The organism is Aeromonas taiwanensis, from assembly GCF_000820165.1.
GTDB classification, from domain to species: domain Bacteria; phylum Pseudomonadota; class Gammaproteobacteria; order Enterobacterales; family Aeromonadaceae; genus Aeromonas; species Aeromonas taiwanensis.
The window spans coordinates 1-57,193 of sequence record NZ_CDDD01000072.1; the positions used below are offsets into that span (position 1 = coordinate 1).

General features: G+C 62.5%; 51 protein-coding genes and 1 tRNA gene (1 of these 52 cut by a window edge). 34 read left to right on the plus strand and 18 right to left on the minus strand.

The features are described from left to right. A partial coding sequence (locus BN1136_RS12880) for a cache domain-containing protein (protein ID WP_197068452.1) occupies positions 1 to 615 on the minus strand: 615 nt, incomplete at its 3' end. Between the two features lie 279 nt (positions 616 to 894). Between BN1136_RS12880 and BN1136_RS12885 the strand changes: the two genes are divergently transcribed. Continuing rightward, the gene (locus BN1136_RS12885) at positions 895 to 1,497 is read left to right on the plus strand and encodes a nitroreductase family protein (RefSeq protein ID WP_043762171.1); all 603 of its coding nucleotides are present in this window, start codon (positions 895 to 897) and stop codon (positions 1,495 to 1,497) included. A gap of 108 nt (positions 1,498 to 1,605) precedes the next feature. Further along, positions 1,606 to 3,069, plus strand: a complete 1,464-nt coding sequence (locus tag BN1136_RS12890) for a GGDEF domain-containing protein (protein ID WP_043762172.1) — start codon at positions 1,606 to 1,608, stop codon at positions 3,067 to 3,069. A gap of 73 nt (positions 3,070 to 3,142) precedes the next feature. Here the strand turns inward: BN1136_RS12890 and BN1136_RS12895 are convergent, their stop codons facing one another. Beyond that, positions 3,143 to 3,361: a hypothetical protein gene (locus BN1136_RS12895; RefSeq protein WP_043762173.1), complete on the minus strand. Its 219-nt coding sequence runs from the start codon at positions 3,359 to 3,361 to the stop codon at positions 3,143 to 3,145. A 114-nt stretch (positions 3,362 to 3,475) separates the two neighbouring features. Between BN1136_RS12895 and BN1136_RS12900 the strand changes: the two genes are divergently transcribed. Together BN1136_RS12900 and BN1136_RS12905 are read left to right on the plus strand one after the other, a co-directional pair. Next, positions 3,476 to 4,381 carry a LysR family transcriptional regulator gene (locus BN1136_RS12900; RefSeq protein ID WP_043762174.1) on the plus strand — a complete coding sequence of 302 codons (906 nt, stop codon included), beginning with the start codon at positions 3,476 to 3,478 and terminating at the stop codon, positions 4,379 to 4,381. An 83-nt stretch (positions 4,382 to 4,464) separates the two neighbouring features. Further along, entirely contained in the window at positions 4,465 to 4,692 is a 228-nt protein-coding gene (locus BN1136_RS12905) for a putative hemolysin (RefSeq protein ID WP_043762175.1), read from the plus strand. A gap of 113 nt (positions 4,693 to 4,805) precedes the next feature. Here BN1136_RS12905 and BN1136_RS12910 read toward each other — a convergent pair whose 3' ends face one another. After that, positions 4,806 to 5,969 carry an FAD-dependent monooxygenase gene (locus tag BN1136_RS12910; protein ID WP_043762176.1) on the minus strand — a complete coding sequence of 388 codons (1,164 nt, stop codon included), beginning with the start codon at positions 5,967 to 5,969 and terminating at the stop codon, positions 4,806 to 4,808. 255 nt (positions 5,970 to 6,224) lie between these two features. Here BN1136_RS12910 and miaB point away from each other — a divergent pair, with 255 nt between their 5' ends. The 5 genes from miaB to lnt all read left to right on the plus strand — a co-directional run bounded on the left by miaB (position 6,225) and on the right by lnt (position 11,909). Next, the gene (gene miaB, locus BN1136_RS12915) at positions 6,225 to 7,658 is read left to right on the plus strand and encodes a tRNA (N6-isopentenyl adenosine(37)-C2)-methylthiotransferase MiaB (RefSeq protein WP_043762177.1); all 1,434 of its coding nucleotides are present in this window, start codon (positions 6,225 to 6,227) and stop codon (positions 7,656 to 7,658) included. 44 nt (positions 7,659 to 7,702) lie between these two features. Beyond that, entirely contained in the window at positions 7,703 to 8,755 is a 1,053-nt protein-coding gene (locus tag BN1136_RS12920; protein ID WP_043762178.1) for a PhoH family protein, read from the plus strand. Continuing rightward, entirely contained in the window at positions 8,752 to 9,219 is a 468-nt protein-coding gene (gene ybeY, locus BN1136_RS12925; protein ID WP_043762179.1) for an rRNA maturation RNase YbeY, read from the plus strand. Before BN1136_RS12920 ends, ybeY begins: the two co-directional genes overlap by 4 nt. 94 nt (positions 9,220 to 9,313) lie before the next feature. Then, complete coding sequence (corC, locus tag BN1136_RS12930; RefSeq protein ID WP_043762180.1) at positions 9,314 to 10,195, plus strand: CNNM family magnesium/cobalt transport protein CorC; 882 nt, start codon at positions 9,314 to 9,316, stop codon at positions 10,193 to 10,195. Positions 10,196 to 10,379: 184 nt separating this feature from the next. Continuing rightward, positions 10,380 to 11,909 carry an apolipoprotein N-acyltransferase gene (lnt, locus tag BN1136_RS12935; RefSeq protein ID WP_043762181.1) on the plus strand — a complete coding sequence of 510 codons (1,530 nt, stop codon included), beginning with the start codon at positions 10,380 to 10,382 and terminating at the stop codon, positions 11,907 to 11,909. A 228-nt stretch (positions 11,910 to 12,137) separates the two neighbouring features. On the opposite strand, the gene BN1136_RS12940 is transcribed toward lnt, so the two are convergent. Beyond that, positions 12,138 to 12,620, minus strand: a complete 483-nt coding sequence (locus BN1136_RS12940; protein WP_043762182.1) for a zinc ribbon-containing protein — start codon at positions 12,618 to 12,620, stop codon at positions 12,138 to 12,140. 235 nt (positions 12,621 to 12,855) lie between these two features. Between BN1136_RS12940 and leuS the strand changes: the two genes are divergently transcribed. The 15 genes from leuS to BN1136_RS13015 all read left to right on the plus strand — a co-directional run bounded on the left by leuS (position 12,856) and on the right by BN1136_RS13015 (position 28,137). Beyond that, positions 12,856 to 15,435, plus strand: coding sequence for a leucine--tRNA ligase (gene leuS / locus BN1136_RS12945; RefSeq protein WP_043762183.1), 2,580 nt, complete (start codon positions 12,856 to 12,858; stop codon positions 15,433 to 15,435). 117 nt (positions 15,436 to 15,552) lie between these two features. Continuing rightward, entirely contained in the window at positions 15,553 to 16,035 is a 483-nt protein-coding gene (locus BN1136_RS12950; protein ID WP_043762184.1) for an LPS-assembly lipoprotein LptE, read from the plus strand. A gap of 73 nt (positions 16,036 to 16,108) precedes the next feature. Next, positions 16,109 to 17,143, plus strand: coding sequence for a DNA polymerase III subunit delta (holA, locus tag BN1136_RS12955; RefSeq protein ID WP_043762185.1), 1,035 nt, complete (start codon positions 16,109 to 16,111; stop codon positions 17,141 to 17,143). Then, a complete protein-coding gene (gene nadD / locus BN1136_RS12960) occupies positions 17,137 to 17,820 on the plus strand; it encodes a nicotinate-nucleotide adenylyltransferase (protein ID WP_043762187.1) in 684 nt (227 codons plus the stop codon). The genes holA and nadD overlap by 7 nt, the downstream gene beginning before the upstream one ends. A 172-nt stretch (positions 17,821 to 17,992) precedes the next feature. Further along, positions 17,993 to 18,331, plus strand: coding sequence for a ribosome silencing factor (rsfS, locus tag BN1136_RS12965; protein ID WP_043762188.1), 339 nt, complete (start codon positions 17,993 to 17,995; stop codon positions 18,329 to 18,331). A 24-nt stretch (positions 18,332 to 18,355) separates the two neighbouring features. Continuing rightward, positions 18,356 to 18,823 carry a 23S rRNA (pseudouridine(1915)-N(3))-methyltransferase RlmH gene (rlmH, locus tag BN1136_RS12970; RefSeq protein WP_043762189.1) on the plus strand — a complete coding sequence of 156 codons (468 nt, stop codon included), beginning with the start codon at positions 18,356 to 18,358 and terminating at the stop codon, positions 18,821 to 18,823. A 105-nt stretch (positions 18,824 to 18,928) separates the two neighbouring features. After that, positions 18,929 to 20,845, plus strand: coding sequence for a penicillin-binding protein 2 (gene mrdA, locus BN1136_RS12975; protein WP_043762190.1), 1,917 nt, complete (start codon positions 18,929 to 18,931; stop codon positions 20,843 to 20,845). Beyond that, positions 20,838 to 21,941, plus strand: coding sequence for a rod shape-determining protein RodA (gene rodA, locus BN1136_RS12980; RefSeq protein ID WP_043762191.1), 1,104 nt, complete (start codon positions 20,838 to 20,840; stop codon positions 21,939 to 21,941). The genes mrdA and rodA overlap by 8 nt, the downstream gene beginning before the upstream one ends. Beyond that, positions 21,941 to 22,939 (plus strand): lytic murein transglycosylase B, encoded by a 999-nt coding sequence (gene mltB / locus BN1136_RS12985; protein ID WP_043762192.1) that lies wholly within the window; start codon positions 21,941 to 21,943, stop codon positions 22,937 to 22,939. Before rodA ends, mltB begins: the two co-directional genes overlap by 1 nt. Beyond that, positions 22,881 to 23,804, plus strand: a complete 924-nt coding sequence (locus BN1136_RS12990) for a septal ring lytic transglycosylase RlpA family protein (protein WP_043762194.1) — start codon at positions 22,881 to 22,883, stop codon at positions 23,802 to 23,804. The genes mltB and BN1136_RS12990 overlap by 59 nt, the downstream gene beginning before the upstream one ends. A gap of 165 nt (positions 23,805 to 23,969) precedes the next feature. Beyond that, on the plus strand, positions 23,970 to 25,199 hold the full coding sequence (locus BN1136_RS12995; protein ID WP_043762195.1) for a D-alanyl-D-alanine carboxypeptidase family protein: 1,230 nt from the start codon (positions 23,970 to 23,972) through the stop codon (positions 25,197 to 25,199). Between the two features lie 277 nt (positions 25,200 to 25,476). Beyond that, the gene (ybeD, locus tag BN1136_RS13000; RefSeq protein ID WP_010673756.1) at positions 25,477 to 25,740 is read left to right on the plus strand and encodes a DUF493 family protein YbeD; all 264 of its coding nucleotides are present in this window, start codon (positions 25,477 to 25,479) and stop codon (positions 25,738 to 25,740) included. A gap of 94 nt (positions 25,741 to 25,834) precedes the next feature. Then, positions 25,835 to 26,527, plus strand: coding sequence for a lipoyl(octanoyl) transferase LipB (gene lipB / locus BN1136_RS13005; RefSeq protein ID WP_043762197.1), 693 nt, complete (start codon positions 25,835 to 25,837; stop codon positions 26,525 to 26,527). Continuing rightward, entirely contained in the window at positions 26,524 to 27,489 is a 966-nt protein-coding gene (lipA, locus tag BN1136_RS13010; RefSeq protein ID WP_043762198.1) for a lipoyl synthase, read from the plus strand. The genes lipB and lipA overlap by 4 nt, the downstream gene beginning before the upstream one ends. Before the next feature lie 147 nt (positions 27,490 to 27,636). Beyond that, a complete protein-coding gene (locus BN1136_RS13015; RefSeq protein WP_043762200.1) occupies positions 27,637 to 28,137 on the plus strand; it encodes a GNAT family N-acetyltransferase in 501 nt (166 codons plus the stop codon). Positions 28,138 to 28,229: 92 nt separating this feature from the next. On the opposite strand, the gene recJ is transcribed toward BN1136_RS13015, so the two are convergent. Both recJ and BN1136_RS13025 read right to left on the minus strand, forming a co-directional pair. Then, entirely contained in the window at positions 28,230 to 29,960 is a 1,731-nt protein-coding gene (gene recJ / locus BN1136_RS13020) for a single-stranded-DNA-specific exonuclease RecJ (RefSeq protein WP_043762202.1), read from the minus strand. Positions 29,961 to 30,062: 102 nt separating this feature from the next. Beyond that, positions 30,063 to 31,403, minus strand: coding sequence for a sigma-54 dependent transcriptional regulator (locus BN1136_RS13025; RefSeq protein ID WP_231557878.1), 1,341 nt, complete (start codon positions 31,401 to 31,403; stop codon positions 30,063 to 30,065). Positions 31,404 to 31,849: 446 nt separating this feature from the next. Between BN1136_RS13025 and BN1136_RS13030 the strand changes: the two genes are divergently transcribed. The 3 genes from BN1136_RS13030 (at position 31,850) to BN1136_RS13040 (ending at position 37,503) form a co-directional block, all read left to right on the plus strand. Next, positions 31,850 to 33,538: a hypothetical protein gene (locus BN1136_RS13030; RefSeq protein ID WP_043762204.1), complete on the plus strand. Its 1,689-nt coding sequence runs from the start codon at positions 31,850 to 31,852 to the stop codon at positions 33,536 to 33,538. A 325-nt stretch (positions 33,539 to 33,863) separates the two neighbouring features. Beyond that, positions 33,864 to 34,274: a large-conductance mechanosensitive channel protein MscL gene (mscL, locus tag BN1136_RS13035; RefSeq protein WP_043762205.1), complete on the plus strand. Its 411-nt coding sequence runs from the start codon at positions 33,864 to 33,866 to the stop codon at positions 34,272 to 34,274. Between the two features lie 745 nt (positions 34,275 to 35,019). Continuing rightward, positions 35,020 to 37,503 (plus strand): hypothetical protein, encoded by a 2,484-nt coding sequence (locus BN1136_RS13040; protein ID WP_152552638.1) that lies wholly within the window; start codon positions 35,020 to 35,022, stop codon positions 37,501 to 37,503. Positions 37,504 to 37,578: 75 nt separating this feature from the next. Here the strand turns inward: BN1136_RS13040 and xerD are convergent, their stop codons facing one another. Continuing rightward, positions 37,579 to 38,478, minus strand: a complete 900-nt coding sequence (xerD, locus tag BN1136_RS13045; protein WP_043762206.1) for a site-specific tyrosine recombinase XerD — start codon at positions 38,476 to 38,478, stop codon at positions 37,579 to 37,581. A gap of 182 nt (positions 38,479 to 38,660) precedes the next feature. Here xerD and fldB point away from each other — a divergent pair, with 182 nt between their 5' ends. The 4 genes from fldB to BN1136_RS13065 all read left to right on the plus strand — a co-directional run bounded on the left by fldB (position 38,661) and on the right by BN1136_RS13065 (position 42,756). Beyond that, on the plus strand, positions 38,661 to 39,179 hold the full coding sequence (gene fldB, locus BN1136_RS13050; RefSeq protein ID WP_043762207.1) for a flavodoxin FldB: 519 nt from the start codon (positions 38,661 to 38,663) through the stop codon (positions 39,177 to 39,179). Positions 39,180 to 39,493: 314 nt separating this feature from the next. Further along, the gene (locus BN1136_RS13055) at positions 39,494 to 40,894 is read left to right on the plus strand and encodes a TldD/PmbA family protein (RefSeq protein ID WP_043762208.1); all 1,401 of its coding nucleotides are present in this window, start codon (positions 39,494 to 39,496) and stop codon (positions 40,892 to 40,894) included. After that, a complete protein-coding gene (locus BN1136_RS13060) occupies positions 40,894 to 42,234 on the plus strand; it encodes a TldD/PmbA family protein (RefSeq protein ID WP_043762209.1) in 1,341 nt (446 codons plus the stop codon). The genes BN1136_RS13055 and BN1136_RS13060 overlap by 1 nt, the downstream gene beginning before the upstream one ends. Before the next feature lie 144 nt (positions 42,235 to 42,378). Further along, entirely contained in the window at positions 42,379 to 42,756 is a 378-nt protein-coding gene (locus BN1136_RS13065; protein WP_043762210.1) for a VOC family protein, read from the plus strand. Positions 42,757 to 42,820: 64 nt separating this feature from the next. Here BN1136_RS13065 and BN1136_RS13070 read toward each other — a convergent pair whose 3' ends face one another. After that, entirely contained in the window at positions 42,821 to 43,747 is a 927-nt protein-coding gene (locus tag BN1136_RS13070; RefSeq protein ID WP_043762211.1) for a L,D-transpeptidase family protein, read from the minus strand. 447 nt (positions 43,748 to 44,194) lie between these two features. On the opposite strand from BN1136_RS13070, the gene trhP reads away from it, so the two are divergent. Together trhP and BN1136_RS13080 are read left to right on the plus strand one after the other, a co-directional pair. Beyond that, complete coding sequence (trhP, locus tag BN1136_RS13075; protein ID WP_043762212.1) at positions 44,195 to 45,559, plus strand: prephenate-dependent tRNA uridine(34) hydroxylase TrhP; 1,365 nt, start codon at positions 44,195 to 44,197, stop codon at positions 45,557 to 45,559. Between the two features lies 1 nt (position 45,560). Then, on the plus strand, positions 45,561 to 45,809 hold the full coding sequence (locus tag BN1136_RS13080) for a YfhL family 4Fe-4S dicluster ferredoxin (protein WP_043762214.1): 249 nt from the start codon (positions 45,561 to 45,563) through the stop codon (positions 45,807 to 45,809). A 65-nt stretch (positions 45,810 to 45,874) separates the two neighbouring features. On the opposite strand, the gene BN1136_RS13085 is transcribed toward BN1136_RS13080, so the two are convergent. After that, on the minus strand, positions 45,875 to 46,267 hold the full coding sequence (locus tag BN1136_RS13085) for a DUF1090 domain-containing protein (RefSeq protein WP_043762216.1): 393 nt from the start codon (positions 46,265 to 46,267) through the stop codon (positions 45,875 to 45,877). A gap of 163 nt (positions 46,268 to 46,430) precedes the next feature. Between BN1136_RS13085 and BN1136_RS13090 the strand changes: the two genes are divergently transcribed. After that, entirely contained in the window at positions 46,431 to 46,784 is a 354-nt protein-coding gene (locus BN1136_RS13090) for a DsrE/DsrF/TusD sulfur relay family protein (protein ID WP_043762217.1), read from the plus strand. 3 nt (positions 46,785 to 46,787) lie between these two features. Here the strand turns inward: BN1136_RS13090 and BN1136_RS13095 are convergent, their stop codons facing one another. From BN1136_RS13095 to BN1136_RS13135, 9 genes are all read right to left on the minus strand, one after another. Beyond that, positions 46,788 to 48,005: an MDR family MFS transporter gene (locus tag BN1136_RS13095; protein ID WP_043762218.1), complete on the minus strand. Its 1,218-nt coding sequence runs from the start codon at positions 48,003 to 48,005 to the stop codon at positions 46,788 to 46,790. A 141-nt stretch (positions 48,006 to 48,146) separates the two neighbouring features. Next, positions 48,147 to 50,294, minus strand: a complete 2,148-nt coding sequence (gene pnp, locus BN1136_RS13100; protein ID WP_043762220.1) for a polyribonucleotide nucleotidyltransferase — start codon at positions 50,292 to 50,294, stop codon at positions 48,147 to 48,149. 180 nt (positions 50,295 to 50,474) lie between these two features. After that, positions 50,475 to 50,744, minus strand: coding sequence for a 30S ribosomal protein S15 (gene rpsO / locus BN1136_RS13105; protein ID WP_043762221.1), 270 nt, complete (start codon positions 50,742 to 50,744; stop codon positions 50,475 to 50,477). A 134-nt stretch (positions 50,745 to 50,878) separates the two neighbouring features. Next, positions 50,879 to 51,829 carry a tRNA pseudouridine(55) synthase TruB gene (truB, locus tag BN1136_RS13110; RefSeq protein WP_043762224.1) on the minus strand — a complete coding sequence of 317 codons (951 nt, stop codon included), beginning with the start codon at positions 51,827 to 51,829 and terminating at the stop codon, positions 50,879 to 50,881. A 1-nt stretch (position 51,830) separates the two neighbouring features. Beyond that, positions 51,831 to 52,265, minus strand: a complete 435-nt coding sequence (rbfA, locus tag BN1136_RS13115; RefSeq protein ID WP_043762225.1) for a 30S ribosome-binding factor RbfA — start codon at positions 52,263 to 52,265, stop codon at positions 51,831 to 51,833. 55 nt (positions 52,266 to 52,320) lie between these two features. Then, positions 52,321 to 55,023, minus strand: a complete 2,703-nt coding sequence (infB, locus tag BN1136_RS13120) for a translation initiation factor IF-2 (RefSeq protein WP_043762227.1) — start codon at positions 55,021 to 55,023, stop codon at positions 52,321 to 52,323. Between the two features lie 20 nt (positions 55,024 to 55,043). Next, positions 55,044 to 56,546, minus strand: a complete 1,503-nt coding sequence (gene nusA, locus BN1136_RS13125) for a transcription termination factor NusA (protein WP_043762228.1) — start codon at positions 56,544 to 56,546, stop codon at positions 55,044 to 55,046. Positions 56,547 to 56,560: 14 nt separating this feature from the next. Then, positions 56,561 to 57,019: a ribosome maturation factor RimP gene (gene rimP / locus BN1136_RS13130; protein ID WP_025326064.1), complete on the minus strand. Its 459-nt coding sequence runs from the start codon at positions 57,017 to 57,019 to the stop codon at positions 56,561 to 56,563. A gap of 166 nt (positions 57,020 to 57,185) precedes the next feature. Further along, positions 57,186 to 57,193, minus strand: a tRNA-Met gene (locus BN1136_RS13135) (it continues 69 nt past the right edge of the window).

Sequence of the window (57,193 nt, forward strand, 5' to 3'; positions counted from 1 at the left end):
GATGTAGAGGGCGGCCTGATCCCCTCCCAGTGCCCGCCCCAACGCCGCCTGCAGCGTGTTGAACGACATGTCCACCATCAGCAGCCCCAGCAGTTGCCCCTCGTCATCCCTGACCCGCTTGATCAGGGTCAGTACCTGGCTGGCGGAAGCAAACTCATCGTAGGGGCCAAACCAGATGAGGTCGTCACCGCCGCTGGCGATCGCCTGGTACCAGGGGCGATCCCGCGCCTCATAGCCTGCCGGCGCACGCCAGTCGGGATAGCCGTCGAGGTGGTTGGTGCGCACGTTGTAGAAAAAGAGGTAGTGGGCGTCGTGCTTGAACTGATGGGCGATGGGCCAGATCGGGTTGATGGCCGTCTCCCCCCTCGCGATGGCCCGCTTGTCCAGGGAGGACTCCAGCACGCCGAGCTGCCGCTGGTTGTCCTGCGCCAGCTCGTGGATCAGGGTGGCATCTATGGTGGTGAGCATGTGACCGTAACCCGCCATGGTCTTGTCGATACTCTGCAGGTAGCTGGCCGCCGCCAGCAACAGGGTGGCGATCAGCACCAGGGCGCCAAGCACAAACGACAGCGGGGTCAGGATGTAATAGCGTTCCTTGATGATCGCAGCAGCCACTCCACCCCCCCATAAAATGTCGTTAAAAACTCATTTTATGGTGAAATCAACCAAGCCATCATTGATTGAAATCATCAGTGGCTACTGTTGGGGGTCGAAAAGGGAACATTGGGTCCACTGTTATATATGCGTTCCCGAGCTGTGAATATCCATAAAAAGTAGAAACACTCCTCACCCTGTGTTGACGGTTTCTTGTGCAGAAGGTGTTATAGTCGATGACTCGAGAAATCGGAGCCAGATGAACTTTGTCGGCAATGATCCATCAACCAAGGAGATGTTATGAGCAGTCCGTTTATCGAACAGATCAAAGTACGTCGTACCATCTATGCCCTGGGCAACCGGGTGACCCATTCCGAGCCCCAGCTGACAGCCCTTATCAAGGATGCCATCAAGCACAGCCCCTCCTCCTTCAACTCCCAGAGCTCCCGCGCCGTCATTCTGTTTGGCGAGGAGCACCACAAGCTGTGGGACATCGTCAAGGCCGAGCTCAAGAAGATAGTTCCGCCGGAGGCCTATCCCCAGAGCGAGGCCAAGATCAACGGCAGCTTCCGGGCCGGTTTCGGAACCGTTCTCTTCTTCGAGGACACCGCCGTCATCCAGGATCTGCAGCAGAAGTTCGCCCTCTATGCCGACAACTTCCCCATCTGGTCCGAACACGGCACCGGGATCGCCCAGTTCGCGGTCTGGACCACCCTGGCCCAGGAAGGCATCGGCGCCTCCCTGCAGCACTACAATCCGCTGATCGACGAGGCGGTACGCCAGACGTGGAACCTGCCCGCCAACTGGTTGCTGCGTGCTCAGATGCCCTTCGGCAGCATAGAGCAACCTGCCGGTGACAAGACCTTCATCGAGGACGATGTCCGCTTCCGGGTCTTCGGCTAATCCCCCGGCCCCCTCTCGCAGGGGGCCTCTTCCCGCCTCTCCTCTGTCCTTTTCCCGTCAACAACCCTACTCTGTGACAACATTATCAGTCATGACGAGGAGAACCTCATGAGGGAGGCCAGACGCCAGCAGATCCCGCCCAGACTCTATCCGCTGTTTGCCTTTCTCTGTGTCACCACCCTGATCCTCCTGTTCTCCCTGATGGGCATCTTCACCCGCCCCCCGAACCTGCTGGCCGCCTTCTGGCCGGCCAACGCCGTGCTGCTCGGCATCATGCTGCGCTACCCACGCCTCGCTTCCCTGCCGGGGTGGCTGGGAAGCATTGCAGGCTACCTGCTCGCCGCCCAGTTCACCCAGGACGACCTCCAGAAGACGCTGCTGCTGACCCTGGGCAACCTGGCGGGCGTCTGCGTCGGCTTTGTGCTGTTTCGCTGCCTGAGCTCGCAAGAGAGGCGTCTGAGGCGTCCCACCTCCCTGGTGTTTTTGCTGCTGATATCCATGGCGGCCTCCCTGGCTGCCGGCCTCGTCGGGGCCTTCATCAATCCCCTGCTGTTTCAGGGCACCATGCTCTACGGGCTCGGCTTCTGGTTTGCCAGCGAGCTCGTCAACTACATGGCCATACTGCCGGTGATCCTGACCCTGCCTCCCCCCGGGGAGATCTCGGCCTGGCTAGCCCGCCTGTTCCGGCCCCAGCTCTCCTGGCCCAGGCTGATGCCACTGCTGAGCCTGCTCTGCACCATGATGCTCTCCCTGCTGATCGCCGGTCCCGGCTCCATCGCCTTCCCGGTGCCCGCCCTGCTGTGGTGCGCCGTCAGCTATTCGCTCTTTACCACCAGCCTGCTCTCCCTGGGTTTCAGCACCCTGACCCTGCTGGCCCTCTCCAACGGCTATCTCGTCATCAGCCACGATGCCCAGACCCAGTACTGGATGTTTTCGGTCAGGATCGGCGTCATGCTGATCGCCCTCACCCCCCTCACCGCCGCCAGCATCATGGCCGTGCGCAACAACCTGCTGAGCAGGATGGAGCATCTGGCCCATCATGATCACCTCACCGGCGTGCTCAATCGCACCGGCTTCTGGCCGATGGCCCAGTCCATGCTGGCCACCCAGGAGCTGCGCCAGCTCCCTGTCGCCGTCGGCATGCTGGATCTGGACCACTTCAAGCGCGTCAATGACAGTCATGGCCACGAGTCCGGCGATCACCTGCTCAGGGCATTCACCGATACAGTGCGTCACCAGCTGCGCCAGGGGGATCTCTTCGTGCGTCTGGGAGGGGAGGAGTTCGCCATCGTGCTGCCTGCGACCACCCAGTCCCAGGCCCTGGAGGTGGTCGAGCGACTTAGGGAGAAGGTGGCCGGGATGAGCATGATGGATGCGTCCGGTCAACCCATCGTCGCCACCGTCAGCATAGGGCTCACCTGCCAGCAACGCGGTACCTACAACCTGGACAGGCTGCTCTCCCGCGCCGATCAGGCGCTCTATCAGGCCAAGCGCCATGGTCGCAACCGGGTGGAGCTGCACCGGGAAGACGCGCCGGATGACCGGGATGGCAGCCCGTCGGCCAACCCATGAGCCCTCCCCATCCGGCGATCCCGTTCGAGCTCAGCGTCCAGATACCCCGGTCGGCCGATGCGGCTCGATCCCTTCAGCGCCCCGCCAGCGTGTCGATGAAGGCCTGCCGCTGGGTCGCGGCCTCATAGCAGGCGAGCGCCTGCTCGGCATTGCTCGCCCACACCGGCCGGGGGCCCACCGCAAATCCCTGCTGCAGCAGGCTGGTCAGCAGTTCCCCCGTCTCCTGGGCCGCCAGTGGCTGTGCCAGTACCAGGCTTCCCTTGATCAAGAACAGATAGCGTTCGGTCGACATGACATGACTCCTTGTGGCTGGTCGGCAGGCCGGATGGCCTGTTTCGAGACCATTAGAACAAGGCAGTTAGATAATTTATAATCAATAAATCGCCACATTGGATAACTAAATGGAATGAAATTCGACCTCAGGCAACTGCAGGCCTTCGTCATGCTGGCCGAGACCGCCAACTACCGCGAGGCGGCGCAGCGGCTGTTCGTGACCCAGCCGGCCCTCACCAAGCAGATCCAGGGGCTGGAGCTCGCCCTCGGCAGCACCCTGTTCAACCGGGGCCGCCACGGCGCCGAGCTGACCGCCATCGGCCAGCAGCTGCTCCCCCAGGCCCTTGCCCTGGTCGAACACGGCAAGGGGTTCGAGCATCACGCCCTGGCGCTGGCAAGCGGCGCCGCGGGGCGCCTCAGGATAGGATTCGGGCTCTCCAGCTTCGCACTCGCCCCCTCCCTGGTGGCCGCCTTCAAGCAGCAGGCCCCGGACGTGCTGGTGCATCTGCAGGACATGACCTCCGCCATTCAGCAGGAGCAGCTGTTGACCGGACGCCTGCAGGCAGGCTTCATGCGCCGGCCAGAGGTGCCGCAACTGCGTGAGCACAGGCTGCTGACGGACAGGCTGGTGCTGGCCGTCCCCACCCGGATAACGCTGCCGGATCCGGCGGCCTTCGACGTGGAGCAGGCCCTGACTCGCCAGCCGCTGCTGCAGATGGTGGGTCACCGCTGCCCCGGTCTCACCCGGCAGATAGCCCGCTTTCTCGGCGCCAACCGCCTGAGCGGCATGATCCAGGAGGCAGAAGATATCCAGACTCTGGTGGCCCTGGTGGCCGCCGGCATCGGCAACGCCATCCTGCCCCGCAGCGTCGGCTTTATCGCAGGCCAGGAGGTGACCCTCTACCCTCTCTCCGGCCCCTGGTCGGAATGGGACATCAGCCTGGTGTGGAACCCGGAGTTTGCGGACCCTATCCGGGATCGCTTCCTGCAACTGGTTCTGGCGGCCCACCCGGCAGCCAGCCCCGCGACCGAAGGATGAGGTGGACTCATTTTTGCCTTTTTCATGAAGGGGGCAGTAAGATGGGCAGCAAGAATCCAGCCACCATATGAAGGGAGATCCCCATGATCAAACCACTTATTGCGCTCTTGCCCGCCCTGTTGCTGAGCGCCTGCGCCAGCGAAAAAGCGCCGACGCCCGTCGGCATGGCCAACCCGGCCTCGGTCTACTGTGGCGAACAGGGAGGCAAAGTGATCATCAAGCAGGAAGCCAATGGCGCCGTGGGTTACTGCCATCTGCCAGACGGCCAGGTGGCCGAGGAGTGGGCCTTCTATCGCTCGACTCATCCCTGATCTTGCCACGGCTGCAGGCCTGATGCACAAGGGGGCGATTCATCAGAACCGCCCCCTTGTTGTTACGCTCACGGGAGCTTCGCCCGCCTCTCTCATGGCGACCGGCGGCAACCTCAGACCAGCCCCAGGGCATAACGCAGCGCCATCTCCTTGAGGGGGCCCGCCTTGTCCGCCAGGTTCAGCGCCAGGTTGCGGGCAAGCTTGAGGGGGCCTATCTCGTTGCTGAACGCCCCGTAGAAGAGATCCATCCCCGACTGCATCAGCAGGTTGTCCGGACGCCGACGGCGCTCGTAGCGCGCGGCCAGCCCCAGCCCATGCCAGTCAGCCCCCGCCTTGGCCAGAGCCTCGGCCCAGCAGGCCACGTCCTTGAAGCCGAGGTTGACCCCCTGCCCGGCAAGCGGGTTGATGGTGTGGGCGGCATCACCGAGCAGCACCACCCGGCCGGCGTGGTAGTCGTTGGCGTGGCGACGCACCAGGGGGAAGCTCCCCTTGCCGGTCACGCGAAAGCCGCCGAGCCGGCTCGGGAAGTGGCGGCGCACCTCGGCGGCAAGCCCCTCGTTGTCCATGGCGGTCAGGGCCCGGATGCGGGCCGGGCTGTCGTACCACACCAGGGAGCCGTGACGACCCGGCAGCGGCAGGAAGGCGCGGGGGCCCTGCGGGGTGAACTGCTGCCAGGTGATGTCCTCCTGCTCAAAGTCGGTGTCGATGTTGATCAGCATGCAGTGCTGGCGGTACTCGAAGCGCGAGACGCCGATCCCGGCGAGCCTGCGGGTATGGGATTCGGCGCCGTCGCAGGCCAGCACCCAGCGTGCCTGCAGCTCGGTGCCATCATCCAGCAGCAGGGTAGCGTGTTCCCTGTCCTGACGCAGACTCTGCACCGCCGCCGGGGTATGGGTCTGGATGTTGGGGAAATCCTCCATACGCCTCAAGAGAGCGAGCTGCACCAGCCGGTTCTCGATGATGTAGCCAAGCTGGGGCAGGCCCAGGTCGGCCGCATCAAAGCGGGTGGCAAAGCCGTCCAGCTCCCAGGTCTCCAGCCGGCGATAGGGGCACAGCCGCATCTGCCGCAGGTATTGCCAGGCGCCCGCCTGCTCCAGCAGGGCCACCGACGCCAGACTGATGGCGGAGACCCGCAGATCCAGCGGCTGCTCCGGCGCGTAGGGCCCCGGCAACCGGGTCTCGATGACCCGCACCGAGCGGCCCTGGCTCGCCAGCAGGCAGGCGGTGGCGGCGCCCACCATGCCGGCGCCGACGATGGCGATATCGCAATGTTCCATGACGTACTTCCTGAAATGGGCGCCCACGCAGACAGAGAGGGGCTGAATCGAATGAGGGCATGATAGCGCAACGAGGGGGGATAAACAGTGAGAGAAGCGGCGAATTGCCTTGCCCAATCAAGGACAGAACCCCTGTTGACGCGGCCAGCCAGCCCATGGGGGCCGCCGGATATTAACTAGTCAGCCCCGCCATTGCGGAGTAAAATGCCCGGTCCTTTGACCCTGTCGATAGCAAAAACCGTCATTAGAGTAGCGATGAGCAAGAAACTTCATATCAAGACCTGGGGCTGCCAGATGAACGAGTACGACTCGTCCAAGATGGCGGACCTGTTGGACGCCAGCCATGGTTATCAGCTGACCGAAGAGCCCGAAGAGGCCGACGTCCTGTTGCTGAACACCTGTTCCATCCGCGAGAAGGCCCAGGAGAAGGTGTTCCACCTGCTCGGTCGCTGGAAGAAGCTCAAGACCAAGAAGCCGGGTCTGGTGATCGGGGTGGGCGGCTGCGTCGCCTCCCAGGAAGGGGACAACCTGAGAAAGCGCGCCCCCTATGTGGACATCGTCTTCGGCCCCCAGACCCTCCACCGCCTGCCCGCCATGATCAAGCAGGTGCAGGAGGGCCACGGCGCCCAGGTGGACATCGCCTTCCCCGAAATCGAGAAGTTCGACAACCTGCCGGAGCCGCGCGCCGAGGGCGCCACCGCCTTCGTCTCCATCATGGAAGGCTGCTCCAAATACTGCTCCTTCTGCGTGGTGCCCTACACCCGCGGCGAAGAGGTGAGCCGCCCGCTCGACGACGTGCTCTACGAAATCGCCCAGCTCGCCCAGCAGGGGGTGCGCGAGGTCAACCTGCTCGGCCAGAACGTCAACGCCTATCGCGGCCCGACCTTCGAGGGGGATGACTGCACCTTCGCCGAGCTGCTGCGCCTGGTGGCCGCCATCGACGGCATCGACCGCATTCGCTACACCACCAGCCACCCCATCGAGTTCACCGACGACATCATCGAGGTCTATCGGGATACCCCCGAGGTGGTCAGCTTCCTGCACCTGCCGGTGCAAAGCGGCTCGGATCGCATCCTGACCATGATGAAGCGCCCCCACACCGTGCTGGAGTACAAGTCCAAGATCCGCCGTCTGCGCGCCGTGCGTCCCGACATCACCATGAGCTCGGACTTCATCGTCGGCTTCCCGAACGAGACGGACGAGGACTTCGAGGCCACCATGAAGCTGATCGAGGAGATCAACTTCGACATGAGCTTCAGCTTCATCTACAGCCCCCGCCCCGGCACTCCGGCCGCGGACCTGCCTGACGATGTGGACATGGAGGTGAAGAAGGCCCGCCTCACCCGGCTGCAGAACCAGATCAATCACCAGTCCATGCTCATCGGCCGCGCCATGCTGGGCTCGGTGCAGCGCATTCTGGTGGAAGGCCCCTCCAAGCTGGATCCCATGCAGCTGTCCGGCCGTACCGAGAACAACCGGGTGGTCAACTTCGAGGGCTCCCACCGCCTCATCGGCGGCTTCGCCGACGTGGAGATCATCGACGTGCGCCCCTTCTCCCTGCGCGGTCGTTTCATCCGCGGCGAGGACGAGATGAACCTGCGCATCGCCACGGCGCCGAGCGAGATCCTGGCCCGCCGCCCCGACAACGTGCCCGATCCCCTGGGCGTTGCGGCCTTCACTCCCCATTAATTGCGCTTCCCTCCCGGAGGGAAGTGCCTTGAAACGAGGTCAACTTGAGCCGACATATCGCGACCCTGAACCTGCACCTGGAGCCCGCCGACAACCTGCGCCTCGCCAGCCTGTGCGGCCCCTTTGACGACAACCTCAAGCAGTTGGAGCGCCGCCTCGGCATCGAGGTCAGCTACCGGAACAACCATTTCCAGGTGATCGGCAAGCAGGCCCAGGTGGACGCCGCAGCCGTCATCCTCAAGCACCTCTATGTGGAGACCCAGCCGCTCAAGGGCGGCAAGGTGACCGACATCACCCCCGACATGGTGCACCTGGCGGTGCAGGAGTCCCGGGTACTGGAGCAGGACGAGGACGAGGCTCCCAGCCTGCCTTATGGCAAGGAGGTGACGGTCAAGACCAAACGCGGCCTCATCAAGCCGCGCAGCCCGAACCAAGCCCAGTACATCGCCAATATCGTGCGCCACGACATCAGCTTCGGCATAGGCCCGGCCGGTACCGGCAAGACCTATCTGGCGGTGGCCGCCGCCGTGGATGCCCTGGAGCGCCAGGAGATCCGCCGCATCCTGCTGACCCGTCCGGCGGTGGAGGCAGGGGAGAAGCTCGGCTTCCTGCCCGGGGATCTATCCCAGAAGGTGGACCCCTACCTGCGCCCGCTCTACGACGCCCTGTTCGAGATGCTGGGCTTCGAGCGCGTGGAGAAGCTGATGGAGCGCAACATCATCGAGGTAGCGCCGCTCGCTTATATGCGAGGCAGAACCTTGAATGACGCCTTTATCATCCTGGACGAGGCACAGAACACCACCACGGAGCAGATGAAGATGTTCCTGACCCGCATCGGCTTCAACTCCAAGGCGGTGGTCACCGGCGACATCACCCAGGTGGACCTGCCCCGCAGCACCAAGTCCGGCCTGCGCCACGCTCTGGAGGTACTGCAGGGGGTCGATGGCCTCTCCTTCAACTTCTTCGAGTCCAAGGACGTGGTGCGCCACCCCGTGGTCGCCCGCATCGTCCAGGCCTACGAGGCATTTGACGCCCAGCAGGCGGCCGAGAAGGCCGCCACCAACAAAGCAAACACCAGCAAAGAGAGTGCCCAATGAGCGTGACCCTGGATCTGCAACTGGCCTGCGCCAGCAACGACGGCCTGCCGAGCGAGGCCCAGCTGCAGGGCTGGCTCGACGGCACCATCCTGGGCTTCCAGGAGGAGGCCGAGGTGACGGTGCGCCTGGTGGACGAGGCGGAGAGCCGCGAGCTCAACCACACCTACCGTGGCAAGGACAAACCCACCAACGTGCTCTCCTTCCCGTTCGAGGCGCCCCCGGGTCTCGAGCTGCCCCTGCTCGGCGATCTGGTGATCTGCCGCCAGGTGGTGGAGGCCGAGGCCATCGAGCAGGGCAAACCGCTCATGGCCCACTGGGCCCACATGGTTGTGCACGGCAGTCTGCATCTGCTAGGTTATGACCATATCGAGGACGAGGAAGCCGAGGAGATGGAGCAGCTCGAGCGCGACATCATGCAAGAACTGGGCTTTGCAGACCCCTATTTGGACGACGACGAAGAGTAAAGGGCCGGGCTGTCATCGCCTTGAAACAGCCGATGACCACCCTTATATCTCCCAACGATTTCACGTGTGTTTTAGCGAGTAACCAAGAGAGAAAATGACCGACGATCACCCTAGTACCGGCTCGCCGAAGAAAACCTGGCTCGACAAGCTCAGCCAACTCTTCCAGGGCGAGCCCAAAGACCGCAACGATCTGGTGGAAGTCATCGCCGATGCCGAAGAGCGGGACCTCATCGATCAGGACACCAAGGACATGATCGAGGGCGTGCTCGAAATTGCCGAGCTGCGCGTGCGCGACATCATGATCCCCCGCTCCCAGATGGTGACCATCGAGAAGTCCCAACCGGTGGACGAGTTCCTGCCCGTCATCATCGAATCCGGCCACTCCCGTTTCCCTGTTATCAACGAAGACAAGGATCACGTGGAGGGCATACTGCTCGCCAAGGATCTGCTGCCATTCGGCTTTGGCGGCCATCACGCCAGCGAACCGCTGCAGCTCGAGAAGATCCTGCGCCCCACCGTCATCGTGCCGGAGAGCAAGCGGGTCGATCGCCTGCTCAAGGAGTTCCGGGAAGAGCGCTACCACATGGCCATCGTGGTGGACGAGTTTGGCGGTGTCTCCGGCCTCGTGACCATCGAGGACATCCTGGAACTCATCGTCGGCGAAATCGACGACGAGTTCGACGACATCGAGGACGAGCCCGAAGAGATCCGCCGCATCAGCAAACGGGTCTTCTCCATCAGCGCTCTCACCGAGATCGAGGACTTCAACGACTTCTTCGGCACCCAGTTCAGCGATGAAGAGGTGGATACCGTGGGCGGTCTGGTGATGCACGCCTTCAGCCACCTGCCCAAGAAGGGCGAGGAGATCGAGCTCGACGGCTACCTGTTCAAGGTGATGCACGCGGACCGTCGCCGCCTGCAGCAGCTGCAGGTGAAGATCCCGGAACATCACGCGGCGGCCCAGCCGGAGTCCTGATCCCGCGCAGCCCGCTTCGTCAATCAACGCCCCTCTGACCAGGGGCGTTTGTTTTTGACCCCCTTGCCCGTTCCCCGGGCCCCCTCACGACGTCCGCCGCCGCGAGGCTCGCCGTTGGCGTGCTTTGCGGTTAAGATGTCGGCCATTCCATTTTCATTCAGCCCAATTCGAGCCCCGATCTCCCGTGAAATCGAAACTCCTGACAAGCCTGTGCGCCCTGGCCTCTGGTGCCATCGCCGTGCTGGCCTTCTCCCCCTTCGGCTACTGGCCTCTGGTGATCCCCTCCCTGCTCGGTCTCTACGCCCTGCTGGACAAGGCCACCCCCAAACAGGCTGCCTGGCGCGGCTTCGGCTACGCCATGGGTCTGTTCCTGCCCGGACAGTGGTGGATCCACGTCAGCATGACGGAGTTTGGCGGCATCCCGCTGCCGGCCGCCTTCGTGCTGCTGGCCGGGCTCTGCGCCTATCTGTCGCTCTATCCGACCCTGGCCTGCTGGCTCTTCGCCCGCTTCTTCGCGGGTCGCCACTGGAGCCGCTGGCTGCTCGCCTTCCCGGCGCTCTGGCTGATGGCCGACTGGCTGCGGGGCTGGGTGATGACGGGCTATCCCTGGCTCTGGTTTGGCTATACCCAGATAGACGGCCCCCTCAAGGGGTTCGCCCCCATCCTCGGGGTGCAGGGCATCACCCTCGCCCTGCTCTTGACCGCCTCCGCCCTCTGGCTGACTTGGCAGAGCCGCAAGCCGGCCTGGCTGCTGCTGCCGGTCGCCCTGGTGGGCGGTGCCCAGGGGCTGATGCAGCTCAACTGGGTGACCCGGGGCGAACCGGTCAAGGTCGCCCTGGTGCAGGGCAACATCGCCCAGTCCCTCAAGTGGGATCCGGAGGCCCTGGTGCCGACGGTACGCACCTATCAGGATCTCAGCCGCGAGAACCAGGACGCCGACATCATCGTCTGGCCCGAATCGGCGATCCCGGCCATCGAGAAGGAGATGGGTACCTATCTGGAGAGCCTGGACAAGGCGATGAAGGTGAACGACACCGGCCTGCTGGCGGGCATCATCCATTACGATCTGAAACAGCAGCGCTTCTACAACACCGTGCTCGGCATGGGGGTACAGGATGCCGAGGGCAAGGAGTCCTACTACTACGAGCACAAGAACCGCTACTACAAGTACCACCTGCTGCCCATCGGCGAGTTCGTGCCCTTTGAAGATCTGCTGCGCCCCATTGCCCCCTTCTTCAACCTGCCCATGTCCTCCTTCAGCCGGGGTGACGAGGTGCAGCCGAACCTGATCGCCAAGGGGCTCAAGTTCGCCGCCGCCATCTGCTACGAGATCATCTTCCCGGACGAGGTGCGCCGCAACGTGCAGCCGGACACCGACTTCCTGCTGACCGTCTCGAACGATGCCTGGTTCGGCACCAGTATCGGCCCCTGGCAGCACATGGAGATCGCCCGCATGCGCGCCCTCGAGCTCGCCCGCCCGCTGCTGCGCGACACCAACACCGGCATCACCATCGTCACCGAAATCGACGGCAGCATCATCGCCCAGCTGCCGCAGTTCGAGGCCGGGGTGCTGCGCGCCGAGGTGCGCCCGGCCCACGGCGTGACCCCCTATCTGCGCTTTGGCAGCTGGCCCATGTATGGCATCGCCGCCCTGCTGCTGGGGCTGGGGCTGGTCCTGCGCCCCCGCGCCCATCCCTGGGCACGCAAGGGCTGAGGTAGCACAAGGCAGATAAACAAGAGAGGCGCCCAGGGGCGCCTCTCTTCTGTTCAGTCTGATATCCGCTCAGAACCTGTTCAGGCTCTGCAACGAGAGGTCGTCAGCAAGGTAAAGAGCAGCGCAGGAACCGGAGCGTATAGATATACGTGAGCACCCTCGGTTACAGACAAGCGAGCAGCACATGAGCCTTGATCGCGGCCTCGCAGCAAGAGTGTGGACAGGTTCTCAGGGCGAGAGCGGCTCACGGTGATACTCGTCGGCCCCGCACTCGGGGCAGGTGCCGAGCTGCTCCGGGTGCAGCACGGTATGGCGCCACTCGCAGTGATCGCACACCAGCACGCCGAGCCCCACCCAGTCGCCGGCCCGGTAGACGCCCTTGTGCTCCAGCTCGTCCGCGAGCTCCTGCCACTCCACCTGGGCCCGATCGGTCACATCCGCCAGCCAGGACCAGACGGTGTCTTTGAGCGCCAGCATAAAGGCGGATTCCGGGGCCTCTTGCTTGCCCTCGTCGTAATTGCCGAGATCCCGTTTCACATATTCGGCGATGAGCGCCAGTTCATCCTTGGTCAGATCCCCCGCCGCCTCCAGATAGGCCTGCACCCTGGCGATCATCCGGTTGAGACGCTCACCCTGGAACTCCTCCGTCTCCTCCCACTGCTTCCTGAGCTGGGCGATGAAGTCTTCATACCCTTGTCGACGTTTGTCCATGACCATCACTCCTCTGCTGAACCCCGTTCGTGCCCGGCCTGAACCGGAGACTGAGCGGATACGGGCGGTGGTTGTCGCCCTCGCTCCCCAAGCTCCTCGGCTAAACCGCCAGGGTGCCGTGGCCGGGCCTGACACCGGGCGGATGCTGGCGGTTGTTGCCGCCGCAGGATATGGGTATTCTATTGCGATTTCCCAGCCGTTTTATCTATTCATTTCACAGATCCGGATGTCACCAATGCAAGAGCAATACGTTCCCCAATCCATAGAACCAGCAGTGCAGCAGCACTGGGATGCCAAGAAAACCTTCAAGGCCGTGGAAAAAGTAGACAAAGAGAAGTTCTACTGCCTCTCCATGTTCCCCTATCCGTCTGGTCGACTGCACATGGGGCACGTGCGTAACTACACCATAGGTGATGTGATCTCCCGTTATCAACGCCTCAATGGCAAGAACGTGCTGCAACCCATCGGCTGGGACGCCTTCGGCCTGCCGGCGGAAAACGCCGCCATCAAGAACAGCACTGCGCCGGCTCCGTGGACCTACGAGAACATCGAATACATGAAGAACCAGCTGAAGATGCTGGGTCTGGGCTATGACTGGGACAGAGAACTCGCCACCTGCAAGCCGGACTACTACCGCTGGGAGCAGTGGTTCTTCACCAAGCTCTACGAGAAGGGCCTGGTCTACAAGAAGACCTCCTCCGTCAACTGGTGCCCGAACGACATGACGGTGCTGGCCAACGAGCAGGTGATCGACAACTGCTGCTGGCGCTGTGACACCCCGGTGGAGCAAAAAGAGATCCCCCAGTGGTTCATCAAGATCACCGACTACGCCGAAGAGCTGTTGAACGACATCGACAACCTGGAAGGCTGGCCGGAGATGGTCAAGACCATGCAGCGCAACTGGATTGGCCGCTCCGAAGGGGTCAACATCAGCTTCGCCGTCGATGGCCAGGATGATCACCTGGAGGTCTACACCACCCGTCCGGACACCTTCATGGGCGTGACCTATGTGGGCATCGCCGCCGGCCACCCGCTGGCCGCCCTGGCAGCCGAAGGCAACCCCGAGCTCGCCGCCTTCATCGAGGAGTGCAAGCACACCAAGGTGGCCGAGGCAGACATGGCCACCATGGAGAAGAAGGGCATGGCCACCGGCCTCTACGCCATTCACCCTCTGGATGGCCGCAAGGTGCCGGTCTGGGTCGCCAACTTCGTGCTGATGAACTACGGCACCGGCGCCGTCATGGCCGTGCCCGGCCACGATCTGCGCGACCACGAATTCGCCACCAAATACGGCCTCGAGATCAAGCCGGTCATCAAGCCGGCCGACGGTGACGCACCGGACGTGATCGCCGCCGCCTACACCGACAAGGGTGTGCTGTTCAACTCCGGCGAGTTCGACGGTCTCGAGTTCCAGGCCGCCTTCGATGCCATCGCCAACAAGCTGGAAGCCCTCGGCCGCGGCAAGCGCACCGTCAACTACCGCCTGCGCGACTGGGGTGTCTCCCGTCAGCGCTACTGGGGCGCCCCCATCCCCATGCTGACCCTGGCGGACGGCACTGTGGTGCCGACCCCGGAAGACCAGCTGCCGGTTCTGCTGCCGGAAGACGTGGTGATGGACGGCATCCAGAGCCCCATCAAGGCCGACGCCGAGTGGGCCAAGACCACCTACAACGGCCAGGAAGCGTTCCGCGAGACCGATACCTTCGACACCTTTATGGAGTCCTCCTGGTACTACGCCCGCTACTGCTCCCCGGACTACGACAAGGGCATGCTGGATCCGGCGGCTGCCAACCACTGGCTGCCGGTGGATCAGTACATCGGCGGCATCGAGCACGCCTGTATGCACCTGCTCTACGCCCGCTTCTTCCACAAGCTGCTGCGTGACGCTGGCCTCGTGAACAGCGACGAGCCGTTCAAGCGCCTGCTCTGCCAGGGCATGGTGCTGGCCGACGCCTTCTACTACAAGGACGAGAAGGGCGGCAACGTCTGGGTCAGCCCCCTCGACGTCAAAGTGGAACGCGACGACAAGGGCCGCATCACCAAGTCCGTGGACAACGAGGGCCGCGAGGTCATCCACTCCGGCATGACCAAGATGTCCAAGTCCAAGAACAACGGCATCGACCCCCAGCTGATGGTGGAGCGTTACGGCGCCGACACCGTGCGTCTGTTCATGATGTTCGCCTCCCCGGCCGACATGACCCTGGAGTGGTCCGACTCCGGCGTCGAGGGTGCCCAGCGCTTCCTGCGCCGCCTGTGGCGCATCACCTTCGAGCACGTCTCCGGTGGTGCCGTACCGGCGCTGGACGTGGCAGCCCTCACCAGCGAGCAGAAAGCCGTTCGCCGCGAGCTGCACAAGACCATCGCCAAGGTGAGCGACGACGTGGGTCGCCGCCAGACCTTCAACACTGCCATCGCCGCGGTCATGGAGCTGATGAACAACCTCTCCAAGCTGGGTTCCGACGCCCAGGATCGCGCCCTGATGCAGGAAGCGCTGGAAGCGGTCGTGGTCATGCTCTACCCCATCACCCCGCACATCGGCTTCGAGCTGTGGAAGATGCTGGGCAAGGGCGAGGACATCGACCACGCCACCTGGCCGGTGGCCGACGAGGCTGCCATGATCGAGACCGAGAAGCTGGTGGTGGTGCAGATCAACGGCAAGATGCGCGGCAAGCTGACCGTGCCGGCCGAGATCAGCCAGGCGGACGTCGAGAAGCTGGCCATGGCCGACGCCTCGGTGCAGAAGTTCACCGAGGGGCTGACCGTGCGCAAGGTCGTCTATGTGCCGGGCAAGCTGCTCAACATCGTGGCCAACTGATGCCATACCGCCTGGCCATGCAGGCTGACTGTCTGGTTGCCAAGCGGTCACAGCAAACGGATGACAACGGCGGGCCCTGCGCCCGCCGCTCTTCCCTTCATGCAAAGAGGATTTTTTATGGGCACCATCTTCACTCGCTGGATGGCCATCCTGCTGGCAGGGCTGCTGCTGCAGGCCTGCGGTTTTCAGATGCGGGGCACCGCCATTCCCCCCGAGTTGATGACCATGAAAGTGGTCGGTGACAACAAGAGCGACTTCTACCGGCTGGTCACCACCCGCCTCAAGGCGGCCGGCGTGCAGCTCGCCGACAAGGAGGGCATCCCGGTGCTGACCCTCGGCACTGTGAGCAGCAGCAGCCAGGTCGCCTCCGTCGATTCCATCGGCCAGGATCGCGAATACCTGCTGGGCTACAGCACCCAGTTCACCGTGGTCGTGCCGGGCCAGCCGACCCAGGTCTTCCCCATCACCTTCAACCGCAGCTTCCTGAACAAGCCGGATGCGGCGCTCGCCTCCTCCCGCGAGCAGGAGCAGCTCGGCAAGGAGATGCAGGAACAGGCCGCCAACTTGGTGATCCGCCAGCTCAGCCAGGTCAAGTTCTGATGGGGATCTATCCGACCGCCGGACTGGTGATCCATCAACCCCAGTCAGGTCAGATTCTGATGCAGGTATCTTGATGAGAGTCTATCCCGAGCAGTTCGCGGACCATCTCAAGGCAGGGCTCAAGCCCTGCTATCTCATTTTTGGGGACGAGCCCCTGCTCAAGCTCGAAGCCATCGACGCCGTGCGCCAGATGGCGCGCAAGCAGGGCTTCGATGAACGCCACAGCTTCGTGGTGGAAGCCGGGCTGGACTGGAACCAGGTCCATGACGCCTGCCAGGCCATGAGCCTCTTCTCCGCCCGCCAGATCATCGAGCTGGAGCTGCCGGCCAAGGTCGACAAGGACTTGGCCGCCCGCATCAGCGAGATCGGCAAGCAGCTCCACCCCGATCTGCTGCTGGTGCTCAGCGGCGCTCGCCTCAACCAGACCCAGATGAAGGCAGCCTGGTTCGACAAGCTGAGTCAGAGCGGCACCTATGTCCCGGTCAACCACCCCGAGCCCCGCTTCTTCCCGCGCTGGATGAGCGCACGGTTTCAACGCTTCGGTCTCAAGGCGATGCCGGATGCGGTCAACTTCATGTGTCACGCTTACGAGGGCAACCTGCTGGCCGCGAGCCAGGAGATAGAGAAGCTGACCCTGCTCTCGCCCCCCCAGCCGATCACGGTCGCCTACCTGCAGGAAACCATCATCCGCCACGCCCACTTCACCCCGTTCCAGCTGGTCGATACCCTGCTGGAGGGCAAGGTGAACCGGGCCCAGCGCATCCTGCTGGCCCTGCGCGCCGAGGGCACCGAGCCCGGCATGCTGGCCTGGACCCTGTGCCGCGAGCTGGAACAGCTCACCGAGCTGGCGCTGGCCGCCCGCGCCGGGCAACCCCTGGTGGAACACTTCACCCGATTGCGCATCTGGCAGAGCCGCCAGCAGCTCATCCAGCAGGCCCTGACCCGACTCCCCTTTGCCAAGCTGCAGCAGCTGTGGCAACTGATGGCGCAACTGGACGACGCCCAGCGCCGCTTCGATACCGAAGGGGCCTGGCTGATGCTGCAGACCATCGCCCTCGGTTTTCGCGATGGCGCCCCCCTGCCTTTGCTGGAGGCGGATCCATGCTGAAAGCGCCCATCGGCATCCTCGGCGGTACCTTCGATCCCATCCACATCGGCCACCTGAGGCCTGCCATCGAGGCCCGCGAGGCCCTGGGCCTGGCCGAGGTGAGGCTGCTCCCGAACCACATCCCGCCCCACCGCGCCAATCCGTTCTGCTCCAGCGAGCAGCGCCTGGCCATGGTCAGGCTGGCGGCAGCGGAGAACCCGGGATTCGTGGTGGACGAGCGGGAGCTCAAGCGGGACACTCCCTCCTGGACCATCGACACCCTCATCGAGCTGAAACGCGATCTGCCTGATACCCCGCTCTGCTTCCTGATGGGGATGGACTCCCTGCTCGGCTTGCCGAGCTGGCACCGCTGGCGGGAGCTGCTCGACCATGCCCACCTGGTGGTGAGTATCCGCCCCGGCTGGCAGCCGGACTATCCAGCCCCCATCGCCAAGTTGCTGGCCCGCCACCAGACCCGCGAGGTGGCAGATCTGCACCGGCTGCGCCACGGCCGCATCTGGCTGGCAGACAACCTGCCCATCGAGCTGTCGGCCACGGGGCTGCGGGCTCTGCTGGCGGCGGGGCGGGATCCCCGCTATCTGCTGCCCGCAACGGTTGCCGACTACATCCGGCAGCACGGGCTCTATCAACCGTCGGCGGGGTCATCCGCAGAAGAGGGCTTCGAGCCGACACCTTGAGGCGTAGCCGGCACAGACCCGACTATTGTCAGGACCGGTTGCGCACTATAGTGATCCTTGAGGGGCTGCCCTTGCGACATGGCGGCCCGCACCTTCCCGTTGCCAGGCTGGGAAACGGGAGTGACCATGATATAATCCGCCGCCCTCTGGCGCCGGAAGACAGGAGAAGACATTGCAAGGCCAAGAATTGCTCGCCTTTATCGTCGACAAGATCGATGACATGAAAGGCCGCGACATCATCACCCTCGATGTACGCGGCAAATCCAGCATCACGGACACCATGATCATCTGCTCCGGCAACTCCAATCGTCATGTCAGTGCCATCGCCCACAACCTCGCCAGCGAGGCGCGCCATGCCGGCCTCGATCTGCTGAGCGTGGAAGGGGAACTCACCGGCGAATGGGTGCTGGTGGACATGGGGTCTGTCATCGTCCACGTGATGCAGGATGAGTATCGCGACTTCTACCAACTGGAAAAACTCTGGAGCGGCGCCGCTCAGATGAATTCGTAATAAAGGGCGACAGCGTAACCAAAGATGAAAATCCAGTTGATTGCCGTGGGCACCAAGATGCCTGCCTGGGTAGAGCATGGCTTCGAAGAGTATCGTCGCCGCTTCCCCAAAGACATGCCGTTCGAACTCCTCGAGATAGGCGCAGGCAAGCGCGGCAAGAATGCCGACATTCCCCGCATCCTGCAGAAGGAGGGGGAAGCCATGCTGGCGGCCGCCGGCCGCTCGCGCATCGTGACCCTGGACATTCCGGGCAAGCCCTGGACCACGGAGCAGCTCGCCGTGCAACTGGAAGCCTGGAAGCTCGATGGCCGGGACGTGGCGCTGTTGGTGGGCGGCCCGGAAGGGCTCTCCCCCGAGTGCAAGGCCGCCGCCGAACAGAGCTGGTCCCTGTCGCCCCTGACCCTGCCCCATCCGCTGGTGCGGGTCCTGGTGGCCGAGAGCCTCTATCGAGCCTGGAGCATCACCACCAATCACCCGTATCACAGAGAGTGACCCATGCAGAGCCTATGCATTCCGCTCACCCGCCCGGCCCCCGGAGCCTGAGCATGCCTATCCGTACCGTCACTCTCCATCACACGTCAGCCATAAGGTAACGGCATGCTGAAGAATCGCATCGAAATGCGCGATCACAGTGCCGAGGGACGTCTGTTCTTCCGGCGCACCCTGGTCGCCTACATCGGCATGGTCGTGCTCATGCTGGTGCTGCTGGGCAACCTCTACTACCTGCAGGTAGAGTCTTACGACACCTACCAGACCCGTTCCAACGACAACCGCATCCGCGTCGTGCCGGTGGCACCGCCCCGCGGCCTGATCTACGACGCCAACGGCGTGCTGCTGGCGGAAAACCGCCCCGTCTATAGCCTGGAAATCGTACCGGAAGAGACCGAGAACCTGGAGAAGACCGCCGACGATCTCATCACCCTGCTGGCCCTGCCGGAAGGGACCAAGGAGAAGTTCCTGGCGGAGGTGAAGCGCCAGCGCCGCTTCAAGCCCGTGCCCCTGTACGAGAAGCTGAGCGAGTACCAGGTCGCCCTCTTCTCGGTCAACCAGCACAACTACCCGGGAGCCAGCATCGAGGCCTACCTCAAGCGCTACTACCCGTTTGGCGACACCCTGACCCATGCCCTGGGCTACGTGGCCAAGATCAACACCCGCGACGTGGAGCGCCTCGAGAAGGAGGAAAAACTCGCCAACTACGCCGCCACCAAGGACATCGGCAAGCAGGGGGTGGAGAAGTTCTACGAGGATCAGCTGCACGGCGTGGCGGGCTACCAGGAGGTCGAGGTGAACAACCGCGGCCGGGTGGTGCGCACCCTCAAGTTCCAGCCCCCCGAGCCCGGCAAGGACATCTACCTCAACATCGACATCCGCCTGCAGTTGAAGGCGCAGGAGCTGCTGGCCGGTCGCCGGGGTGCCATCGTGATGATGGAGCCCAACACCGGCGCCATCCTCGCCATGGAATCAAGCCCGAGCTACGACCCCAACCTGTTCGTGACCGGTATCTCCAGCACCAACTACTCGGCGCTGCTCAACGATCCCGCCCGGCCTCTGGTGAACCGCACCACCCAGGGCATCTATGCCCCTGCTTCCACCGTCAAGCCCATGATGGCGGTGATGGGGCTGAACGAGGGGGCCATCACCCCCAACTATCGCTACTTCGGCGGGCCCAGCTTCTCCATCCCGGGCACCACCAAGAAGTTCCGCGACTGGCGTCGCTGGGGTCATGGCTGGCTCGACGTCTACCGCGCCATCGAGGTATCGGCTGACACCTACTTCTACGATCTCGCCTACCGGGTCGGCATCGACAAGATCAACAGCTACATGACCCGCTTCGGCTTCGGTCAGTACAGCGGCGTCGATCTCTACGAGGAGACCAAGGGGGTCATGCCGTCGCGCGACTGGAAGATGGCGCGCTGGCGCCAGCCCTGGTACCAGGGTGACACCATCTCCATCGGCATCGGCCAGGGCTACTGGAGCGCCACTCCGATCCAGCTCGCCAAGGCCATCAGCATCCTGACACAGAACGGTCACGATGTGACACCGCACCTGCTCAAGAGCACCGCCTCGTCGGACGGCGTGGTCAACGCCCCCATCAACCCGAACGTGGCCATCGCCGCCAAGAGCGACACCTACTGGCAGGTGGCCAAGGACGGCATGTGGCGCGTCATCAACGGCCACGAGGGAACGGGACGCCGCGCCTTCGCCAACACCCCCTACAAGGCGGCAGGCAAGTCCGGCACCGCCCAGGTGGTGGGCCTCAAGGAGAACCAGGTCTACAACGCGGCCACCACCAAGGTGGAGCACCGCGACAACGCCCTGTTCGTCGCCTTCGCCCCCTTCGAGGCGCCCAAGGCCGTGGTCGCCCTGGTGCTGGAGAACGCCGGGGGTGGCAGCGCCATGGCGGCGCCGGTCGCCCGCCACATGCTGGACGCCTACCTGCTTCCGCCCGAGCCCCAGCTGCCACCGGCACCGGAAAAGCCGTCCCAACCGAGCGAGGTCGTTCCCAATGAGTAATTCTGCCCGCCAGCAGAGCATCTGGTACAAGCTGCACATCGATCTGCCGCTGCTGCTCGGTCTGCTGGCCCTGATGACCCTCTCCATGGTCGTGCTCTACTCGGCATCGGGGCAGAGTGTTGACGCCATCGTGCGCCAGCTGGTGCGCGGCGGTCTGGCCTTCGCCCTGATGATCGGCATGGCCCAGCTGCCCCCTTCCCTCTACGCCCGCTGGTCGGTGCCCCTGTTCGCCGTGGTGGTGCTGCTGCTCATCGCGGTGGACGTGTTCGGTCACATCGGCAAGGGGGCCCAGCGCTGGCTGGACCTCGGCTTCATGAAGTTCCAGCCCTCCGAGGTGATGAAGCTCTCCATGCCCATCATGGTGGCCGCCTGGCTCAGCCGCCATTCGCTGCCCCCCAAGTTCAGCCACGTGATGATCGCCCTGGTGATGGTGCTGCTGCCCACCCTGCTGATCGCGGCCCAACCCGATCTCGGCACCTCCATCCTGGTGGCCGCCTCCGGCTTCTTCGTCATCTTCCTGGCGGGGATCAGCTGGTGGCTCATCGGGCTCGCGGTGCTGCTCATCTGCGCCTTCATGCCGGTGCTCTGGTTCTTCCTGATGCACGACTACCAGCGTCAGCGGGTGCTGATGCTGCTGGATCCCGAGAAGGACCCGCTCGGCCGCGGCTACCACATCATCCAGTCCAAGATTGCCATCGGCTCAGGGGGCGTGTTCGGCAAGGGCTGGCTGCAAGGCACCCAGTCCCAGCTGGAGTTTCTGCCCGAACGCCACACCGACTTTATCTTCGCCGTGTTCAGCGAGGAGTTCGGTCTGGTAGGGGTGGCCCTCCTGCTGGTGATCTACCTCTATATCATCAGCCGCTGCCTCTTCATCTCCATGCAGGCCCAGAACAGCTTCGAACGCCTGCTGGGGGGCGCCCTGACCCTCACCTTCTTCGTCTATGTGTTCGTCAACATGGGCATGGTGAGTGGCATTCTGCCCGTGGTGGGGGTGCCCCTGCCGCTGGTGAGCTACGGCGGCACCTCCATGGTGACCCTGATGGCGGGCTTCGGCGTCCTGATGTCCATCCAGACCCACAGGCGCCTGCTCGCCTGATGAAGCGCGGCTGGCTGGCGCTCTGCGTCTGCTCCCTGACGGCGGGCGCCACCGTCTCGCCAGCAGGGCTCGCCCTGCTGGCCGAACAGCAGCAGGTGCCGCTGGCCGAGTTGCAGGCCGCCATCGGCGAGGCCAGTCTGCGTCAGGAGGTGCTCGACACCATCAGCCGCCCCTGGGAGGCCAAGCCCTGGCACCGCTACCGGCCGCTGTTCGTCACCCCGGAGCGGATCCGGGGCGGAGTCGACTTCTGGCAGCGCCATGCCGCCACCCTGGCCCGGGCCGAGCAGACCTACCAGGTGCCCGCCGCCCTCATCGTCGCCATCATCGGCATCGAAACCTTCTATGGCCGCCAGATGGGCCGCCATCCGGTGCTCGACAGCCTCTACACCCTGGGATTCCATTACCCCGAGCGGGCCGACTTCTTTGCCAAGGAGTTTGCCCAACTGGTGCTGCTTGCCCGGGAGGAGAAGTGGCCGCTCACCACCCTCAAGGGATCCTATGCCGGCGCCATGGGCATGAGCCAGTTCATGCCCTCCAGCTATCGTCACTACGCGGTCGATTTTGACGGCGACGGCAAGCGGGATCTCTTCGCCAACCCGGCGGATGCCATCGGCAGCGTGGCCAACTACTTCGCCCTGCACCGCTGGCGCTGGGGGGAGTCGGTGGTCGAACCCGCCTTGATCGGATTGGCTCCAGTAGGTACCCTGCTTGCACCCGAGCCCGAGCTCAAGCAGCGCTGGGCCGAGCTGGCGGCCGCAGGCATCGAACTCGCCACCCCGCTGGCACCCGACACGCCGGTAAAACTGCTGGCATTGGAGCAGGCCGAAGGACCGGAATACTGGGTCGCGCGCCACAATTTTTACGTGATCACCCGCTACAACCGCAGCCCTCTCTATGCGATGGCGGTGCATCAACTCAGTCAAGCCATCCAGGACGCTTATGCATTACAGCCACAAACTTCTCCCCCTCAGCCTGACCTTGTTGCTGGCCGCCTGTAGCAGCCAGCCGGAGCCCCAGCCGCTGCCGCCAGAGCCCGTCCCCCAGGAGAAGCCTCAGGTCATCGAGATCCCCCAGGCGACCGGCGCCATTCCACGACCCGAACCCATGAGCCAGAGCGGCAACCGGGATTACTGGATTGGCAAGCAGAAATACGAGGTGTGGCGCGACATCAAGCACTACAGCGAGGAGGGGACAGCGAGCTGGCTCGCCAGGGATCTGGACGGCAACAAGACCGCCAATGGCGACGTGCTGGACAGCACCCTGTTTAGCGCCGCCCACCGCAACCTGCCGCTGCCAAGCTACGTGCGGGTCACCAACCTGGACAACGGGCTGGAGACAATCGTGCGGGTCAACGACCGCGGCCCCTTCGGCAGCGACCGCCTGATCGACCTCTCCCACGCCGCCGCCACACAGCTGGAGATGGTGGAAGGTGGCGAGGCCAGGGTACGCCTCGAGCTCATCACCGATCAGCCGGACCAGATGGTGGAGATGGTGCCCATGGCCCCCATGACACCGATGGCGCCTGCGGCGCCGGCCGCCGACACCTTCGTCAACGAGACGCCGGCCCCGACTGCACCGGCCAAGGCCGCTCCGGCACCAGCCGAGACGGCGACCAGCACCGTCTCCGCCCCCAAGACCGGCACGGCCGAGGGCAAGATGATCCAGGTGCTGGCGAGCGGCTCCGAGGCCCGGGCCCAGGCCATGGGCAAGGTGATGACCCAGCGCTACGGCGTGCCCTATCAGGTGGTGACCCATGGCGCCGTCTTCCGCGTCCTGATGGGGCCGGTGGCGGCCGATCAGCAGGCTGCCCTGCTGGATCAGATCCGCCAGGGCGGGCTGGAGCAGGCCTTCATCGTGCCCTGAGCGCAGCCCCGACCTCACGCCGGGATACGACGTGAGGTCGGGGGAAAACCCATAAAATCCCGTCCAGATCGCAACTCGGGCTATGACCGACGAGCACATCTGGTATAGTGAAGCCCGCTTTTTTTCAACTTGGGTACACCCCATCCAGGCACCAGGAATTTCAAGATGTCCAAATTTGCCCGTTCCGTTATTCTGGCCTCCCTGTTAAGCGCCACCGCTCAGGCCAACCAGCCTGTTCCGACGCCGGATTCGGCACTGCCGACCGCCCAGCCGGTCCCCACTTTGAACAGCGCCCCCATGGTGGTCCCCGCCGCACCGGAGATCTCCGCCAAGGCCCACATCCTGATCGACTACTACTCCGGTCAGGTGCTGGCCGAACAGAACGCCGAAGAGCGTCTGCCCCCCGCCAGTCTGACCAAGATGATGACTTCCTACATCATTGGCCAGGAGCTGGCCAAGGGGAACATCAAGCGCACCGACATGGTGACCATCAGCCAGAACGCCTGGTCCAAGAACTACTCCGACTCCTCCAAGATGTTCATCGAGGTGGGCAAGCAGGTCTCCGTCGATGATCTCAACAAGGGCATCATCATTCAGTCCGGCAACGACGCCTGCGTCGCCATGGCCGAACACCTGGCAGGCAGCACCGACTCCTTCGCCAGCCTGATGAACAGCTGGGCCGCCAAGCTCGGCATGAACGACAGCCACTTCATGAACCCGCACGGCCTGGATGCCGAGGGTCACTACAGTACCGCTCACGACATGGCGCGCCTGGGCCAGGCCCTGATCCGCGACCTGCCGGAGGAGTACAAGATCTACGCCCAGAAGTCCTTCGTCTTCAACGGCATCACCCAGCACAACCGCAACCGTCTGCTGTGGGACCAGTCCCTGCAGGTTGACGGCATCAAGACCGGCCACGTCAGCCAGGTCGGCTACAACCTGGTCTCCTCCGCCACCAACAACGAAGGCATGCGCCTGATCGCCGTGGTGCTGGGCGCGAGCAGCGAAGCCACCCGCGCTGCAGAGAGCAAGAAGCTGCTCACCTACGGCTTCCGCTTCTTCCAGAGCCTGACCCCGTACAAGGCCGGTACCGAGCTGGTGACCCAGAAGATCTGGATGGGCGACAAGTCCGAGGTGAAACTGGGCGTCGACCAGGACGTCTCCGTGCTGGTCACCCGCGGCCAGGGCAACAACCTCAAGGCCGACTTCCAGCTCGAGAGCGAGCTGAAGGCCCCGCTGGCCAAGGGTCAGCGCGTCGGTACCGTGTTCCTGAAGCAAGGGGATAAGGAGATCAAGCAGGTGCCGCTGGTTGCCCTGGAAGAGGTGCAGGAAGGTGGCCTGATGAGCCGTCTGTGGGACTACCTGGTGATGCTGGTTTCCAGCTGGTTCAAGTAATACTCCCCTCCTCAAACAGCGGCGCCAACAGGCGCCGCTGCTGTCTTTTGCGGTCAGTCCAGTCAATAACCCTGTAATCTGCAGGTTCCGCCGACTGACGATTTGTGGTAAAAAGCAGCATTTCCACGTCTTGCCAAATCACCGGGTCTTGATCCCGGTGCGGACAATGCCCATATAGACCAGGGTGATGCCCCTACAGGCGCATGCCGACGGCCTCCGTCGGCCCTGCAAGATGAAAGATGAAGTCGCTTCCCGGCGACGCAGAAAGGTGAAGTAGATGAATACCAAGTTTGATGAACTGCTGGAGTTCCCCTGCAAGTTCCCGTTCAAGGTGCTCGGCGTGGCCGATCCCGCCCTGCCCGACATGGTGGTGGAAGTGCTGCAGCAACACGCCCCCGGCACCTACAGCCCGACCGTTCAGCCGAGCTCCAAGGGTAACTATCACTCGGTACGAGTGACGGTCACCGCCCAGAGCAAGGAACATATCGAGGCCATGTACACCGCCCTCGGCAAGATCGAGCTGGTTCGCTACGTCCTGTAAGTCACCTCTCTCGCCCCGTCACCGGGGCGACTGATTATCTGCCACCCGGTTGCACCGACTATCGTACCGGCCCTGCGCCTGTCAGTGAGGAAAGATGTCACCCGAAACGCCCGCCGAGCCACACTCGCCTCCCAGTCAGCTGATCGTCAGACAACTGGGCCGTCGCCCCTACCAGCCGGTATGGGACGCCATGAAGGCCTTCACGGACAGCCGTACCAGCGACACCCCGGACGAGTTCTGGGTGGTGGAGCACGACCCCGTCTACACCCAGGGGCAGGCCGGCAAGGCCGAACACCTGCTCGCCCCCGGCGACATTCCTGTGGTGCAGAGCGATCGCGGCGGCCAGGTGACCTATCACGGTCCCGGCCAGCTGGTGCTCTACGTATTGGTGGACGTGCGCCGCAGCAAGCTGTCGGTGCGCGAGCTGGTAACCTGCCTGGAAACCGCCATCATCAACACCCTGGCCAAGAGCGACATTGCGGCCTATGCCAAGGCCGATGCCCCCGGGGTCTACGTGAAGAACGAGCTCGGCATGGAGGCCAAGCTGGCCTCCCTTGGCCTGCGCATCCGCAAGGGCTGCTCGTTCCACGGGCTGGCACTCAATATCGACATGGACATGACCCCCTTCCTGCGCATCAATCCGTGCGGCTATGCGGGCATGGCCATGACCCAGACCAGCGCCCTGGGCGGCCCGCAAAGCGTGGCCGAGGCGCAATCCATCCTGGTGGCCGAACTGGCCAGCCTGATTGGTTATCACACAATAACAAACACCGAGAGTGAATCATGAGCAAACCCGTTCGTATGGAGCCGGGCGTCAAGCTGCGCGATGGCGACAAGATGGCCCTGATCCCGGTGAAATTCATGCCGGATCCCAACGAGGAAGTGCTGCGCAAGCCGGACTGGATGCGGATCAAGCTGCCGCCGTCAAGCCAGAAGATCGAGCACATCAAGAGCACCCTGCGCAAGAACAAGCTGCACTCTGTGTGTGAGGAAGCCTCCTGCCCCAACCTGGCGGAGTGCTTCAACCACGGTACCGCCACCTTCATGATCATGGGCGCCATCTGTACTCGTCGCTGCCCCTTCTGCGACGTGGCCCACGGCCGTCCGCTGCCGCTGGATCCGGAAGAGCCTAAGAAGCTGGCGCTCACCATCAAGGAGATGAACCTCAAGTACGTGGTGATCACCTCGGTGGACCGCGACGATCTGCGCGACGGCGGTGCTCAGCACTTCGCCGACTGCATCCGCGAAATCCGCGAGCACAGCCCGCAGACCCGCATCGAGATCCTGACCCCGGACTTCCGCGGCCGCATGGAGCAGGCGCTGGAGGTGTTCCGCGAGACCCCGCCGGACGTCTTCAACCACAACCTGGAAACCGCCCCGCGCATGTACCGGGTCGCCCGCCCGGGCGCCGACTACAAGTGGTCCCTGGAGCTCTTGCGCCGCATCAAGGAGATGCACCCCCACGTACCGACCAAGTCCGGTCTGATGATGGGCCTTGGCGAGACCAACGAGGAGATCGTGGAGGTCCTCAAGGACCTGCGCGAACACGGCGTCAACATGCTGACCCTGGGTCAGTACCTGCAGCCGAGCCGCCACCACCTGCCGGTGAAACGCTACGTGCCGCCCGCAGAGTTCGACGAGCTGAAAGACGTGGCCATGGAACTCGGCTTCAGCCACGCCGCATGCGGCCCCTTCGTGCGTTCCTCCTACCACGCGGATCTGCAGGCCAAGGGGGAAGAGGTCAAATAAGCCTCTATTCCTGCCAGCAGAAAAAAGAGCGCCCATGGGCGCTCTTTTTTATTTCCATCCCCCTCGCAGACACCGGTTGTCCCTTTGTGCTTGGCGCCGTCCTGGCGTAACGTGGCCACTCCCCCCTTCTCTGGAGTGATGTGCCGGATGCCGACTCTCACCGTTAGCCTGATCCCCCTGCATGACGCAGACTTTCCCGCCTATCGCGACTACTTCATCGAGGATTACGCCCGGGATCTTGCCAGCAATCACGGGATGGCGCTGCCTGACGCCCGCCGTCAGGCCGACGCCTCGTTGCAACAGCTCCTGCCACAGGGCGTCGCCACCCCGGGTCACCATCTACTCGCCCTGGTGCCTGAGGACGGTAGCGGCGCCTCGAACACACCGGGTGAGCCCCTGGGCTATCTCTGGCATGCCATCGACAGCGCCGCCGGCACCACCTTCATCTACGACTTCTATGTGACGCCACCCCATCGTGGCCAGGGCTTCGGCAAGGCGGCCATGGTCGCCCTGGAGGCGCAGCTCGTCCCCCTCGGCATCCACCAGATCAAGCTGAGGGTCGCCCACGACAACCCGCGGGCCCTGGCGCTCTATCAGGCGCTGGGTTTCACCATCACCGGCTACAACATGGCGAAGCACCTGGGGTGATAACAGCTCCGGTGCGCCCCTTCCGGCCCGGATAGCGTGGCCCACCAACGAAAACGGCCACCCCGGGGTGGCCATTGTCGATGTTCGCCGAGTCAGAGGCCGGCGGCCTCCAGATGTTCCACCAGCAGCTGCACGCTGCGGTTGCCGCGCCACTCGTTGACATCGAGCCGGTAGACCAGCCGCACCCGTTTGACCGAGGCGTCGGGCCAGCGCTTGAGATCGACCCCGAAGGCGATAGCATCCACCGCGTGGCCGGAATCCGTGGTCAGCATCATCTTGAGGTGCTTCTCCCCCACCAGCCGCTGCTGCACCAGCACGAACTCGCCGTCGAACAATGGCTCGGGGAAGGCCTGACCCCAGGGACCGGAGGCGCGGATCAGCTCCGCCAGCTCGAGGGTGAGCTCGTCCGGCAGCAGTTCGCCGTCGGTGAGCAGCACCCCGGTCAAGAGCTCAGGGGTCACCAGCTCGCCGATGACCGCCTCGAACGCCCGGCCGAAAGCCTCGATATTGGCCTTGGGCAGGGTCAGCCCCGCCGCCATGGCGTGGCCGCCAAACTTGCCCATCAGGCCGGGGTGACGGGTATCGAGCAGTTCCAGCGCATCGCGCAGGTGCACCCCCGGAATGGAACGCCCGGAACCTTTGAGCTCGGTGTCGCTGCTCTCGGCAAACGCAATGACGGGACGGTAGTACTTCTCCTTGATCTTGGAGGCCACCAGCCCCACCACCCCCTGGTGCCACTCGTCCCGGTGCAGCACTATGCCGGAGGGCACCTCGCCGTCACGAAAACGGATCTGCTCCAGGGTGGCCAGCGCCTCCTGCTGCATCCCCTGCTCTATCTCCTTGCGCTCCTGGTTGAGGCTATCCATCTCGGAAGCGAGCTGGCGCGCCAGGTTGAGGTCGTCGCAGAGCAGGCAGGCGACTCCGAGGGACATGTCGTCGAGGCGCCCCACCGCATTGAGACGTGGCCCCAGCGCAAAGCCCAGATCGGCGGCGCACAGGCGGCGACCGTCGCGGCCCGACACGTCCACCAGCGCCTGGATGCCGGGACGGCAGCGCCCTGCTCGGATCCGCTGCAGACCCTGGTGCACCAGGATGCGGTTGTTGCCATCGAGCGCCACCACGTCGGCGACGGTGCCGAGGGCTACCAGGTCCAGGTAATCCGCCACGTTGGGGGCGCGCAGCCCCTGGCGCTCATACCAGCCGCTCTGGCGCAGATGGGTGTTGAGCGCCGCCATCAGGTAGAAGGCGACCCCCACCCCGGCCAGCGATTTGGAGGGGAAGTCGCAGCCATGCTGGTTGGGGTTCACTATCGCATCGGCGTCAGGCAGCTCCTGACCTGGCAAATGGTGATCAGTAACCAGTACCTGCATACCGGCCGCCTTGGCCGCCGCCACCCCGGCGATGCTGGAGATGCCGTTATCCACCGTGATGAGAAACTCGGCGCCGCGGGCCACCGCCAGTTCGACGATCTCCGGGGTGAGGCCGTAACCGAACTCGAAGCGGTTGGGCACCAGAAAATCGATGTGGCGGCCCCCCATGGCGCGCAGTGCCAGCACGCACAGGGCCGAGCTGGTGGCGCCGTCGCAGTCGAAGTCGCCGACAATGAGAATGCGCTTTTGCGCCGCTAGGGCGTCGGCCAGCAGGGGCACCGCCTGCGCCATGCCAAACAGACGCTGGGGTGGCAGCAGCTGATTGGCGCTGCGCTCCAGCAGGGCAGGGTCTTCGACCCCACGGCTGGCGAAGATCTGTCGAAGCAGCGGGTGCAGAGTGGCGGGCAGATGGGAATCATCCACCCGTGGACGGCGACGGATTTGCAGGGACATCGATTCTATCCTGTCTTCTGGGGCGATTAAGGCGATGAGCCAGGGCAGGCCGTATGATACACGCCTTGAGCGGATCGGCGATGGTTCAGTTTGCAGGACGGTCTAGGCGAGGCGATCTTCAGGGGAAGCGGAGCGTTCCAGCACCCGGTAGAGGGTCAGCCTGGAGATCCCGAGGTGGCGGGCGGCTTCGGTCACGTTGTTACCGCACAGGACCAGCGCCCGACGCACCGCCTCACACTCCGCCTCCGCCCTCACCAGGTTCAGGGGGCGGATCCCCCCCTCCGCCTTTGGCAGCGCTAGCCCCAGGTCCTGATGATCGATGCGGCATCCCTCACACAGGACCAGCGCCCGCTCAAGCCGGTTCTTGAGCTCCCGCACATTGCCGGGCCAGTGGTAGCTCATCATCTGGTGAATGGCGCCAGCCGTGAAGCCGTGTACCTTGGGGTTCAGGCTCTCCCTCATCTTGCCCAGGAAATACTGGGCCAGCAGCATGACGTCCTCCCCCCGCTCTCGCAGCGGTGGCAGCTCCAGATCCAGCACGCAGAGGCGGTAAAAGAGATCCGACCGGAAGTTCCCCTGCGCCACCTCCTTGTCCAGCACCCGGTTGGTCGCCGCGATCACACGGATATCCACCTCGATGGGCTCGGTGCCCCCCACCCTCATGATGGTGCGCTCCTGCAAAAACCTCAGCAGGTTGACTTGCATCTGCACCGGCAGCTCCCCTATCTCGTCGAGGAAGAGCACCCCCTTGTGCGCCCGCTCCACACAGCCGATATGGCGCCGCCAGGCATCGGTAAAGGCCCCCTTTTCATGACCAAACAACTCTGACTGGATCAGGGTGGCGGGAATGGCGCCGCAATTGATCGCGATGAAGGGGCCAGTTGCTCGCGACGAATGCCGATGGATCAGGCGTGCCACCAGCTCCTTGCCCGTGCCGCTCTCCCCTTGCAGCACGACCGACGAATCCGCCTTGGCGAGGCGCTCCACCCGGCCCATGAGCTGTCGCATGACGGGACTCTCCCCGATGAGCCCCCCCTCCTCCTTGTCCTGCCCGCAGGGGCGTGGCACACGGCCCCGCAAACAGGCAATGCCGAAGGCATGCCCCAGTATGGCCAGCAGACGATCGTCCTCGACCGGCAGGCTATGATAGTCAAAGCAATAATTCAGAAGCTGCTCCTGCATCCTGGGGAGCGCGAGCAGGTGAGGAGGGGCAAGTGCAACCCAGACCATGGTGCCGCAGGTCTGGCGAAAGAGCGCTTCCACGGCCTCGGCCGCGCCTTCGCTCAACAGCACCACCCCCACTTTGGGAGCCTTCTTGACATAATGACTGAAAGCCTCCTGGGGCGACGACGCCAGGCAGACACTCCAGCCCAGTGCGGCAACCTGTGATGGGGGCGACCACACTTCGTCCGTGTTGACACACAGCAGCGTACGCATTTCCATCGACAGCCCCCTCCACCACATGGCGGCCAAACACTGTGCAAAGTATTGGATAGGAGGTCGACTTGTGCCACTAATGGAACAGGGGAGGAAACGGTTCTCAAAGGAAGATTTAAAACATGACAAACCCTTTAAAAACAATATATTGAACTCTATATTCGTTCATATCTCCGACCGTGTCCGATACACTTTATCTGTTCTCTGTTCCACCCTGGAGACAGCGCCAAAAGCTCCTCCCTCCTTGTCCTGCCTGCACGTAGACCCGCCCCTCTGTGAGACACCCCCTCACAGGGTTAACAACCGCCTAGCCAAAGGGGCAATAACGCTATTATTTTTATTTATTTTCAATTGGTTAAGTTGATGGAATAAAGCCTGCATTCCCACAGCGCCTCCGGCCGTTCACGCATAACCGGACGACATGGAAAACAAACAAGCAGAAGGAATGCAACATGGATACCCGAGCAACGCAACTCTGGCCACGCTGTTGGCAGCATGGTCTCCTCGCTCTGGGCTTGCTGCTGGCGCTTTGCGGGCCGGCACTGGCTGCCACGGCGGAGTCACCATTCGAGCTGGATGCCAACCCGCAAGATGACAACCCCGCCCTCAACAGCGATGACTGGGCTACCCCTCCCGACAGCGGGGCAGCCACCAAGTTCACCGGTATCATCCAGGATACCGCCCCCAAGACCATCTTCGGGGGAGGCGACAAAGACATACTGGATATCGATAAATGGAGCTGGAAGGATGGCTCGGTGCCCGACAAGGATGATCTGACCCACGCCTATGCCGCCGCCTATAACGAAAACAGCGACCTGTTGCTCTACTTCGGTGCCGACAGGCTCTCCAATGTTGGGGATGCCTTTATGGGCTTCTGGTTCTTCAAGCAGAAGGTCACCGCCCTGCCCAACGGCAAATTCAGCGGCATGCACACCGTGGGGGACACCCTGGTACTCATCAACTTCCCGCAGGCGAGCAATGCCGTCCCTTACCTGGCCGTGGTGACCTGGGATCCGACCTGCAGCAAGGCGACCAACAACGACCCGCAACCGGGCCAATGCGCCGCTACCAACCTGAGGCTGAAGCTGCAAGGCTCGGGAGCCAATGATGTCGTCTGTGCCAGCCAGGGCGGCACAACTCTCGCCTGCGCCCTGACCAACACGGGTAACGTGCCCGTCCCCCCGAACTCTCTGGCAAATGGCGTCAGCGGTCTGTGGAGCGATTACACCCCCAAGAGCGGAACTCAGGGCACCTTCCCCTTCGAGAGCTTCTTCGAGGGGGGGATCAATCTCAGCCAGATCGTCGGCAGCAGTGACGGCTGTTTCAGCAGCTTCATGGCCGAGACCCGCTCTTCCAGCTCTTTCACGGCAGCCTTGAAAGACTTCGTGCTGGATAACTTCGAGCTGTGCAAAGTCTCGATCACCAAGACATGTACAGACGGTGACCTCAATGGCGCCGAAACCGGCTTTACCTACAACTTCAACGGTACTGTCAGCAACGACGGCTTTGGCGCCATCTTCGACGTCGTCGTCACCGACGACAACGGTACCCCGGCCGACACCAACGATGACTTCGTCGTCGCGACATTTGATTCCATACCGAAAGGCGGTTCGGAGAACTACAGCGGTAGCTTTGATTCCGTCGGTAACGCTCCCACCAACGGTGTCAGTGTCAAGGCCGCCTCCAGCGATGGCGGGCAACAGACGATCACGGATTCCACGACGGCAGACTGCCCCACCGTCGTCAAGACCCCCGGGATAGATGTCACCAAATCCTGTGAGACCAAGGTCATCACGGACTCGAACCAATTGGTGGTGAGAGTCGACTTCAGCGGTGAAGTCTGCAACACCACGAATGTGGGCCTGCATGACGTCGTGGTCACGGATGAGGTGCAGGATGGCTCGAATTCGTCGACGACGGTCAAGCAGATCTCGTCTCTCCCGGCGAACACCTGTGAATCCTATTCTGGATCCTACTTCCCGAGCGCAGCCGGATCGATAAACCCCGGCGAGATATCCTTCAGCGATGTCGTCACCGCCACAGGGAAGCCGCCAGCCGTCCTCGGTCTGGATCCGGTTTCAGACACGGCAACCGCTACCTGCCCGCTCTGCCCAAGCTGCCCGGATTGCCCGACTCCTTAGGCATGACAGGCACCTGTCGCGAGTGAACCACAGGGCCATGGTGCAGACCATGGCCCTTTTTTATGACATCGACGAAGCTGGGTGCCTGCCCCCCATCCTGCCCCTCACAAGCGCCACCGGCCACAGAGGCCGCCCTGCAGTGAGCGAAGCATTAATAGCGGTAGAGGCAAAAATTTCCCCTTCAATTGGTTGCCAATCGGGCTTGGGCCCCGCAAGCTAAACATGACGACGGGAGGCATCATAGTCATCCCTCTGTTTTACAGATGTTTTATTGTTCAAACCCAGCGGTGGTCACGCCACACGCCGTCCATTTCCAGGGGGAAAAATGAGTCTGATTCAAGAGTTCAAGGCCTTTGCATCCAGAGGCAACGTGATCGACATGGCGGTCGGTATCATCATCGGTGCCGCCTTCGGCAAGATCGTCTCCTCCTTCGTGGGAGATGTCATCATGCCTCCCATCGGCCTGATCCTGGGCGGGGTGGATTTCAGCGATCTGGCCATCACCCTGAAGGCGGCCGAAGGGGATGCTCCCGCCGTGGTCATCGCCTATGGCAAGTTCATCCAGACCTGTATCGACTTCCTCATCATCTCTTTCGCCATCTTCATGGGTCTCAAGGCCATCAACACCCTCAAGAAGAAACAGGAAGAGGAAGCCGCTGCACCCGCCGGCCCCACCAAGGATCAGGAACTGCTGACCGAGATCCGCGATCTGCTCAAGTCCCGCCAGGATCAGTAAGCCCGCTCGCGGCACCGCGTCCATCCTGTGTGCAGCCTTGCCATGAAGGGGAGCCCAGAGCCCCCTTCATGGTTTTCTCTCCTGCACCTTGGGCGCCTTCTCCTCTCATCTCCCGTCCCTCCATGCCTGCTTTTACAGGATGGGCGAATGCACTTCCCCCCTTGCCGGCACGGGGTCCCGCGCTTGTGCCCTTGACGGGTTAGCCCCCCACTGTCTCAACATTGATACACAGACCTGCCCCCAGGCCGTCAGCCGCCAACATGGTGCCAGCCGGATTCTGACCCGCTTGCAGCCATGAATGCCGCAGCCACTTCCTCTTTTGCCGCTCGTCCTCCTTCAGACACACCCGGGAACATGACGGCTGGCAGCCCCGTCCCGGCGAGCCCCTGTTTCATCCTCGTAACGCGCTGAACAATTAAAAATTGTTATGTATCAATGCCATAAATGCGTATCGCGTTTATCCCCCCCCATAACCGTTACACCTCTCACCCCTTCCCTGGCCTCGCCCGCTGGAAAGTAAAGAAAATACATTATTTCTCAATTAGTTGCATGCCTGGTACGCGCCTTGCGAACACAGCAGGCTGCCTCTTGATACCCGTCCTGAGGGCAAAGCCTGTTCCCCTGTCATCGAGACAGGGAGACGCCTCTGCCGGATCAGCCCCGGGCCCGGGGCACAGTTCGGTTAACGCAGTCGCAGCCGAGCGAAATGGAGCAAGAAACCACAGGATAGGAAGAGGAAAGCGTCATGAAACCAAACAAGCGCAACCGCCTGTTTAGCCCACTGCGGACGGCCTGTGCCGCTGCACTGCTGCTATGTCAGCCAGCCATCGCAGATATATGGCAAAACTCGGATGGGCCGGTACAGGCGGCAGGAGTCGATCTGAATAAACAGTACTGTATGGCCGACGCCTATATAAAGGCCGGTGGCAAGGGGATGTCCAATACGCTGGGCGAGTCTCTCAACTGTACGGCCAACGATGTCGAGATCACCCAGGTAATCCCCAACAACCCCAATGAGGCGTGTGATCTGGGAGACACATTCACCTTCTATGCCGATGTCACCATCAGGACAAATGCAGCTGAGCGCTGGGATACCACCTTCTATCTGCCGCTCAATGATTTGAGCCCCCAGGTCATCCAGGGGGCAAATGCCCAGAACTGTAGCCTGTTGATACCCAAACCTGGTGAAGAACAGGCTGCCAATCTCGATGGCGACCAGTGTGGTGACATCAAGAAGAGCCTGCTGACCAATGACCAGTATGTGTTGCATGACGAACCCATCACCATGCTGTGCGCAGATGCGGATCGCGATGGTCGTGCCGATTTCAACTACTGTGCAGCCTGGGACAACATCAGCCGTAACAACTGCGATGTCGATGACAATCCCGTGGTAGGCCAGGTACCCAACAACAAATCCAAATGCAATTGCGGCAAGTTCAATATCAATGTCGTCGTCAATCCCAATCCACCCACTCTGAGCAAGGAGCTATTAAGCGCCGATCAGGCGAACGAACCGGAAGGCATCTTCAAGTACAGGCTGACCATTACCAAGGATGCAGTGCCGGCAGATGTCATCATCCAGTCGCTGCGTGACATTGTGCGTTCCAGCACGGATAACACTGTGCTTGCCAATTTCGATCTGAACAGCAACACCGATCAGACCATTGGCAACCTGACCCTGCTTGGCAGTGATACCGACAATACCTGCGACAGCGATGATCTCGCGCTGCCCCAGACCCTTACCACTGCATCTCCTACTCTCTCCTGCCAGCTGGTGATGAAGATAGAGGACGAAGATCTGCCGGACGATGGTAGCCCCGAGCTCTATCAGGACTTCATCCGGGCGACCGCCACAAGGGTCGATGGCACCACGGCAGTAGGCAATGATCAATGTGATCCCACCGATGACGATCCAAACAATAATGCAGGCAACTGCACGAATGTGGTCACCGTCAAGATGGCCAACGTGAATCCTGTCCTCGAGATAACCAAAGAGGCCGAATCTGGCCCGGGCCTGCACAAGATTGGTGATGTCTGGTTCATTGAGGCATCAGGGAATGTCACCTATGTGGTGACCATTACCAATAACAGTACTGTCGATGCCGTCTTGCTGACCTCTCTGACAGATACCGCCATCGCCGATTTGCTGAAAGATAACACGGGCTCACCGGCCTGTAGTCTGGCTGACGGCATGACGCTCGCCAAGGATGGAGGATCCTTCACCTGCCGATACGTAGCCAATGTCAGTCTCGGACAAGGGCAGACCTATACCAATACGGTGGAAGTCGGTGGCAAGGACAATGAGGATAGACCGGCAAGTGACGTTGCGAGTGAGTCCGTCACTCTGGGAACCCCCTCTATCGTGCTGTCCAAGGAAGTCGCCGCCGTAAACGGCTCAGACCCCAATACGGTGATGGACGCAGACTTTGGCGAAGAAGCCAATGTGAACGAACCCGGTGGCATGGTGGTGTATCGCTTTACCATTACCAATAACAATTCCGTTACCGAGGAGGATCTGACTCTCAGCGACTTTATCGACGATGTGCTGTTTGCCAGTCCCCGTGCTACCAAGTCGAGCACCCAACGAGCGGATGAGTGTATCTTCACCACAACGATCGCCTATGGCACCCCGTATGTCTGTACCCTGGTGGCGGATGTCACTGGCAATGCCCTTGACCCAGATCCGGAGACAGAGGTGAATGAAGGTCGCCTGGTGAATACCGCCCAGGTCAAGGCAACGACCCCCCAAAATACTGAGGTGACATCCAACGAAGATCAGGCAACCGTCAACTTCGATGATGTCCCGCCCAGCATTGAAGGTGGTTTCGCCCTCAAGGCAACCGTGTTCCTCAATGTGAAGAACAAGAGCCTCGAAAAAATCTACCTGAAATCCCTCAGGATACTGGGCATGACAGTCAGAAACGCGGCTAACCTCCCTGGCAACTTTGCCATCGCCAATGAGGGAGGTTCTTTCGGCAGCTTCAACCTGCTCGCCTGCGTGGAACCGGCTGATCTAGATGAGCCTCCAACCTACACTCTGTCGCTGGATCCGGATGCAGATTACAGTTGTGCCTTCAGTGTCGAGTTTGCCCCGAACTTCACACCGAGCCAGTTCAACCAGTTCACCAGCAGTATCACCAGCGGTGATGCGGTTGTGGTTGAGTTTGCCGACGAGGAAGGGAGCAAGGCCAGTGCCGAGGCCTCCGTCGTTATCGATACCACTCCTTAAGCATTTTGTTGTCTTGCTTTGACGCCCCGGCAATGCCGGGGCGTTTTTTTGGTATTGCCGTCTTAAGACTAAGGCTCAGGCTCTGGGGTGGTGCTGGCCGTGCAGTGCCTTGAGCCGCTCGTTGGCCACGTGGGTGTAGATCTGGGTGGTGGAGAGATCCGCATGGCCCAGCAGCATCTGTACCACCCGCAAGTCCGCGCCGTGGTTGAGCAGGTGGGTGGCGAAGGCGTGGCGCAGGGTGTGGGGGGAGAGCTCCCCCCTGATCCCGGCGCGCTGGGCATAGAGTTTGATTCGATGCCAGAAGGTCTGGCGCGTCATCATCTGGGCCCGCTTGGAAGGAAACACCACGTCCGAGCTGGTGCCCCCCAGCAGCAGGGTGCGCCCCTCCCGGTAGTAACGCTCCAGCCAGTGCACCGCCTCCTCCCCCATGGGGACCAGCCGCTCCTTGTTGCCCTTGCCCACCACCCGCACCAGCCCCTGGCGCAGGCTGACATGCTCGGCAGTGAGCCCCACCAGCTCGGAGACCCGCAGCCCGGTGGCATAGAGCAGTTCGAGCATCGCCTTGTCGCGCAGCTCCAGCGGATCGTCCACCAGCGGGGCCTGCAGCAGGGCCTCCACCTCGGCCTCGCTCAAGTCGGCGGGGAGCTTCTTGGGGAGCTTGGGCCCCTCCAGCAACACGGTGGGATCGTCGCTGCGCAGCTTCTCCCGATTGAGGTACTGGTAGAAGCGGCGCAGGGCCGACAGGAAGCGGGCCGTGCTGCTGGCCGCAAACTGGTGGTCCACCCGCCAGGCGAGGTAGTGCTGGATGTCGTCCAGCCCGGCCAGCAACAGGGAGCCGCCCTGCTCATCGAGCCAGAGGGCGAACTTTTCCAGATCGGTGCGATAGGAGCTGACCGTGTTGTCGGAGAGCCCCCGCTCCAGCCAGAGGGCGTCGAGGAATGGCTCGATCAGGGGATGGGATTCAGCTTTGCTCATGGTGCGCCGCGCTCGGGGAAACAGGTCGCCATTGTAACGTGCCGACCCACCCGGGCCGCAAGGCAAGGCTGCACATCCCTCAGGCGGTGAAGAGCCCGACGCAATCTGCTAGACTGGCGCCCTCCCCCCGGGCGCCGCTGTGCCGGTCACGCCCCTTGCCGACTGCGATCAAGAGAAGAGCGATGAAGATAGGTTTGTTTTACGGCTCCACCACCTGCTACACCGAGATGGCGGCCGAGAAGATCCGCGCCCTCATTGGCCCCGAGCTGGTCGATCTCCACAACATCAAGGATGTGCCCCTCGCCCGCATGCAGGAGTACGACATCCTGATCCTGGGCATCTCCACCTGGGACTTCGGCGAGCTCCAGGAAGATTGGGAGTCCCGCTGGGAAGACATTGCCGACCTGCAGCTGGAGGGACGCATCATCGCCCTGTTTGGCCTCGGCGATCAGCTGGGTTATGGGGAGTGGTATCAGGATGCCCTCGGCCTCTTGCACGACCAGCTGGTGCCCAAGGGGGTCAAGCTGGTGGGCTACTGGCCCAACGAGGGGTACGAGTTCGACGCCTCCAAGGCGCTCATCGACGATGGCCATCACTTCGTCGGTCTGGCTCTGGACGACGCCAACCAGTACGACCAGACCGAATCCCGCATCGAACAGTGGGTCGACCAGATCCTGGGGGAAATCCACGAGCTGCTGTGACCCCCTGCCGGGCCGCCTCACGAGAGACGGCCCGGCGATGATCCTCGCCGCTCGTTCCTCATGTCCCACGCCCTGAGGGCATGATGCCTTGCGCCGACCTCGGTCTGCGCGACTCGATACCCGGCAGAACTCCCCCTGTCCGCGCCCCAAATCCGGCTGACGGGCGCATAAACCGCACCGATTTTCTCGTTTGGTATCATCGCCTGACGCTATAGCGACTTTTTGCTGCTGGTCTGCAACAATGGGTTCGACACCCTATAACAACCTAAAGCCGGGTGTCGGAAGCAAACGGACAGACCAGAAAAGGAAATTCTATGACTTCACTCTCCCTGTTGGCCCCCGCCATCGCCCGCGACGTGCTCGATCACGCGCTGGCGCTGGGTGCCGACTTCGCCGAGCTGTTTGTGGAGCGCAAGCGCCGCAGCCAGCTCAGCCTGCTCTCCAGCCAGATGGAAAACATCAGCGGTGGCCTCGATTTCGGCATCGGCGTGCGCCTGTGCTACGGCCACAAGGTGCTCTACGGCTACACCAACCTGGCCGATCGCAACGAGCTCTTGCGCATCGTTACCCTGCTGGCGGCCAAGGACAGGCGTGACCCCGTGGTGACCGCCACCGCCTTCGATTTCACCCGGTTGACCGATCGCAACCCGATCGCCCTGCCCCTGTCAGCCGACAAGCTGCTGGAGCAGAAAATCGCCTACCTGCACGCCATGGACGCCGCGGCCCGCGCCGAGAGCGACAAGGTGAGCCAGTTCTCCGGCAACGTGCTGGGCTGGGAGCAGGAAGTGGAGATCTTCAACAGCGAAGGGGTGCAGGTGAGTGATCGCCGCCACTACAACCGCATCATGGCCCAGACCATCGCCGTGGACGGAGGCGAGCAGAGCGTGGGCTATGAAGCCCCCGGCGCCATGATGGGCTGGGAACACGCCGAGCGCATCGATCCCCGCGAGCTGGCCCTCATCGCCACCCGCCAGGCACTGGTGAAGCTGGGGGCGGCCCCCTGCCCGAGCGGCAAGCTGCCGGTCATCATGGAGAGCGGCTTTGGCGGCGTCATCTTCCACGAGGCGTGCGGCCACCTGCTGGAGACCACCTCGGTAGCCAAGAAGGCCTCCGTGTTCCACGACAAGATGGGCCAGCTCATCGCCAACCCCGCGGTCAGCGCGGTGGACGAAGGCCTGCAGGGCAACGCCTGGGGCTCCATCAACGTCGATGACGAGGGGATGGCGACCCAGCACACCCAGCTCATCAAGGACGGCGTGCTGACCGGCTTCCTGGTGGACAGAATGGGGGCCCTTCGCACCGGCTACGCCCGCACCGGCTCCGGGCGGCGCGAATCCTACAAGTTCGCCCCGGCCTCGCGCATGCGCAACACCTACATCGAGCCGGGCCACCACAGCCTGGACGACATGCTGGCAACCGTGGAGCACGGCATCTATGCCAAGCGGATGGGGGGCGGCTCGGTGCAGCCCGGCACCGGCGAGTTCAACTTCAACGTGCAGGAGGCCTACCTTATCGAGGGGGGCAAGATCACCCGGCCCCTCAAGTCGGCCACCCTGATCGGCACCGGTCCGCAGGTGCTCAAGGAGATCTCCATGGTGGGGCGCGATCTGGCCCTCTCCGCCGGCATGTGCGGCTCGGTCTCCGGCTCCATTCCCGCCTCGGTCGGCCAGCCACCGCTCAAGGTTGACAGCATTCTGGTGGGAGGAAACGCCTGATGAGCCAGCTCGACATGAACCAACTGCTCACCCGTCTGCTGGACAAGGTCGCCGATCTGGGTGCCGAGGCGGACGTCATCGCCAATCAGGACAAGGCCTTCTCCCTCAAGGCCGACAAGGGGGAGCTCAGCGAATACAAGGTCACCAGCAGCCAGCAGATCGGCATTCGCCTGATAAAGGAAGGCCGGGTCGGCATCGCCTACTCGGAGTCTCTGGATGCATCGGCGCTGGACGCCATGGTGCAGGATGCGCTCGATGCCAGCCGCTTCGCCAAGGTGGACCCGGATCAGACCATCGCCGTGCAGCAGAGCCGGCTCACCACCGACTGCGCCGAGATCAACCAGCCCGACACCACGCCAGTGGAGGAGAAGATTGCCCTTGCCCTTCGCCTCGAATCGGACATGCTGGCCCTGCCGGACGTGACCGGCGCACCCTACAACGGCTTCTTCGAAGGGGAGAGCCGCCTCTGGCTCGCCAACAGCCAGGGCACCTTCTGCGAGCATCAGGAATTCAGCGTCGGTTGCCACAGCTCGGCCCTCATCGAGCGGGACGGCCGCCAGTCCATGCACTATCAGGGGCAATATGGCCGTCGCTTCGATGAGCTGGCAAGCCAGCCCCTCATCCGCCAGATCCATGCCGTGACCGACGGCCTGCTGATGGGTGAGGCGGTGCCGAGCGGTCGCTACAGCGTCATCTTCAGCACCAACTGTCTGGCCAGCCTGTTCGGCTGCTTCCAGTCGGTGCTGTCGGGCAAGTGGGCCCAGCAGGGGATCAACCCCTGGCGCGACAAGCTCGGCCAGCGCGTGGCGTCCCGCTGGCTCACCCTGGAGAGCCGGGTCCATATGCCGGGGGGGATGAAGATCAAGGCCTTCGACGGTGAAGGAGCCCCGACGTCGGATCTGCTGCTCATCGGTGAGGGGGAGCTCAAGACCCTGCTGCACAACAGCGCCACCGCCCGCCACTTTGGTGTGGCCGGCAATGGTGCGGCGGCCCGCAGTGCCCGCAGTGCCCTTGACGTGAGCCCGCGCCACCTGGTGTTCGGACTCGGCCCCCACAGCGAGTGTGAGGTACAGGGTGGCGAGTACCTGGAGCTGGTCAAGCTCGACGGCCTGCACTCCGGCGCCGACGCGGTGAGCGGCGACTTCTCGTTCGGCGCCTCCGGCTTCCTGTGCCGGGATGGCGAGCGCGTGGCACCGGTGCGCGGCATCACGGTGGCGGGCAACTTCTACCGCCTGCTCGGCGAGCTGGAAGCGGTCGGCGACCTGCTGCATCACGACGATGGCAAGGACTTCTATGCCCCGCTCATCCGCTTCGGTGGCCTCAGCATCGCGGGCAAGTAAGGCGATTCCGGGCTCGCCCCTGCACTCTCAAAACGGCGCCATCAGGCGCCGTTTTTTATCCTCCATGGCGCCTCCCGATGGCCACTTCTAACCTCAAAGAGCCACCGGCCGCATGTTGGCCGGAAACCTCTGGAGAACACGAAGATGGACAACACCCTGGTCTGGGCCGACATTCCGACACGGGATCTGGATCGTGCCATGGACTTCTACTCAGCCCTGCTCGATGTGCAGGTCACCCCCATCCAGGAGGAAGAGATGCGCTTCGCCATGTTGCGCCACGATGGCAACAACGCGGCGGCCTGCCTCGGCCCCATGGACAAGTACCACCAGCCCGGCGGTGCCGGCCCCCTCATCTACCTCGCCCTGGGCGATCGGCTGCAAGAGGCGGAGCAGCTGGTCCCCCACCTCGGCGGGCGCGTGCTGGAGCCTCTGCACAGCATCGGCAGCGGCCATGGCTCACGGGTCATCATCGAAGATACCGAAGGGAACTGGCTGGCCCTCTATGCCCCGCCAGCCTCCTAGGAAACACGCAGAAACGACAACGGCGACCAGAGGGTCGCCGTTGTTCATTAACCCTTCCGGGCCATCACGTCTGCGGATTGAGGCGGGTCGGCATGCCGGTACGCTGTTCCAGCACCTGCTTGACCACGTTGGAGTCAGAGTCGGCGTGAGCGATGAAGCGGGTCGTGGCCTGGGTCATGGGCAGGGGCACGGCGGCGGTGGAGTTGAACTCCTCCTCGGTGCGCGACAGCGGCTCGTGCACCTCCATGTAGCGGCTGCCATCCGGCTCTACCGTGGTCTTGATCGGCTGGTTGACGAACTGGACGCGGGTACCGACAGGCACGTTGTCAAACAGGTACTTGATGTCGTCGGCGCGCAGACGCACGCAGCCGCTGCTCACCCGCAGACCAATGCCGAAGGTGGCGTTGGTGCCGTGGATGGCGTAGAGGTTGCCGATATAGAGGGCATGCAGACCCATGGGGTTGTCCGGGCCGGCCGGCCAGACCGCAGGCAGGGTCTTGCCCTGGGCGGCATAACGGCGACGGATGTTCTCGGTCGGGGTCCAGGTCGGGTTGGCACGCTTGCGCTCCACCTTGGTGATCCAGTTCTCCGGGGTGTTCACCCCCAGCTGGCCGATGCCGATGGGCAGCACCTGCACCACGTTCTTGCCCTTGGGGTAGTAGTAGAGACGCATCTCCGCCACGTTGATGACGATCCCTTCGCGGGGCGCATTCGGCAGGATCAGCTGATGGGGGATGATCAGCTTGCTGCCCGGGGTGGGCAGATAGGGGTCAACGCCCGGGTTGGCCTCCATGATGTTGGTCAGGCCCAGCTGGAAGTCAGAGGCGATCTGTTCCAGCGGACGGTTGTCCGCAGGCACCACGTACTCCTGGTTCTCGCCGATCAGGCGGCTGTTGGCGGCGGGCAGCACGTATTCAACGGCGGCAGCCTGCTGGCTGACCAGGGTCAGAGTGCAAATAAGGGCCGAAGCGGCAATGCGAAGGGGATTCATAAAATTCCTGTATGGTTTCCTGTACCTGTGGGCCTTTGGCCTGCTCATCCTCGGTCGCTCCTGTGACGTGTCACCCGAGCCCAATCACCGAGCGCGCATTCTTTCCCGAGTAGGGCAAAATTTCAACTTGGAGATGGACTTTTTCGCGGAAAAGATCCATTCCATCGCCAACTCTCGGGCATCCCGGGTAGATGGCACCCTAGCATCCACAGTCTGAGCGTAAAATGAACATGTCGGCGGCCTGATAGCCCCACCCCAAATTGCATGATGCTGCGGTCGCGAGTACAATCTCGCACCCCGTATCTCCAGAGTATCGAGCCATCTCCTGCTCTGGGTGCACCCCATCGGGTGGCCCTGCGGCGAGTACGGTCGCACCCAGTCCGATGAACCCTTACGACGCCATCAGGTGGCGCCGTCCTGATTTGCAATCAGATAGAAGAGTCCAACATGTTCAGACCAGAATTGCTCTCCCCCGCCGGGACCCTCAAGAACATGCGTTACGCCTATGCCTATGGCGCCGACGCCGTCTATGCGGGCCAACCCCGTTACAGTCTGCGGGTACGCAACAACGAATTCGATCACGAGAACCTGCAACTCGGCATCAACGAGGCCCATGCGCTGGGCAAGCAGTTCTACGTGGTGGCCAACATCCAGCCCCACAACTCCAAGCTCAAGACCTTCATCCGTGACATGCGTCCCGTGGTGGAGATGAAGCCGGATGCCCTCATCATGTCCGACCCCGGTCTCATCATGATGATGCGCGAAGCCTTCCCCGACATGCCCATCCACCTCTCGGTGCAGGCCAACGCGGTCAACTGGGCCACGGTGAAGTTCTGGCATCAGATGGGCCTGACCCGCGCCATCCTCTCCCGCGAGCTCTCCCTGGACGAGATCGAGGAGATCCGCATGCAGGTGCCGGAGATGGAGCTGGAAGTGTTCGTCCATGGGGCGCTGTGCATGGCTTATTCTGGCCGCTGCCTGCTCTCCGGCTACATCAACAAGCGTGACCCCAACCAGGGCACCTGCACCAACTCCTGCCGCTGGGAGTACAAGGTGCACGAGGGTAAAGAGGACGAGGTGGGCCAGATCGTCCACCGTCAGGAGCCCATCGCCGTGCAGAAGGTCGACCCGACCCTGGGCGCCGGCAAGCCGACCGATGCCCTGGTGCTGCTGGAAGAGTCCAACCGCCCTGGCGAGTTCATGACCGCGTTCGAGGACGAGCACGGCACCTACATCATGAACTCCAAGGATCTGCGCGCCGTCGAGCACGTGGAGCGCCTGACCAAGATGGGCGTGCATTCCCTGAAGATCGAAGGGCGTACCAAGTCCTTCTACTACTGCGCGCGCACCGCCCAGGTCTATCGCAAGGCCATCGACGATGCGGTGGCCGGTCGTCCGTTCGATCCGACCCTGATGGGCACCCTCGAGAACCTGGCCCATCGCGGCTACACCGAGGGCTTCCTGCGCCGTCACAACCACAGCGAATACCAGAACTACGACTACGGCTACTCGGTCTCCGACACCCAGCAGTTCGTCGGCGAGATCACCGGTCGCAACGGTGACATGGTCGAGGTCGAGGTGAAGAACAAGTTCCTGCTGGGCAACAGCCTGGAGCTGATGACCCCGCAAGGCAACCTCAGCTTCAATCTGGAGCAGATGCAGAACCGCAAGGGCGAGCTCATCGACACCGCGCCGGGCAACGGCCACGTGGTCTATGTGCCGGTGCCCAAGGAGATCGACGTGAACTACGGCATCCTGCTGCGCAACCTCGGCGAGCGTCAGGATACCCGTCAGCCTCACTCGGCCGCCTGAGATGTCCCTGCTCATCACCGACAAGTGCATCAACTGTGACATGTGCGATCCGGAGTGTCCGAACCAGGCCATCAGTCTGGGGGACAAGATCTACGAGATAGATCCGGATCGCTGCACCGAATGCGTCGGTCACTACGAGAAACCGACCTGCATCAGCGTCTGCCCCATCGACTGCATCATCTGGGATCCCGCCCACGTGGAGACGGAAGATCAGCTGATGGAAAAGTTCGTGCGGATGCACAGGCAGTAACTAGACAGGCAGTAAATAAAAAAGCCGGGATTGCCCCGGCTTTTTTATGCGCGTCGATACGCGCTTCAGGATTTGACCAGCTTCTGCAACGCCTCGAGTTCGCGCTGGGCCTCCAGTAGTGCGGTCTGGGAGGCTTCGAGTTTCGCCTGCTTCCTGGCTATCTTGTCCGGCTTGCCCGCCACCCGCGCACTCTGCAGATCCGCGAGGCGCGCCTCCACCTCCTCCTGCAGTTTGGCGACCCGCTGTTGCTGCTCCTCGAGGAGCCCCGCGTCGGTACAGTGCGCTTCAATGTTGCGCAGGGCCTGCTCCAGGCCGGCCACCCGCTCTGCGTTGTCATGCGCCCTGGCAAACGCGAGCTGCTCCGTCACCGCCTGGTGCTTCGCCTTGCAGCCGACGCTCTCACTGCCATAGGCCTGTCCGGCCAACAGCAGCAAGCCGATCCCGGCAATCTTCCACATAACGACCTCTTTGTTCTGTCATACTGGATGGCCGCCCATGAGACCTGACTCCCCCTTGCAGGTCAAGGCGCGGGGGCCGGGGTTACGACAGGGTCTTGCATTGCATCAAAGCCTGCGCCACGTCGGTGACGCTACAATGCCCTTTTCAGCCAGGAGCCCTTCCATGACCCCACAGATCCTCATTGTCGCCAACGGCGCCCCCTATGGCAGCGAGTCCCTGTTCAACGCTCTGCGCCTCGGGATAGCCCTCCACGAACAGGGGAAGATAGAGCTCAACCTCTTCCTGATGTCGGATGCCGTCTGCACCGCCCTCCCGGGGCAGGCCCCCGCCGAAGGCTACAACCTGCGCCAGATGCTGGAGATCCTGCTGGCCCAGGGCACCCGGATCCGGCTGTGCAAGAGCTGCACCGATGCCCGCGGCATCACCCCCCTGCCCCTCATCGAGGGCATCGAGATAGGTACCCTGCCCCTGCTGGCCCAGTGGACCCTGGCCGCTGACAAGGTGCTGACCTTCTAACCATCAGGATCCGGCTCTGGAACTGGCCAGCGTGGGGCGCGGGATCCGGGTGCTCAGGCCATAGAGCATCAGGATCATCAGGCAGAGCAGCGCCATCAGAGCGTAGAGGATGGCGCCACCCCCATGGGCCAGGATCCAGCCTCCCAACAGGGCCCCCATGGCGATCCCGAGCCCGGAAATGGAAGCCGCGCCGAAGTAGCTGCCCTTCAGGTGGCTCGGCGCCATCTGATCGACCAGCACGTTGAGCAGGGGAAAGAGGATGCACTCCCCGACGCTCAAGAGGACCACCGCCACTATCCAGTGCCACCAGATGGTGGTATCCCCGAGCGCAAACTGCAGCTGGGCGCTGAAAAAGAAGGCCACCCCGAGTTGCAGCCTTCGCCGGGTCGGCCAGGCTGCAGTCAGATGCAACAGGGGGAACTGCAGGATCACTATGGTCAACGCATTGGTCGTGACCAGCCAACCGATGAGTCGTTCCACTTCCGGCGTCCCCGAGCGGGTCAGATACTGGATGAGCGGCGACTCGAACTGGGCATAGACCAGCATCAGCAAGAGGTTTGCCATCGTCAGCAGCAGGAAGCCCCTGTCCTGCGAGAGCACCCGCAACACGGCGCGCATGCCGGGCCCGGCTGCCTGGCTTGCCTGGCAGCGGGCCAGTCGGAAGCCGATGGCGAAGACGATCGCGAGCAGCAGGTAGCTGGCACTGAGCAGCAGGAAGGTTTCCTGCCGTGCGCTCAGGCCATAGGTGACCCCGAGCAGAGGGCCGATGGCCGCCCCCAGGTTCAGCAGGAAGTAACGCAGATGCAGCGCCAGCTCGCGGGCCTTGGGCTCGGCCAGGTTGTCGGCCATCAGCGCCTTGCCCGGCGAGTCGATGAGCCCGTAGGAGAGACCGCTGCCTATTACCCCGATGGCCAGCCAGGTCACCTGATGGGAGAGGCCGAGCAGCGCCACGCTTGCGGCGGAGATGACGCAGCCAAACAGCAGGATATTGCGCCTTCCCCACTTGTCCGACAGCCAGCCCCCGTAGAAGCTCACCAGGGTGGAGAGGGCCGCCGTGGCCCCCAGGATGGCGCCGATCAAGGTTGCCGACAGGCCGTAGTCACGGTAGAGCAGAATGGAGAGAAAGGGCCAGACCATGAAGAAGGTGGTGCGCACCATGAAGGTGCCCAGGATGACGATCCAGACCAGGGGAGTAAACAGCCTGAGAGAGGCCCACGACATGTTGCACGTCCTTATGACAACCGGAGGAGAGTCGTCCCTTATAACAATTGGCGCCAAAAGGAACAAGCCATCCCATTCCAGGGGCATGGCGCAGACATAAAAAAGCCGACCCTGAGGTCGGCTTTTTCAACGAGCGGCGGCTTATTCAGCAGCAGGCGCTTCGGCAGCAACCGGAGCGGCATCGGCAGCCGGAGCAGCGGCTTCGGTCGGGGCGTTCGCTTCCTTGATGGAGAGACGTACGCGGCCCTGACGGTCCACTTCCAGTACCTTCACCTTCACCACGTCACCGATCTTCAGGTAGTCGGCCACGTTCTGCACGCGTGCATCGGTGATCTGGGAGATGTGTACCAGACCGTCTTTGCCCGGCAGGATGTTGACGAAGGCGCCGAAGTCGGCCAGACGAACGACCTTGCCTTCGTAGATGCGGTTCACTTCGATCTCGGCGGTAATGGCCTCGATGCGGCGGATCGCTTCCTTGGCAGCGTCACCGTCAACGGCGGCGATGCGGACGGTGCCGTCATCATCCAGCTCGATGTTGGTGCCGGTCTCTTCGGTCAGGGCGCGGATCACGGAACCACCCTTGCCGATGACGTCCTTGATCTTCTCCGGGTTGATCTTGATGGTGTGGATGCGCGGGGCGAAATCGGAGATCTCGGCACGCGGCGCCTGGATGGCTTCGTCCATCACTTTCAGGATGTGCAGGCGAGCACCACGAGCTTGCTTCAGGGCAATCTCCATGATCTCTTTGGTGATGCCTTCGATCTTGATGTCCATCTGCAGGGCGGTCACACCTTCGGTGGTACCGGCAACCTTGAAGTCCATGTCGCCCAGGTGATCTTCGTCACCCAGGATGTCGGACAGCACGACGAAACCTTCTTCTTCCTTCACCAGACCCATGGCGATACCGGCAACGGAGGCCTTGATCGGCACACCGGCGTCCATCAGCGCCAGGGAGGAACCACAGACGGAGGCCATGGAGGAGGAGCCGTTGGATTCGGTGATTTCAGACACCACGCGCACCACGTACGGGAACTCGTCGGCGCTCGGCATCACGGCGGCAACGCCGCGCTTGGCCAGACGACCGTGACCGATTTCGCGGCGCTTCGGGCTGCCCATCATGCCGGTCTCGCCGACGCAGTATGGCGGGAAGTTGTAGTGCAGCATGAAGCGATCGGCGCGGTTGCCGGTCAGCTCGTCGATGTTCTGGGCGTCACGCTCGGTGCCCAGGGTCGCAACGACCATGGCCTGGGTTTCACCACGGGTGAACAGGGCAGAGCCGTGGGCACGCGGCAGTACGCCGGTGGCGACGGACAGGGCGCGGATCATCTCAGGATCGCGACCATCGATACGCGGCTCGCCACGAACGACGCGACCACGGACGATGCGGCTTTCCAGGCTGTGGAACTCTTCGCCGATCTTCTTGGCATCTTCTTCCACGCCGGAAGCGATGACTTGCTCAACCACGCGAGCCTTGATGGCACCGATGGTTTCGTAACGCACGGCCTTCTCGGTGATGCGGTAGGCTTCACCCAGATCGCTGGTGGCCAGCTCGGCAACCTTGGCTTTCAGCGCTTCGTTGACAGCAGGCGCAGTCCAGTTCCACGGCTTGGTGCCGACGTCGGCAGCAAATTCGTTGATGGCGTTGATAACGGCCTGCATCTGCTCGTGACCGTAGACCACGGCACCCAGCATCACCTCTTCGGAGAGGATGGCCGCTTCGGATTCCACCATCAGCACGGCGTTGGCGGTACCGGCAACCACCAGGTCCAGATCGCTCTGGGGCAGTTCGGTGGTGGTCGGGTTCAGCACGTACTGGCCGTTCATGTAACCCACGCGGGCTGCACCGATCGGGCCGCCGAACGGGATGCCGGAGATGGCCAGTGCCGCGGAGGCACCGATCATGGCAACGATGTCGGGAGAGACGGCCGGGTTCACGGACATGACGGTGGCAACCACCTGAACCTCATTGAGGAAGCCTTCCGGGAACAGCGGACGAATGGGACGGTCGATCAGACGGGAGATCAGGGTCTCGCCTTCGCTCGGACGGCCTTCGCGACGGAAGAAACCACCCGGGATGCGACCAGCAGCATAGGTACGCTCCTGGTAGTTGACGGTCAGCGGGAAGAAATCACGGCCGTGATCGGCCTCTTTCTTGCCAACGACGGTCACGAAGACACAGGTATCGTCCATGCTGACCATGACGGCCGCAGTGGCTTGACGGGCCATCACACCGGTTTCCAGTGTGACGGTGTGTTGACCGTACTGGAATGACTTTACAATAGGATTCACGTGAATTTCCTTTTTACAATTTGGCGCTTTAAATTCGCGTGCAAGTATACTTGATTCGCATCAAAAGGTAAGCGGAGACGTTAATTCTGTGAGGCAGGCAACGGCCCGCATCCCGTTTGAAAGGAGCAATAAAAAAGGGGAACCCGGAGGTTCCCCTTTTTCGCGAAATCTGATGGTCGATTAACGACGCAGACCCAGCTTGGCGATCAGAGCAGCATAACGCTCGGTATCTTTACGCTTCAGGTAGTCCAGCAGCTTACGACGCTGGGAAACCATGCGCAGCAGACCACGACGACCGTGGTGATCCTTGGCGTGCTCCTTGAAGTGACCTTGCAGATGGTTGATCTGGGCAGTCAGCAGGGCAACCTGCACTTCGGGGGAACCGGTGTCGTTGGCGCCACGAGCGTTGTCGGCAACGATTTGCGCTTTGATCTCAGCATTTAGAGACATGATGTTACTCCAGTAGAGTGTTTAAAGGTTCACAGCCAATCTCTAATTCAGCCGTGAAATGAGGGCGGTATCATAATCGCAGCCGCCCCTTTTCGCAACGAGAAAAAGGGCGGCAGTCCATGACCGCCGGAGGATCACTCCTCGTCGTGGTAGCGCACCAGACGCTTGGGCGCCACGCGCCCCTCATCGTCGATCTCGCCCACCCCGATGAACTCGCGCTCCGGGCCGACCGTCATGCGGACCTGGCCGCTCTGCGGGCTACCGGCCACCTGCACGGCCTGCCCCTGGTTCACGTAGGCGGCCACGGCCACCTGCATGTTCACCTCGGGCAGGGACGCCACGGCGGTATCCATCGGCAGCAACAGGGGATCCAGCTGCTCCCTCGGCGGGATGCTCTCGGCCTTGGCCTGCTCGAAGATGCACTCGAGCTGCTCCAGGGTCAGCATCCGATCGTACGGATAGCTGGCCACCTGGGTACGGCGCAGCTGGGTGACGTGGGCGCCACAGCCCAGCACTTCACCGAGGTCGTCCACCAGGGAGCGGATATAGGTGCCCTTGCTGCAGTGCACTTCCAGCTTCACCTCGTTCCCTTCAAACCCGAGCAGCTTGAGCTCGAAGATGGTGATAGGACGGGCTTCCCGCTCGATCTCGATCCCTTCGCGGGCGTACTCGTAGAGCGGGCGGCCGTTGTGCTTGAGGGCGGAGTACATGGACGGCACCTGCATGATGGGGCCGCGGAACTGGTCCAGCGCCTCGATCAGGGTGCCCACGGCCACGTCCACCGGGCGGGTGGAAACCACTTCGCCATCGGAGTCGCTGGTGTTGGTGCGCTCGCCGAGCTTGGCGGTCACCTCATAGCGCTTGTCCGCCTCCAGCAGGTACTGGGAGAACTTGGTGGCTTCGCCCAGGCATATCGGCAGCATGCCGGTCGCCAGGGGATCCAGGGCACCGGTGTGGCCGGCCTTGGCGGCGTTGTAGATCCGCTTGACCTTCTGCAACACATCGTTGGAAGTCAGGCCGGTGGGTTTGTCCAGCAGCAGGATGCCGTGTACGTCACGGCCCTTGAAACGACGTCTTCGGGACATCTCAGGCTTTGTCCTCAGTAGTGTCATCCGGCGCGGCTTGCTCCTCGTCACGACCGGCTTCGGTCATGCGGCGCTGGTCCTCACGGATGGTATTGGTCACCAGGTTGGAGAGACGCATCCCCTCCACCAGGGTCTGATCGTAGAAGAAGCGCAGCTCCGGTACCACGCGCAGACGCATGGCACTGCCCAGCAGGCTGCGGATGTAACCGGCCGCTTCGGTCAACGCCTTGAGCCCTTCCTTGATGCGCTCGGCATCGTTTTCCAGCTGCAAGAAGGTGACATACACCTTGGCATAATTGAGGTCACGGGACACTTCCACATCGGAAACGGTCACCATGCCGATACGCGGGTCTTTCACCTCGCGCTGCAGAATGAGCGCGATTTCGCGCTGGATCTGCTGTCCGACCCGACGGGTCCGGCTAAATTCTCTGGCCATATTCTATCCTGCGATAAAAGGGGGCCGCGGCCCCCTATTTAATCTGACTCTTGGCTTACAGAGTCCGTTGGATTTCAACGGTCTCGTAAACTTCGATCTGGTCGCCTTCACGCACGTCGTTGTAGTTCTTGACCGCGATACCACACTCGTAGCCGTTCTTGACTTCGTTGACGTCATCCTTGAAGCGACGCAGGGATTCCAGCTCGCCTTCATAGATAACCACGTTGTCGCGCAGAACGCGAATGCGGTTGGAACGCTTGACCACACCTTCGGTGACCATACAGCCGGCCACGGCGCCAAACTTCGGCGACTTGAAGACGCTGCGCACTTCCGCCAGACCGATGATCTCCTGACGGTACTCGGGGGCCAGCATGCCGCTCATGGCCTGCTTTACTTCGTCCAGCAAGTCATAGATGACGGAGTAGTAACGCAGGTCCAGGCTCTCGGCCTCGATGACCTTGCGGGCAGAAGCGTCGGCACGGACGTTGAAGCCCACCAGGATGGCGCTGGAAGCGGCAGCCAGGGTCGCGTCGGTCTCGGTAATACCACCGACACCGGAGCCGACGATCTTCACCTTCACCTCTTCGGTGGAGAGCTTGACCAGGGCATCGCAGATCGCTTCCACGGAACCCTGTACGTCGGCCTTGATCACCACGTTCACTTCGGACACTTCGCCCTCGGTCATGTTGGCGAACATGTTCTCCAGCTTGGCCTTCTGCTGGCGAGCCAGCTTGACTTCGCGGAACTTGCCCTGACGATAGAGTGCCACTTCGCGGGCCTTCTTCTCGTCACGCACGACGGTGGCTTCGTCACCGGCAGAGGGGACACCGGACAGGCCGAGGATCTCGACCGGCAGGGACGGACCCGCTTCCTTGATCTCGCGACCCAGTTCGTCACGCATGGCGCGCACACGGCCGTACTCCAGACCGCACAGCACGATGTCGCCCTGACGCAGGGTACCTTCTTGTACCAGCACGGTAGCAACCGGGCCACGGCCCTTGTCCAGGAAGGACTCGATCACGACGCCGCTCGCCATGCCGTCAACCACGGCCTTCAGCTCCAGCACTTCAGCCTGGATCAGGATGGCTTCCAGCAGGTCGTCGATGCCTTCACCGGACTTGGCGGAGACGTGCACGAACTGGCAATCGCCACCCCAGTCTTCGGACATGACGTTGTAACGGGCCAGCTCGGTCTTGACGCGATCGGGATCCGCTTCCGGCTTGTCGATCTTGTTGACCGCCACGACCAGGGGCACTTCGGCAGCCTTGGCGTGCTGGATGGCTTCGATGGTCTGCGGCATGACGCCGTCATCGGCCGCCACGACCAGCACCACGATGTCGGTCGCCTTGGCACCACGAGCACGCATGGAGGTAAATGCCGCGTGACCCGGGGTATCCAGGAAGGTGATCATGCCACTGTCGGTTTCGACGTGGTAAGCACCGATATGCTGGGTAATGCCACCGGCTTCGCCCGCGGCAACCTTGGCTTTACGGATGTAGTCCAGCAGAGACGTCTTGCCGTGGTCGACGTGACCCATGATGGTCACGACCGGCGCACGCGGCTTGGCTTCGGAGGTCTCGTCACGATCGGACAGCACCGCCTCTTCCAGCTCGTTCTCGCGACGCAGCACCACCTTGTGGCCCATCTCCTCGGCGACCAGCTGAGCAGTTTCCTGATCGATCACCTGGTTGATGGTGGCCATGGCGCCCATCTTCATCATCACCTTGATGACTTCGACACCCTTGACGGCCATCTTGTTAGCGAGCTCCGCCACTGTGATGGTCTCGCCGATGACGACGTCACGGTTGACCACGGCCGCCGGCTTGTTGAAGCCGTGCTTCATGGCGTTCGGCATGGCCATCTTGCCACGCTTGCCCTTGCGAGCGCGCGGATCGCGGGAGTTGCGATCATTGCGGTCATCTTCACGACGGCCGACCTTCTTCGGAGCCTTGGCAGCGGCAGCCGTACGGCGGCTGCTCTCTTCCTTGCGATCCAGCTCATCTTCCGCCGCTTGCGCGTGCTTGTTGGTGGTCAGATGGTAATCGCTGCTCTCTTTGGCACGAGCCGCCTCTTCCTCGGCCCAACGGGCCGCGTTCTGTTCCGCCATGAGACGAGCCTCTTCGGCTTTCTTCGCGGCGAGTTCTTCAGCTTTTTGCAAAGCTGTCTGTTCCTGCTGGCGCTTCAGTTCTTCTGCTTCGCGCTTGGCCATCTTTTCTGCCTCTTGCTGAGCTGTGCTACTGGCTGCTTTGGCGGGCTGTTGAGCCTGTCGAGCCTTTTGTTGTGCCTCGATCCGCGCCTTTTCCTCAGCTTCACGACGAGCCTGCTCAGCCTCACGGCGAGCCTTCTCTTCAGCATCGAGACGGGCCTTCTCTTCGGCCTCGCGACGAGCTGTTTCTTCTGCTTCCAAACGCGCTTTTTCCTCGGCTTCCGCCTGACGCTGTTCATCTTCCAGCGCCGAGCGTCTTACATAGGTGCGAGACTTGCGCACTTCTACCTGCACTTCCTTGTTCTTGCCGCCAGTACCTTGAACACTCAGGGTGCTCTTGGTCTTGCGCTGCAAGGTCATGCGGGCAGGGGCGGCAACCTCGTCACCTCCATGCTGTTTCTTCAGATGGGCCAGCAGAGTCTGCTTTTCAGACTCGCTGACCATGTCGTCGGCCTTGCTCTTGCTGATACCGGCATCGACAAACTGCTGGAGAAGACGATCAACCGGTGTGTCGATGTCAGTGGCAAGTTGTTTGACTGATACTTCTGCCATTCATTTTCCTCCGTTTGATCTTAACTAGACTGCTCTTCTCCGAACCAACAGATATTGCGAGCAGCCATAATCAGCTCACCTGCCTTCTCGGCGGTCAGCCCTTCGATGTCGGCAAGGTCATCAATGCCTTGCTCTGCCAAATCTTCCAGGGTGCCGATGCCGCGAGCGGCCAGGGCGTACGCCATGTCACGGCCGAGGCCGTTCAGATTGAGCAGGTCTTCGGAAGGTTCAACACCTTCAAAGGATTCTTCTTTGGCCAGGGCCTTGGTGGTCAGGGCATCCTTGGCACGCTTGCGCAGCTCTTCGACCATGTCTTCATCCAGACCGTCGATGGCCAGCAGTTCGTTGACCGGCACGAAGGCGATCTCTTCCAGGGTGGAGAAGCCTTCTTCCATCAGCAGGCCGGCGAAATCGTCGTCGATGTCCAGGGTGCTGGTGAACAGGGTCATGATGCGGTCGTTTTCGGCCTGGTGCTTGGCACGCATGTCCTCGACGGTCATCACGTTCAGCTCCCAACCGGTCAGCTGGGAGGCCAGACGCACGTTCTGACCATTGCGACCGATGGCCTGGGCCAGGTTGGCGGCCTCCACGGCGATGTCCATGGTGTGGTTGTCTTCATCGACGATGATGGAGGCCACATCGGCCGGGGCCATGGCGTTGATCACGTACTGGGCCGGGTTGTCATCGTACAGCACGATGTCGGCGCGCTCGCCGCTCAGCTCGGCGGAAACCGCCTGAACGCGGGCACCGCGCATGCCGATACAGGCACCGATCGGGTCGATGCGGCGATCGTTGGTCTTCACCGCGATCTTGGCGCGGGAGCCCGGATCACGGGCAGCGCCCATGATTTCGATCATCTCTTCGCCGATCTCCGGCACTTCGATGCGGAACAGCTCTTTGAGGAAGTCCGGGCTGGAGCGGCTGACGAACAGCTGGGAACCACGGGCTTCCGGGCGCACTGCGTACAGCAGACCGCGGATACGGTCACCCGGGCGGAAGGTTTCGCGCGGCAGCATGTCGTCGCGGAAGATCACGGCCTCGGCATTGCTGCCCAGATCCAGGATCACGTTGTCGCGGTTGCTCTTCTTGACCACGCCGCTGATGATGGTGCCTTCCTTGTCCTTGAACTGATCAACGACCTGGGAACGCTCGGCCTCGCGCACTTTCTGCACGATGACCTGCTTGGCAGTCTGGGTGGTGATGCGATCGAAGGTCACGGAATCGATCTGATCTTCCACATAGTCACCGATCTGGATATCCGGCTGCTCGATCTGGGCCGCTTCCAGGGTAATTTCGGCGTAGGGGTTCTCCATGGCGGCCTGATCCGCGATGACGACCCAGCGGCGGAAGGTGTCGTAGTCGCCGGTCTTGCGATCGATTTCGACACGTACTTCAATCTCGCCTTCATATTTTTTCTTGGTCGCAGTCGCCAGCGCAGTCTCCAGAGCCTGGAAGATCTTCTCGCGGGGGACAGCCTTCTCGTTGGACACAGCGTCAACGACCAGCAAAATCTCTTTATTCATATCCGATAGCCTCGTTAACCAAAGTTCGGCACTATGTTCGCTTTTTGGATATTGGTGAAAGCCAACACCTCGTCCTTACCATCTACCGTCAGGGTGATCATGTCGCCCTGCACGGCTTTGATTACGCCTTTGAACTTGCGGCGGTTGTTTGTTGCCATCCGAAGCGAAACCGCCGCCTCTTGGCCAACGTATTTTTCGAACTGGGCGACCTTGAACAGCGGACGATCCAGACCCGGGGAAGACACCTCGAGGTAGTACTCCTCGGTGATGGGGTCTTCGACGTCCATGATGGCGCCAACCTGGCGGCTCACCTCGGCACAGTCTTCCACCGTCACGCCTTGTTCCGAGTCGATGAAAACGCGCAGGGTCGAATGCTTACCCGCACGGATAAACTCGACACCCCACAGTTCAAAACCCAAGGCAACGACAGGAGCCTCGAGCAGATCGGTCAAACGTTGTTCCAACGTAGCCAAAGTCACCCTCCGAAAAACAAAAAAAGGGCATAAAGCCCAGATAGAGATGGAAACAGAGTAAATTGCACATAACAAAAAGCCCCGATGTCAAATCGGGGCTTGGCGCTTTACCCTGATTGTCGCCTCGCAGCGACCGCCTTCCTGAGCGTAGGAAATGCGTGAAATTTGGTTGCG

What these genes read in the sequence shown, in the direction of transcription:
- BN1136_RS12885 (WP_043762171.1), top strand. Translation starts at nt 895, where the DNA reads ATGAGCAGTCCGTTTATCGAACAGATCAAAGTACGTCGTACCATCTAT.
- BN1136_RS12890 (WP_043762172.1), top strand. Translation starts at nt 1,606, where the DNA reads ATGAGGGAGGCCAGACGCCAGCAGATCCCGCCCAGACTCTATCCGCTG.
- BN1136_RS12895 (WP_043762173.1), bottom strand. Translation starts at nt 3,361, where the DNA reads ATGTCGACCGAACGCTATCTGTTCTTGATCAAGGGAAGCCTGGTACTG.
- BN1136_RS12900 (WP_043762174.1), top strand. Translation starts at nt 3,476, where the DNA reads ATGAAATTCGACCTCAGGCAACTGCAGGCCTTCGTCATGCTGGCCGAG.
- BN1136_RS12905 (WP_043762175.1), top strand. Translation starts at nt 4,465, where the DNA reads ATGATCAAACCACTTATTGCGCTCTTGCCCGCCCTGTTGCTGAGCGCC.
- BN1136_RS12910 (WP_043762176.1), bottom strand. Translation starts at nt 5,969, where the DNA reads ATGGAACATTGCGATATCGCCATCGTCGGCGCCGGCATGGTGGGCGCC.
- miaB (WP_043762177.1), top strand. Translation starts at nt 6,225, where the DNA reads ATGAGCAAGAAACTTCATATCAAGACCTGGGGCTGCCAGATGAACGAG.
- ybeY (WP_043762179.1), top strand. Translation starts at nt 8,752, where the DNA reads ATGAGCGTGACCCTGGATCTGCAACTGGCCTGCGCCAGCAACGACGGC.
- corC (WP_043762180.1), top strand. Translation starts at nt 9,314, where the DNA reads ATGACCGACGATCACCCTAGTACCGGCTCGCCGAAGAAAACCTGGCTC.
- BN1136_RS12940 (WP_043762182.1), bottom strand. Translation starts at nt 12,620, where the DNA reads ATGGACAAACGTCGACAAGGGTATGAAGACTTCATCGCCCAGCTCAGG.
- leuS (WP_043762183.1), top strand. Translation starts at nt 12,856, where the DNA reads ATGCAAGAGCAATACGTTCCCCAATCCATAGAACCAGCAGTGCAGCAG.
- BN1136_RS12950 (WP_043762184.1), top strand. Translation starts at nt 15,553, where the DNA reads ATGGGCACCATCTTCACTCGCTGGATGGCCATCCTGCTGGCAGGGCTG.
- holA (WP_043762185.1), top strand. Translation starts at nt 16,109, where the DNA reads ATGAGAGTCTATCCCGAGCAGTTCGCGGACCATCTCAAGGCAGGGCTC.
- nadD (WP_043762187.1), top strand. Translation starts at nt 17,137, where the DNA reads ATGCTGAAAGCGCCCATCGGCATCCTCGGCGGTACCTTCGATCCCATC.
- rlmH (WP_043762189.1), top strand. Translation starts at nt 18,356, where the DNA reads ATGAAAATCCAGTTGATTGCCGTGGGCACCAAGATGCCTGCCTGGGTA.
- mrdA (WP_043762190.1), top strand. Translation starts at nt 18,929, where the DNA reads ATGCTGAAGAATCGCATCGAAATGCGCGATCACAGTGCCGAGGGACGT.
- rodA (WP_043762191.1), top strand. Translation starts at nt 20,838, where the DNA reads ATGAGTAATTCTGCCCGCCAGCAGAGCATCTGGTACAAGCTGCACATC.
- mltB (WP_043762192.1), top strand. Translation starts at nt 21,941, where the DNA reads ATGAAGCGCGGCTGGCTGGCGCTCTGCGTCTGCTCCCTGACGGCGGGC.
- BN1136_RS12990 (WP_043762194.1), top strand. Translation starts at nt 22,881, where the DNA reads ATGCATTACAGCCACAAACTTCTCCCCCTCAGCCTGACCTTGTTGCTG.
- BN1136_RS12995 (WP_043762195.1), top strand. Translation starts at nt 23,970, where the DNA reads ATGTCCAAATTTGCCCGTTCCGTTATTCTGGCCTCCCTGTTAAGCGCC.
- ybeD (WP_010673756.1), top strand. Translation starts at nt 25,477, where the DNA reads ATGAATACCAAGTTTGATGAACTGCTGGAGTTCCCCTGCAAGTTCCCG.
- lipB (WP_043762197.1), top strand. Translation starts at nt 25,835, where the DNA reads ATGTCACCCGAAACGCCCGCCGAGCCACACTCGCCTCCCAGTCAGCTG.
- lipA (WP_043762198.1), top strand. Translation starts at nt 26,524, where the DNA reads ATGAGCAAACCCGTTCGTATGGAGCCGGGCGTCAAGCTGCGCGATGGC.
- BN1136_RS13015 (WP_043762200.1), top strand. Translation starts at nt 27,637, where the DNA reads ATGCCGACTCTCACCGTTAGCCTGATCCCCCTGCATGACGCAGACTTT.
- recJ (WP_043762202.1), bottom strand. Translation starts at nt 29,960, where the DNA reads ATGTCCCTGCAAATCCGTCGCCGTCCACGGGTGGATGATTCCCATCTG.
- BN1136_RS13025 (WP_231557878.1), bottom strand. Translation starts at nt 31,403, where the DNA reads ATGGAAATGCGTACGCTGCTGTGTGTCAACACGGACGAAGTGTGGTCG.
- BN1136_RS13030 (WP_043762204.1), top strand. Translation starts at nt 31,850, where the DNA reads ATGGATACCCGAGCAACGCAACTCTGGCCACGCTGTTGGCAGCATGGT.
- mscL (WP_043762205.1), top strand. Translation starts at nt 33,864, where the DNA reads ATGAGTCTGATTCAAGAGTTCAAGGCCTTTGCATCCAGAGGCAACGTG.
- BN1136_RS13040 (WP_152552638.1), top strand. Translation starts at nt 35,020, where the DNA reads ATGAAACCAAACAAGCGCAACCGCCTGTTTAGCCCACTGCGGACGGCC.
- xerD (WP_043762206.1), bottom strand. Translation starts at nt 38,478, where the DNA reads ATGAGCAAAGCTGAATCCCATCCCCTGATCGAGCCATTCCTCGACGCC.
- fldB (WP_043762207.1), top strand. Translation starts at nt 38,661, where the DNA reads ATGAAGATAGGTTTGTTTTACGGCTCCACCACCTGCTACACCGAGATG.
- BN1136_RS13055 (WP_043762208.1), top strand. Translation starts at nt 39,494, where the DNA reads ATGACTTCACTCTCCCTGTTGGCCCCCGCCATCGCCCGCGACGTGCTC.
- BN1136_RS13060 (WP_043762209.1), top strand. Translation starts at nt 40,894, where the DNA reads ATGAGCCAGCTCGACATGAACCAACTGCTCACCCGTCTGCTGGACAAG.
- BN1136_RS13065 (WP_043762210.1), top strand. Translation starts at nt 42,379, where the DNA reads ATGGACAACACCCTGGTCTGGGCCGACATTCCGACACGGGATCTGGAT.
- BN1136_RS13070 (WP_043762211.1), bottom strand. Translation starts at nt 43,747, where the DNA reads ATGAATCCCCTTCGCATTGCCGCTTCGGCCCTTATTTGCACTCTGACC.
- trhP (WP_043762212.1), top strand. Translation starts at nt 44,195, where the DNA reads ATGTTCAGACCAGAATTGCTCTCCCCCGCCGGGACCCTCAAGAACATG.
- BN1136_RS13080 (WP_043762214.1), top strand. Translation starts at nt 45,561, where the DNA reads ATGTCCCTGCTCATCACCGACAAGTGCATCAACTGTGACATGTGCGAT.
- BN1136_RS13085 (WP_043762216.1), bottom strand. Translation starts at nt 46,267, where the DNA reads ATGTGGAAGATTGCCGGGATCGGCTTGCTGCTGTTGGCCGGACAGGCC.
- BN1136_RS13090 (WP_043762217.1), top strand. Translation starts at nt 46,431, where the DNA reads ATGACCCCACAGATCCTCATTGTCGCCAACGGCGCCCCCTATGGCAGC.
- BN1136_RS13095 (WP_043762218.1), bottom strand. Translation starts at nt 48,005, where the DNA reads ATGTCGTGGGCCTCTCTCAGGCTGTTTACTCCCCTGGTCTGGATCGTC.
- rpsO (WP_043762221.1), bottom strand. Translation starts at nt 50,744, where the DNA reads ATGTCTCTAAATGCTGAGATCAAAGCGCAAATCGTTGCCGACAACGCT.
- truB (WP_043762224.1), bottom strand. Translation starts at nt 51,829, where the DNA reads ATGTCCCGAAGACGTCGTTTCAAGGGCCGTGACGTACACGGCATCCTG.
- rbfA (WP_043762225.1), bottom strand. Translation starts at nt 52,265, where the DNA reads ATGGCCAGAGAATTTAGCCGGACCCGTCGGGTCGGACAGCAGATCCAG.
- infB (WP_043762227.1), bottom strand. Translation starts at nt 55,023, where the DNA reads ATGGCAGAAGTATCAGTCAAACAACTTGCCACTGACATCGACACACCG.
- nusA (WP_043762228.1), bottom strand. Translation starts at nt 56,546, where the DNA reads ATGAATAAAGAGATTTTGCTGGTCGTTGACGCTGTGTCCAACGAGAAG.